The following is a 55,996-nucleotide window of genomic DNA, read 5'->3' as shown; positions in this document are numbered from 1 at the left end:
TTCGATTCCATGGTCCTCACATACGGCTTGCGGCCAGAGCGCAGCCGAGAAGCCCTACTCTGGGGTTAACGATAACCCTTACGGGGAGTTCCGTAACAAGCGAACGCATACGGCCTTTATCATGAAAAGCGTCCATGAATCGACCGGTTTGCAACTGCGACAGGATCCTGGGGGCAATCCCCCCGGCTACGAAAACGCCGCCCCGGGCCAGGGTGGTCAGTGCCAGGTCACCGGTCACTTGTCCATAAATGGTGACAAACAGGTCCATCGCGCGCATTGCCAGCGGCTCATCGCCGCTGATCGCCCCGGCTGAAATAGCGGCAGCCGGATCGGGCGCGTTGAGCAGCGGATCCTGGCTGGCCGTGTGCTCCCCATCGCGTGCGACTATAAAGCGATAGATATTCTCCAGCCCCGGACCGGACACCAGTCTCTCACAGGAGACGCGACCATACTCGTTGCGCAGAAATTGCAGCAGGGCATCCTGCTCATCATCCACGGGCGCGAAGTGGACGTGTCCTCCTTCGGTCGGATAGCTCTCGTAGAATTCACCCTTCCAGGCCAACAGACCCACTCCCAACCCGGTACCGGCACCTACTATCAGGCGGGGGGCACGCTCCCGCGGGTGCACCTCTTGGAGTGAGACGAGATCTTCGTCGCGCATGGCGTCAATGCCGTAGCCGACGGCCTGGAAGTCGTTGACGAGCCGAACACGCGGGATGCCGAGCACTTCACTCACGGCTCTGGAATCGGATACCCAGGGCAGATTGGTGAGCGTTGCCCGCTGGTGCCCATCTTTGTCGTGAACGGGCCCGGCCACCCCCAGGCAGGCGGAGTAGACTTCTCCGACGGGCCCCGTCAGCTCCAGGAATTCCTGAAGAATCGTGTCGAGTCCCCCGTAGGCGCGGCTGTCAAAGCGGTGTTCATAGAGTACTTCACCCCGCGGCGATGGTTGGCGGATGTCGAAAGCCGCCAGCTGAACAAGGGTCTTGGTTCCCCCGATATCGCCCGCGATTACCTTGATGACGCTCTGTCCGGCCATGGAGGTCTCCATCAGTAGTGTACTGTTGCATGCTTGGCGGTGCTTTCAGCGAGCCGCTGGTCGGCCAGACCGCTCCTGCGCATCCCTGCGCCCGCGGCATTTGTGCATCCATACACATCATGCAAGGCGCGTTTCGCAGGGAATGGTGTGCCCTTTGAAGTGCAGGAACGCACAAATGCCGCGGGCGCAGGGATGCGCAAGAGCGGCCCAAGAAACGCAACGCCGCAGATGGCCGGCCAGCGGCTCGCCCGGAGGGAGCCCCCCCAAAACGCCATGACGGCGTTGCGGACCCCGTCCCTGGAGTCCGCCCTTCGGGCCAGCCTTCGGCTGTCCGAATCCGCTCCCGGCGGATTCGTGCAGCGCTTGACAAGGGAATAACCATTACCTGTGCGCTGCGCCTTGTCCTGACGTTTTTGGGGGGCTCTGAAAGTATCGCCAAGCATGCAACAGTACACTAGATAGGGATGATATAGCGGGCTGCGGCCCGATCCAGAAACCACTCCAGTTGCCCTCGCGGGCGCAGCAGTTCCAGCGGCAGGGGATTGCTGTCGTGATGCTTGACCACGTGCCGGATCACGTCGGCCTTCTTCGGGCCTGTGACCAGCACAATGACATGCCGGGCCGCATTGAGAACCGGAAAGGTGAGACTGATACGCCACGCCCCCAGCTTGGGTACATAGACTGCCGCCACCGGTTTTCGCCGTTTGAGGATATCGGTGCCCGGGAAGAGCGAGGCGATATGCCCGTCCGGACCGGTCCCGAGCATTACCAGGTCGAATACCGGAATCGTTCCTTCGAGGGGCAACTCACGTCGCAGCGTCTCGGTGTAGTGGCGTACCGCGGCCTCGGGTTCCAGTTCACCACGGATGCGATGCTGTTGCGATTCGGGAAGAGGAACCCGACTGAGAAGGGTCTTTTGTGCCATCCGGAAATTGCTGTCGCGATGATCGGGCGGCACGCAGCGCTCGTCGCCGAAGTAGACGTGGACACGTGACCAATCGACTTCGTCGCGTAGCGGCGGCGTGCCGAGTACCTTATAGGTGCCGGCCGGGGTGGCGCCGCCCGCCAGTGCGAAATGAAATGATCCGTGCTCCGCTATGCTGCGAGTGGCCAGCAGGGCGATCCGCTCCGCCGAGTCCCGGTAGACCTCTTCGAGCTCCGGGTGGATATGGATATCCCCATCCATGCCTTTCATGGCTTCGAATTATCTCCCTGGTCCTGCTGGCGCGGCCGGTGAGGGGCTCATGGCTGTGGGTTTTAAGCATACGAATTCACGTAACTCCCCATTCAGCTTAGCCGCGCCCGATGATCGGTTCAAACCAGCATGCAACAGTACACTAGCAGGAGATAACCCGGGAACCCTCCGGCCGGTTAGGGTGTGTTTCGTTCCTGTGGCAGAAGCCATGACGCCCGTATTGAAAAGATCGGAGCATAATTTCCTAAACTGACGGCAACACCTTCACGACGTCGACTGGAGAGGCGAGTTATGGAAGGGCAATCCCCCCCCGTGGTCCAGCGTCTGGAAACCGGCATCGCCGGTTTTGATCGCGTGCTGGGAGGTGGCCTGCCCAAGGGGCGGTCGGTGCTGATCAACGGCGAAAGCGGAACCGGAAAGAGCGTTCTGCTAAACGAGTTTATCTATCACGGGGTCACCCGGTTTAACCAGCCGGGCGTCATCATCGCCTGCGAAGAGCCACCGGAGGCAATTCGACTCAACGTGGGTGGTTTCGGGTGGGATTACGCGGCACTGGAGAGCGGCGGCACCGAACAGCTGGCGCTTCTCGATCTGGCGCCGTTCCATGGTGAACTGGAGAGCGTCGAAGCGGAAGAGCAGTGCTCCCTCATTCCGCTGGTAGACACCATCATTCGTACGGTGGAGCGTCTGAAGGCCGAGCGGGTGGCCATCGACGGCATGGCAAGTCTGTTCGATCGCTTCGCCTCGCAAAGGGCGGTGCGTCACGCGTTCCTGCTACTGTCCCAGCGTCTGGGCGACCGGGGCGTCACCACGCTCTTCAGTTGTTCGAAGGTGGATGGCAGCAGTGCGATTTCAAAATATGGTCTGGAGGAGTTCATTGCCGACGGCGTGGTTGAGCTGAGCAAGGTACCGGGGGAGCGGCGAACGGTACGGCAGCTGGTCGTTCACAAGCTGCGGGGACTCGACTACCTGAGCGGCCGGGTCGAGTTCGAGATTTCAAAAAACGGGCTGGAGGTGTTTCCGCTCATTCCGCTCCTGGAACGGGTGGCGGGGGTGCATCTGGATACACGCAAGGCGTTCGGGATTCCGCCGTTTGATGCGATGCTGCGGGGCGGATTGCCGGAGGGGCATGTCGCACTGATTAGCGGCAACACCGGCGCCGGAAAAAGCACGTTCGGTCTCCATTTCGTCCAGGCGGGGCTTCAGGCCGGAGAGGCAAGCGTCTATGTCTCCATTGAGGAGGCGGGTGCCCAATTGCAGGTCGCCGCGGGAAGCTTTGGCTGGGACTTTTCGGCCGCCGAGCGGCAGGGACGTCTCCTGTTTATTGATGTGCCCTTTGCCGATATCCGTTCCGACCAGGTGCTCTATCAGATCGTCAACGGTGTAAATCGGATCGGCGCCAAACGTCTGGTGGTCGATTCCATTTCGGCACTTCTATCCATCGGCATGAATGCTCGCCAGCATCGGCTGTTCATGGAGCAACTGGTGAGCTTCTGCAAGTCACAGGGAATTACCGTGGTCCTGCTCTACGCGGTGGGTGGGGCTTTCGGGGTCCCCGAGGCGCCGGTGGCGATCACCGCAGCGCGCTTCAGCTCCGTCGTCGATGCCATCATCCTGTCGCGTTCCATGGAACGACATTATCATCTGGAGCGGATGCTCAGTATCGTGAAGATGCGTGGTAGCGGTTTCGATAGCCGACAGTTCCATTATGAAATCACGGAGCACGGGATCGAGATCGGAAGCCCCTGGGCTGACTGAGTCGGAATAGTCTTCGCTCAAGCTATAGAGCATCCCTGTCCTCATGCTCTTGTTTCCCGACAGAATTGTAGGGCGTTGTGCCCTTTCGGTTTTGATCTCGCGTCTCCCCCTATCACCTCGGTTGTCACAGGCCTTCCCAGCTGCTCTGCGCGCCGGAATCAGTGGTGAACATTTAGCGGTCATTGCGAGCCGTCCCTGCCGCTGCGCGGCCAGCCAAGGGGTAGTGCTCGTAATGGCAGCGGAGGCAAGTTCACCGAGAGCCGTTTGCCACCAGAGAACTCCGGCGCCCACCGCCGGCCTTATGAGAGTAGTTTTCGCTACCGATCTCGGGTGTTTGTCTCCTTCGGCTGGCCAATCACCGTCGTTTTCCCATAAGATAGTAACTAGTTACTATCTTTATTGAGGTGCCGGGATGAACAAAAGCAGGCATTTGCCGGCGGATCAGCGCAAGGAAATGACCGTGCGCGCGGTGGTCGATCTTTGCGGCAAGGAGGATCCCGCCCGGATCACCACAGCCTCGATTGCCAAGCACATGAAGGTGACTCAGGGTGCACTGTTTCGCCATTTTGCCAGTAAGGACGCTATCTGGAAGGCGGTGGCGGAGTGGGTGGCGGAACGGGTCATGCAGCGTCTGGATAAAGCGGCACGGCAGGCGGACAGCCCACTGGGTGCCCTGGAAGCCATGTTCATGGCCCATATCGGCTTCATTGTCGAGCATCCTGGTGTGCCCCGCATGATGATGGGACAGCTCCAGCACGGCCGGCCGACGCCGGCCCGGCGCATGGTGTTTTCTCTGCTGTCGGGCTACCGGGAGCGAATCGAGGTGCTGTTGAACGAGGGCTGCGAGCAGGGCGAACTGCGTGCCGATCTGGACATCGAGGCAGCAACCACCCAGTTCGTCGGCACCATTCAGGGCCTGGTGATGCAGTCGCTGATAGCGGGCGACGTGCGTCAGACGCTCGAACTGGCACCGGGCGCGTTCGGTATCTACCGGCAGGGAATTGTCGCCCAACAAGGAGAAAAATCATGAAAGTGGCCTTCCCCCGCACGAGGCGGGCTGCCGTGGTGCTGGCCGGACTGACGGTGGGCGTTGTCCTGGCCGTGGTGTTCGTGGCCAATCGTCAGGCCCCGACGCATGGCGAGATACCCCCGCAGGTGCCGGTCCTGTCGGTGATCGAGGTGCAGCCGCTGGAGTTTCGGCTTGAGGCCCGCGGCTACGGTACTGCCCGCCCCGCCGAGACCTGGCAGGCCATTGCCAATGTGGCGGGCCGGGTGGTCGAGCGCCGTGACGACCTGGAGAGTGGCACGCTGCTGCCGAAAGGGACCCTGTTGCTGGCCCTGGATCCCAGCCGTTACGAGCTGGCGATTGCCGAGGCGGAAGCCGAACTCGGCAGGCTGGCTGCTGAAAAGACGCATCTGAAGACCGAGGAGGACAACACGCGCCGGCTGCTGGAACTGGAGCGCGATCGCCTGATTCTGTCCGAACAGGAGTTGTCGCGTATCGAGCGTATGGCCGAGAGCGGTTCGGTGTCGCGCTCTGTGCGTGACGAGCAGCAACGGGCCACCCTGGCGCAACGTCAGGCCGTGGCCTCCCTCAAAAACCAGATGGCGCTCATTCCCTCTCGCCGGAAACAGCTCCAGGCGGAGATGGAGCGGGCCGAGACGCGGGTGGCGCAGGCCAGACGGGATCTGGAGGACACCCGCTTTGAGGCACCCTATGACCTGCGTCTTGGTGACGTGCAGGTCGAAATGCACCAGCACGTGGCAGTCGGTCAGCAGTTGTTCGAAGCAGACAGCATAACGGCCGCCGAGGTCGAGGCCCATATTCCCTACGCGATGCTGCGCCGTCTGATGGGCAGTGTGACTCGCTCCTCGACGATCTCCGAGGATTCGCTGGACCTTGGGGGACGTCTGGATTTGTCGGATATTCGTGCCGAGGTGGAGCTTGTCGGGGCCGAGGGTATCGGCTGGCCGGCACGGGTCACGCGGGTGGCCAGCGGTCTGGACCCTGGCACCCGCACCGCCCGGGTGGTGGTCACGGTCGATGAGCCCTACCGCAATGCCCGGCCGCCGGACCATCCGCCGCTGCAGCGGAATACCTACGTGGGCGTGCGGCTCTCCACCGAAAATCCCGAGCCGCTTCTGGTGATACCGGCCGCGGCCGTCCACCACGGCGAGGTCTACCGGGTTGATGATCAGGACCGCCTGGAGCGCAGCCCGGTAAAGGTGGCCTATGAGCAGAATGACCTGGCGGTAATCCGTTCCGGTCTGACTGCGGGCGATCGGGTGATCGTGGACGACCCGGTGCCGGCCCTGGACGGCATGGCGGTCACTCCACGCAGGGATGAGGCGCTGGAGCAGCGGCTGCAGGCGATGGCGCAGGGAGAGGCGCCATGATCCGCTGGTTTGCCGGCCATCCGACCGCGGCCAACCTGCTGCTGATCCTGCTGCTGGCGGTGGGACTGTTCGCCGCGCCGTCGCTTAAGCGCGAGACCTTTCCCGATTACCGGCCGGTCGAGGTGAGCGTTCAGGTGGAGTATCGCGGCGCCACCGCGGCCGATGTGGAGGACGCCATCTGCCGACGTCTGCATGATGCCGTCAAGGGGGTGGATTTTCTCAATGAGATGGAGTGCGTGGCCCAGGATAATCTGGCCAGCGCGACCGTCTCGATGCTCGCCGGAGGCGATGCCATTCGCTTTCTCAACGACATCGATACCGAGGTCAATGCCCTTACGGATCTGCCCGAGCGGGCCGAAGACCCGATCGTAAGAGAGCTGAACCGCAGCGATCTGGTGGCTGCGGTGGCCGTCGGCGGTGATATGCCCCTGGACCAGCTGGAAAACTACGCCCTGGTGTTGGAAAACCGGCTGATGGCCCTGCCCGGTGTCGCCGATGTGGCAATCCATGGGCTCTCCCAGCGTCAGTGGCAGGTGGAGGTACCCCGTGAGGTACTGGCGCAGTACGGCCTTTCGGCCCGCGAACTGGCCCGGCGGGTTGCAAGCCAGAGTATCGACATGCCGCTGGGCACCCTGGAGACCCGCGACCGTGACATCCAGCTGCGCTTTACCGACCAGCGCCGATCCCTGGATGAACTGAAGGGTTTGGTGGTCGTATCGGATGGGAGGGGCGGCGAGCTGACCCTGGACGATATTGCCAACCTGAAACAGGTCGGAGAGCGGGAGGAGGAGCAGCTCCATTTCAATGGGGAGCGCGCCATGGTGCTGGAGGTCAGCAAGACGCTACGCGACGACTCCCTGGAAGTCATGAACGATTTGACGGCGCTGGTGGAGACGGAGCGCCAGCGCCTCGGCGACGGGATACGGCTCTCCCTGACCCAGGACATGACCACCATCGTTCGCGATCGGCTGCAGATGCTGGTGAGCAACGGCATAATCGGGTTGCTGCTGGTGATCCTGGTGATGAGCCTGTTCTTTCGTCCCAGGCTGGCTCTGTGGGCTGTGCTGGGGCTGCCTGCGGCCTTCATGGGCGCCTTTGCCGTGATGAGCCTGACCGGGCTGTCGCTGAACATGATCACCCTGGTGGCACTGCTGATGGCCATCGGCATCGTTATGGATGACGCCGTCGTCATCACTGACAATATTGCCGCTCATTCCTTTCGGCAAGGCTCCCCGCTGGAGGCAGTGGTGGCGGGTACCCGTCAGGTGTTGCCGGGGGTGCTGTCCTCTTTTCTCACCACGGTTTCGGTATTTGCACCGCTGTCGTTTCTGGCCGGTGAACTGGGCTCGGTACTCGAGGTGCTGCCGGTGGTGCTGATCGCCGCCCTGGCGGCGAGCCTGATCGAGGCATTCTGGATTCTGCCCCATCACCTCAAAGGCAGCCTGTCGGGGTTGAAAGAAGAGAACAACTCCCGTTTTCGTACCGCCTTCGAACTGCGTTTTTCGGCCCTTCGAGAACGGGTCGGGCGTGTTGCGGATGCTGCCATCCGCTGGCGCCACGCCGTGCTGGGTGCGGTGCTGGCCATCATGCTGGGTTCGGCAGGGTTCATGGCCGGTGGACACATCGGCAGTGAGGCGATGCCTGCTATCGACGGCGATGTCCTCGAAGCGGATATCCTGATGCCCCAAGGCACACCGTTTTCGCGGACGCAGGCAGTGGCCGAGCAGGTAGAGGCCGCCATGCAGCGTCTCGATGCGCGCTTCACTCCGCAACAGCCGGATGAGTCGCCGTTGGTAGTAGCCACCCAGGTGCGCTTCAATTACAACCCCAGTGCCCGCGAGGCCGGCACCCATGTCGCGACGGTGATGGTCGACCTGCTCACCGCCGAGCGGCGTAGCGTCAGCCTGGACGAACTCACCGATGCCTGGCGTGAGGAGATTGGCGAGATTGCCGGGATCCAGAGCCTGATTATCCAGGAGCCGGGTTTCGGCCCCGCCGGAATACCGGTCGAGGTGCGTCTGCAGGGCGAAGACCTGCATGCCCTGAAGACTGCGGCGCTGGAGGTGACCGAACACCTGTCGGGCTATAGCAGTGTCTACAATGTTCACGATAACCTGCGACCGGGCAAGCCGCAGCGGACCTTTGCGTTGGCCGAAGGCGCCCACGGACTGGGACTGACCGCCGAGGAGGTGGCAGCGCAGCTGCGTGCCGCCCTGCTTGGGGAGATTGCCGACACCCAGCGCATCGGCGATCAGGATGTGGAGGTTCTGGTTCGCCAGGCCGCAGAGGACCGAGAGAGTCTGGATGATCTCGCTGATCACACCATCCAGCTTCCCGACGGGCGCCGGGTACCGCTGGATGTGGTGGCGCACTCGAAGGAGATCCGCGACTGGGCGATGATCACCCGCATCGATGGCCGCCGCACCGTCACAGTGGAGGCCAACGTCGATGCACGTCTCAGCAGCGGTCAGGCCATTGTCAGTGACCTGCAGGGCGGATGGCTGACCGACTTCCGGGAGCGCCACCCGGCAGTCGATGTGACCTTCGAGGGGCAGGTGGCCCGCTCTGCCGAGACCGGCGGTTCCATCGGTCGCGGCCTGCTGATCGGTCTGATCGGTATCTTCGTGATTCTCTCCTTTCAGTTCCGAAGCTATGTCGAACCGTTGATCGTGATGGTGTCGATCCCGCTGGCCTTCATCGGTGCGATCTGGGGGCACGTGTTGATGGGCTTCTATCTGTCGATGCCCTCGTTGATTGGCGCGGCCTCACTGGCGGGCATTGTGGTCAACAATGCCATTTTGCTGGTGCTCTTCATCAAGGAGCACCGCCAACGGGGGCTCTCGGCAGTCGCCGCCGCCGGCCAGGCGAGTCGTGATCGCCTGCGCGCCATCTTTATTGCTTCCAGCACCACCATTGCCGGGCTGTTGCCGTTGCTGGCCGAAACCAGCACCCAGGCCGACGCCATCAAGCCGATGGTGATCTCGGTGGTGTTCGGCCTGCTGACCGCTACCGTGCTCGTGCTGTTGGTGATGCCGGCGCTCTATGTGCTTTTCGACGATTGGGGATGGGTACGCAAGGCGGATGCCCGGCAGCAGGAGGGCTCGGATGAGCAGACAGGTGCACAGGCCCAGGGGGCTGTGCGAGAGTAGCGATGGGCTACAGAAAACGATGTTCTCGGACGGGCTCCTGGCCGCTTTAGTGCTCTGCAGCGGGTATCTTCGGGAGGTCAGTCCTGTTTCCCGGTGGTGTCGGACTCCACCGGCAGTCCCGCCTGTTTCCATTCGGGGAACCCGTCCTGCAGGCGCCGGGCCTGGAAACCTTCGCGGCGCAGGCGGGCGACCGCCTCATAGGCAAGGACGCAGTACGGTCCCCTGCAATAGGCAACCACCTCGGTGTTCTTCGGGAGGTCGGCCAGGTGCTGCTCCAGTTCCGAAAGCGGAATGTTCACGGCACCCGGCAGGTGACCCGCCTCGAACTCTTCCGGCGGGCGGACATCGATTACGGTCACCAGACCGTCGCGCGCGCGGCTTAAAAGTTCCGGCGCCGGCAACGGCTCCAGATTGTCCTTGACCGTCAGGAACGTGTTCACCAGCCGCTCCACCTCGGCAACATGGCTCTCCGCGACACGCCGCAGACACTCCAGCAGGGCAACAACGTCCTCTCCGGAGAGGCGGTAAAAGACGTGCTGCCCCTCCTTGCGAGTGGCCACCAGACCGGCCTGACGGAGGTGCTGCAGATGCTGGGAGGTGTTGGCGACGCTCAGTCCCGAGGCCTTCGCCAGCACCTCCACGCTTCGCTCCCCCTGGGCCAGGAATTCCAGGAGTTCGAGCCGATTACCGTTACCGAGCGCCTTGCCGACACGGGCGAACTGGGAAAAGAGGTCCTGCTTGAAATGGGTGTCCCTTGACATCTTGTTCTCTCTGCATTCAACTCCTCAATCAATAGTTTGAACTATATCACGAGGGTCAGTAGTGCGCTTTGTACTCGCTTTTACACTCCTGGTCACGGCAGGTGTGGCCGCTCAACCGGATCAGCGGGTGAATCCGGAGACCGGGCTCGCCGGCTGGGAGTGGCAGGATGATGCCGCCTCGATTACCTTTAATCAGCGACTTCCGGATCAGTCCCGTGCCTATTTTCAGGGTCGCGGCTTTCGATCGGAGGAGGCCGAGCAAATAGCGCAAAATTGTGTGTTTCAGGCCGTTATCCGAAACCGTGCCGATGCTTCGGCAGCTATGCAACTGGACCTCGCCGACTGGCGTGTGGTTCCCGTCGGCAGTGAGCCCCGGCCGCTGCGCCTCGAGTCGGACTGGCAAGCCGAATGGGAACAGCGGAGTGTCGGGCAGGGGGCGCGCATCGCCTTTCGCTGGTCACTGTTTCCAACGGTTCAGACCTTCCAGCCCGGCGACTGGAATATGGGTATGATCACCATCGGCTTGCCCCCCGGCGAACCTTTCGATTTGGAGGTGAACTGGCGACAGGGTGAGGAATCGCGGCGCCTGCGCTTCGAAAACATGCGCTGCGCCCCCGATCGGGAAATTTGAAGGAGAGACTATGTTTCATCGACTGGCAATCGTCGTCCTTATCCTGGCGCTGCCCCTGTTGGCAGCGGCTGCTCCGCAGTCCCAGGGCCTCACTTCCGTCGAGGAGCGCCCATCCGCCCCTGATTTCAGCCTGGAGGATATGGACGGGAATCTCTACCGGCTTTCCGATTTTCGGGGTCAGCCGGTGATTATCAATTTCTGGGCCACCTGGTGCCCCCCCTGCCGCGAGGAGATGCCCTCGATGCAGCGTGCCTGGGAAGGGCTCAGGGAAAAGGGTGTGGCGATGCTCGCCATCAACGTCGGCGAGTCGGTCGATACCGTGTTCCAGTTCACTGCCAATTATCCGGTCGAGTTTCCCCTGCTTTTCGACCTGGACAGCGCGGTAACCGAAAAGTGGCCTGTGCGTGGCCTGCCCTCCACCTTTGTTGTCGATCCGGAAGGTCGAATCGTCTATCAGGCTATTGGCGGTCGGGGGTGGGGTGATCCGGAGCTGCTGGAGCCGGTTCTCGATCTGAGAATCGACTAAACATGCTTGCCACGCTACCGCTGCTTCAGAACGGAGCCTTTCCCGTACTGCAACGCGACCAGCCCGATACCCTGCAGGTCAACCTCGGGTACCGATGCAACCAGTCCTGTCTGCACTGCCATGTGGGCGCCGGCCCCAAGCGGAAGGAGCAGATGTCTGCGGAGATCGTAACCCAGGTGATTACCTGCCTGGAAAGCGGACGTTTCATCATGCTCGACCTCACCGGCGGTGCGCCGGAGTTGAACCCGCATTTCCGGCAACTGGTGACGGCGGCCCGTCACCTGGGGTTGCGGGTGATCGACCGCTGCAACCTGACGGTGCTCGAAGAGCCGGGACAGGAGACACTTGCCGGGTTTCTGGCTGAGCAGCGGGTCGAGGTGATCGCCTCGCTGCCCTGTTACCTGGAGGAAAACGTCGATGGCCAGCGCGGCCGCGGCGTGTTCGAGGCCAGCCTGCGTGGCCTGCGCCGGCTGAACGCACTGGGCTATGGCCAGCCAGATAGCGGACGTGTACTCAACCTGGTCTACAACCCGACCGGCCCCTTCCTGCCGCCGCCCCAGGGGCCGCTCGAGGGAAAGTACCGGGAGCAGTTGCGTGAGCAGTACGGGGTCGTGTTCAACCAACTTTTCACACTGACCAATCTGCCCATTCAGCGCTTCGGCAGCCGCCTGATCTCCGAAGGGGGGTTCGAGACCTACATGCAGCTGCTGCAGGAGGCGTTCGAGACTCGCAACCTGGAGCAGGTAATGTGCCGAACGCTGGTCAGCGTCGACTGGCAGGGCTGGCTCTACGACTGCGACTTCAACCAGATGCTGCACCTGCCCCTGCGCGCGGCGGGGCGGGAGCGAACCCATGTCAGCGAACTGGCGAAACTCGATCTGGCGGGCAACCCGATCACCGTGGCCGACCACTGCTTCGGCTGTACCGCAGGGCAGGGCTCGAGCTGCGGGGGTGCCTTGAGCTAACCTGGATTTCTCACCGCAAAGACGCAAAGGACGCTAAGAAAAACCAGGAACCAGCGACGGCACCAAAAAACTTATGGGTGTCTTCAGTGCCTAGAACACGGTCATCTTTGCGCTCTTGGTGTCTTTGCGGTTTGCCCCAAGATCTTCTGTTTAAGCTTCTGCGGTGAACGGTTCGGATGCTCTCCATCATCATCCCGGCCCTTAATGAGGCCGAATCCATCGCGCAAACCCTTCAGCCGCTGCAGGGGATGCGGGAGCGGGGCTGCGAGGTCATCGTGGCGGATGGCGGCAGCAGCGATGCCACCGTTGAGATGGCACGCTCCCTGGCCGACCGGGTCATGGCGAGCGGCAGGGGACGGGCACGGCAGATGAATGCCGGGGCGGCGACCGCAAGCGGCGAAGTTCTCTGGTTTCTGCACGCCGATACCCGGGTGCCGGAGGAGGCGGATCGCGAAATCGCGCAGGCGGGAAGTTCCTGGGGCCGCTTCGCCGTGAAGCTCTCGGGACGGCACCCGCTGCTGGGACTCGTGGCGTTTCTGATGAATCGCCGCTCCTGCCTGACCGGGATCGCCACCGGAGACCAGGGGATCTTCGTAAGACGGTCTCTATTCGAGGCCATCGGCGGCTTTCCCGATCAGCCGCTGATGGAGGATATCGCCCTCAGTCGGCTGCTCAAACGCACCGCGGGGCGGCCCGCCTGTCTGAACACCCGTTTGATTACCTCCAGCCGCCGCTGGGAGCAGAACGGAATTCTGCGCACCATCGGGCTGATGTGGTGGCTGCGGTTCGCCTACGCCATGGGCGCCAGTCCCGCGCGGTTGGCGCGGCTCTACCGATGAGCTTCACCTCAGCCAATCGGCTGCTGGTGTTCGCCAAGGCGCCTGTGCCCGGTCGGGCAAAGACCCGTCTTATTCCCGCGCTCGGGGCCGAGGGCGCGGCCGCACTTCAGGCCCGCCTGCTTTGGCATACCCTTGCCACAGCAGGGCAGGGCGGGGCAATCGTCGAGCTTTGGTGCCATCCCGATCCGGATCATCCCCTGTTCAGCGAGTGTGCGGAGCACGCTGAGATGCTTCTCTGCACTCAGCGCGGCAACAATCTGGGCGAGCGGATGCAAAACGCCTTCGCAGCGGCGCTCGACGAAGGACCCGCAGTGCTGATCGGTACCGACTGTCCGGCGCTGGAGCCGCGCGACCTCGTCGAGGCATTCGGGGCGCTTCGGGACAGCGATGCCGTTCTCGGGCCCGCGCTGGATGGCGGCTACTATTTGCTGGGGCTCCGTCGCCTGCACCCGTCGCTGTTTGACGATATTCGCTGGGGCAGCGCCCACGTGCTGGACGAAACCCGGCAGCGGCTGAAACAACTCGGCTGGAAGTGGCGGGAGTTGGCGGTCAAGAGTGACATCGACCGCCCGGAAGACTTGGTCCACTTACCGGCCACGCTGCGTATCAACAAAGAGGTAAGTGCAGTATGAAATGGCTGGACCGTCTGCCTTGGGTTCCCCTCTCCATCGGGGCTCTGCTGCTAGGTCTGGCCCCTTTCGTCCCCGAACCCCACCTCTGGGAGAAGCTCAAAATGCTCAGCGACGGGACCCTGGAGCGGCCCATCGATATCTTCGATTTGGTCATGCATGGCACCCCGGTGGTTCTGCTTGCGTTGAAGGCCGGCGCCAGAGTCATTCGGCCGTGAGCGAAAGTCGCATGGCCCATTGGCTCGGTGCTGGTTGACAAGAGCTCTCCCATATTCAATGATTCTATTGAATATAATCAGTCTAAGAGGGATGGGGGATGGAAGAGTGGATTCTGGGCCATGAGTTGCCGATCCGGTTGAGCTTTTTTTTGGGGATCTTCGGCCTGATGGCCCTATGGGAGATCGCCTCGCCGCGCCGGGCGCTGTCGCTCGCGAAGGGCCGCCGCTGGCGGGCCAATCTCGGCATCGTGGTTTTCAACAGCGTGATGCTGCGGTTCGTTTTCCCCACCGCGGCGGTCGGTATGGCGCTGTTTGTCGAGCAGTCCGGCTGGGGGCTTTTCCACCACTACGAGCTGCCGTTCGCTCTGGTCGTGCTGCTTGCGGTGCTGCTGCTCGATTTCGCCATCTATCTGCAGCATGTCATGTTCCATGCGGTCCCCGTCCTGTGGCGCCTGCATCGTATGCACCACGCGGACCGCGACTACGACAGGGTGGCGGTGTCGACGATTTCACCCGGAACGCGCCTTGACGCGCCGGAGCCGCCGCTGCTGCTGGATGTGCGCGACGACGAGGAGTTTCGGGACGCTCATATCGGAGGCGCCCGCCACCTGCCGCTTTCGCAATTGCAGCAACGGTTCGAGGAGCTGGCCGACTGGCGGGAGCGCCCCATTGCGGTGATCTGCAAGACCGATCGCCGCTCGGCTCAAGCGGTGCGGATGCTCGATGCCGAGGGGTTCGCCGAGCCGATTCTGGTCAAGGGCGGTATGGTTGGTTGGGAGCAGGCCGGTTTTCCCGTTGAAGGCGCCGCTCAGCCGGTGGCGCAGTCGAGCAACTGATAAGGAGATTGCACCGCAGAGGCGCAGAGCGCGCGGAGATTCGCAGAGTTGAATTCCCGTTCTCGGCCTGAGGGAGAAAGAGACTGGCTGCTTACCGAATTTTGCTGGCGCTCCATCGGGGCTACGCATGTCAAATTACCCTGTGCGATACCCCGGAGGGACAGCGAATTCCAAACTCCGCCAACCTCTGCGTATCCGTGTCCCTGCGGTGCGAATGCGGGGGTTCCTTTGCGCTCTTTGCGCCTTTGCGGTTCGAAAACCTTTGTATATGTACGATCCCACGAAATATGAGGCCTGGTACCAGACCCCCCGGGGTGCCTGGATTGCAGAGCGGGAATTCACACTGATGATGGCGCTGCTGCGTCCGCAACCCGGCACACTGCTGGACGTGGGAGCCGGTACCGGGCATTTCTCCCGTGCCTTCGCCGCCGCGGGTCTCGATGTCACCGCCCTCGACCCCTCGCTCGAGATGCTGCGCTTCGCCCGGGAGCGGGGCGAAGCGGGTGGGTATATTCTGGGAGCGGCCGAACGACTGCCGTTCCCGGACAGAGCGTTTGACTATGCCTCCGCGGTCACCAGCCTCTGCTTCGTTCCCGAGCCGGAGCAGGCGCTGGCGGAGCTGTGGCGGATCAGCCGTCGCGGGGTGATCCTGGGATTGCTCAACCGGCACAGCCTGCTGCACTGGCAGAAAGCCGGGCGCGGTGGGTACCGGGGTGCCCGCTGGGATACGGTCGATGCCGTGCGCCGCTGGGTGCGTCCTCTCCCGGGGGTTAGCGATTTTCGGACAGGCAGCGCCATCTTGCTGCCGAGCGGCGGGCCGTTTTCGCGGGCGGTGGAACGGATTGCCCCGCAACGGTTGCCCTGGGGCGGATTTCTCGGGGTCTGTTTGTTGAAAAATGTAGCATAAACCCACTTCCCCTTTCCCGGCTTGCGTTCACCGCCCTTTCGGGATGACTTCCGTCATGGCAAGCCCCACTCGTCGCTTGGCCGCGAAACAGTGACTAACATTTGGCCGTCATTGCGGAGCGCCGCCCGCCACTATGTACTCGAATTAACGACGCATTTCCCTCCTGATTGCGAGCCGTACCCCCTGCTGCCCAGGCCTGAATCAATGAAGAACTGTAACCACGGGGTACACGGGGACCACGGGGTAAAACAGGTTGTTCGGGTTTAACCACAGCACCGAACTCGTCGCATCGCTAAGGCTCCTCCCGATGAATTTGCCCCGTTGTCATTACGAGCTGTACCCCCTGTTGTCCAGGCCTGAATTAATGAAGAGCGGGTAACCACGGGGTAAAAAAAGTTGTTGGTTTTTTCTCCCCCGTGTTCCCCGTGGTTCGAAATTCAAGGGGTGAATCATTCAGTTCTTCAGGAGGAGCCCCGGTCGACAAAGTAATCTCCTGCTGCCAAAACCCACAGATTGCCGCGTCGCTGGGGCTCCTCGCAATGACGGCTAAATGTTGGTCACTGATTGGGGCGCGAACGGAGCAAGTTCTTCCGGAGAAATTCCCTTGACTTCTGGAGGCTCATTGTATTCAATAGAACTATTGAATACATAAATGAGTCGCGCCCATGTCGCTTTCCGCCCTTATCGCCGGCCTTTTCACCGGTATCGTTCTCGGTATCTTCGGTAGTGGGGGATCCATTATTACCACCCCCGCCCTGCTCTATCTGCTGAGTGTCGAGCCCAAGTCCGCCATCGCCATGAGCCTCGGCATCGTGGCGATCACCGCTACCATTACGGCGCTGCAGCACTGGTTCAAGGGCAACGTGAACCTCAAGATTACCGCGGTGTTCGGGCTGTTTGGCATCGTCGGTACCTACGCCGGCGCACGATTGGGGGTGATCACACCAGTGGTGGTGCAGCTCTCCATTTTTGCCCTGGTGATGTATGCCGCCGCCTGGAAGATGCTCAAGCCGGCACGCCCGCATCGCTCCGCCGGCGCTGCTGTAGTGGAAGCCGCCGAGGTCTGCTCCGGCGGTCGCTGTCTTGTCCATGTCGCTGTTCACGGCATTGTGGTGGGTGCGCTGACGGGCCTGGTGGGCGTCGGAGGCGGCTTTCTCATCGTGCCTGCACTGGTGCTGCTCTCGCGCCTGCCGATGAAGCAGGCCATCGGTACCTCCCTGGCCATCGTTTCGATCAAATCCTACGCCGGTTTTGCCGGTTACATGGGTGATGTCCCTATCGACTATGGCCTGATGGCGGTGTTCACCGCAGTGGCCATCGCCGGCAGCGTAGTCGGCACCCGTTTCGCCCACCGCATATCCGGCGATGCCCTGAAGCGCGGCTTTGCGATCTTCCTGATGCTGGTAGCCACCTACATCCTGGCCAACCAGATTTTCTGATTCCCAAAAAGGAGCATGACCATGACCCGATTACTGAACCCGTTTGCACTGATGTTGCTGCTTCTGTCGCTGTTGCTGCTGCTGCCCTCGACCGGGGCCTATGCAGGAGCCCCGGGCGCGACTGAAATCGATGGCCAAAAGGTGCTGACACTCGTTGGCCGTGACCCCCCCGGATTGCGCTGCAACAACAATATGCAGGTCGCTGCGGAGCTGTCGAATGTTTACAAAATTCCCGTGCAATTGATTCCTGTCACCTTTGCCGGTCCCGGGGCCAAGGCACCCGCGGTCTACTACGGCGATGAGTTGATTGCCGCGGATGGCGGCAATCTCAATGGCATGATTGATTTCACCACGCTCGCCGACATCCTCGAACTGGAGGGAGTTCCCTTGCAGGACCAGGGCGGACGGCTGACCGAGATCAAGTCCGAGTTTGAAAAGCTGAAGCAGGCCATCAAGACCGTGCAGTAGCTCGTGTACGAGCTGGTGGGAAACACGTTCGTGTCGCAGATTGGCTATCAAATCCAGGGGTATACCTTCATACCCGTCAACCAAGAGGGTGATCGAGATGTCCGACTCTGTCTTTACGATTGATCAGCCCGGCCTGTTTCTCATCAACAATGATCCTCCGGGTGTGCGCTGTAACCGCAACGTTCAGGCGGCTGCGGAGATCGCCAACAGCTACCGTGTGCCGATCTGTGCGGTGCCGCGCTCGGCGCTGGAAACGGAGACCGCCGCACCGGCCGTCTATTTCGCCGGTGAACTGGTCACGGTAGATGGTGATGCCCATAACGGGGTGGCGGATTATGCACTGCTGGCGGAGGTCATGGAGCGAGCCGGCGTCCCGAAGCAGGAGCGGCCGGGACGCCTGGCAGAGATTGGTCCCGACCTGGAAGCCTTCCGGGCGAGCATTGGGGAGGTGCCGTCATGACGAGGATGTTTTTGCAGGTAGCCGCGGCGGCGCTGTGGTCGCTTGCGGCGTCAGCTGGAGCTGCCTCCCTGCCGACCTGGGAGGGGTGGATCGTCGGTGGTCCCTGTGCGGAGGAGCGTCGTATCGCCGATTGTCCGCTACGGCATATCGACCAGCCGGTACTGCTGCTGGCCAGCGGTGAGGTCCGCACATTTCGATACGGCGACGGCAGCGGTATCCGCCAGGTGGATGTCGACAAGGGCTATGGCAAGAAGGTGCGGCTCACCGGTGAGGCCCCCGACGGGACTATCGAGTCGGTGCGTTTCGACCTCCTGGAGAAAACCGGTGAACGCAAGTTTTTCAAAGGCTGTTTGTAGGGCCGCCTTGGCCGCGCTGCTGCTTTGGGCAACCGCCGCGCCTGGTGCGGGCCTCGATACCTCACTGGTCCGTGCCGCCGGTATGAAGCCCTATCCGGTGCCGCTCACGGCTCCGGCCTTTCGGCTGCCGCGGCTGGGAGATGATGCCTCCCGTACCAAGGGCAATTACCGTGGCCAAGTGGTGCTGCTCAATTTTTGGGCGAGCTGGTGCCCGCCCTGCCGGGAGGAGTTTCCCTCACTGGAACGGCTCCAGGAGCAGTTCGAAGGCGAGGAGTTTACCGTACTGGCGGTGACGGTCGCTGACGATGCCGTCGGGGTCGAGCGGTTTCTCGGCGGACGTGAGGTGCCGTTCGACATCCTCATCGACACCACTGAGCGGACGGCCGACGCCTATCGGGCTGCCGGTGTACCGGTCACCTATTTGCTGGACCGCGAAGGGCGCTTGCTCGCGGGTAAAAGCGGTCCCGACGAGTGGGACTCCCCGGCGATGGTGCGTCTGATCCGGGCGGCGGTAGAGGAACAATAGCTACTTGTATGCGCCCCTGCAGGTCGGTCTTCCGGCCGTCGTTCTTGCATGCGCCCCTGTAGGTCGGCCTTCAGGCCGTCGTTACCCGACCTACGGTTGATGCGCGGGCCGAGGCCCGTTTGGGAGGAATAATGATGCCAAGAATTCTGTCTTTGCTGGGTGCCTGCCTGCTGTCCACGTCGGCGTTGGCAATGGAGCTTGTGAACACCGATGTCCTTACGGAGCGGCTCGATCAGGTGGTATTGATCGACGCCGAGAGTCCACAGGATTATGCCCGCGCCCACATCCCCGGAGCGGTCAACCTTCACTACCTGGAGCTGGAGGATGCCGATGAAAACGCCGAGACCGGGTTGCCCATCTTTCCGCAACTGGCCGCCAGTAAATTCGGTGCGCTGGGGATCGCAAACGATAGCGAGGTGGTGGTCTACGACAGCGGCAACGGCCGCGCAGCCTCCGCAGTTTGGTACACGCTGCGATTTATCGGCCATGAAAGGGTGAGCCTGCTCGACGGCGGCTTCCGCAAATGGCTGGAGGAGGGGCGGGCGCTGAGCCAGAGGGTGTCGGCACCGGAAAAGGTGGTCTATAAACCCCAGCCGAAAAAAGAGTGGGCGCTGCTCACCTCGGAACTCGACCAGGGCGATCGTCTCATCGTCGACGCCCGTTCCATTGCCGAATACAGCGGCAAGGAAGATGGCGGTGCGCGCCGCGGCGGCCATATCCCGGGGGCGATCAGTCTGCCCTGGGATCGACTCTCCGGTGAGTTGCAGACCTTTGCCGACGAGGCCGTCATGCGCACGGTTCTGGAAGAGGCCGGCATCACCCCCGACCGGGAAGTGGTGACTTACTGCAATCCCGGAATCGGCCGCTCGACTTTCCTCTATGCGGCACTCAAACATCTCGGCTACGACAAGGTGCGGGTCTACCCCGGCTCCTGGAACGAGTGGGCCGCCGACACCGCACGCCCCATCGAACGTTAATAAATGATCAACCACAGAGTTCACGCGACTGCACGGATTCAGGAGGTAGAGCAACGCATGGAGCAGTTGCCGAGAGAGCACCGAGGCAGCAATTGCACCGGGCGTTTGAACCCTGATCCGGGCAGCGCATTTGAATCACGCAGCCACAGGAGACAGGGCACAAAACCTTGTCGTCCCTTTCGTGTGCTCTGTGCTCTCTGTGGCTAAAAATGTCTTTAGGAGCCGTCCATGGATCGCCGTGAATTCCTGAGAAACAGCACCTATTGCGGCCTGGCCCTCGCCTTCGGCGGGCCGCTCACCGCCCTGCGGGCCCATGCCACAACAGCGCCCGGCGACCAGCGCTGGGAGGGGTTCTACCGCGACGAGTTTCTCGACACCCGCGGCGATGCCCAGGGCTTCGCCTTTCACTGTTCGAACTGTCAGGGCAACTGCGCCTGGAAGGTCTTCGCCAAGGACGGCCGCGTCACCCGCGAAGAGCAGTCAGCCGCCTATCCCCAGATCCATCCACGTATCCCTGATGCCAACCCGCGGGGCTGCAACAAGGGCATTGTCCACTCCAGGGAGATGTACCAGGGCGACCGTCTGCTGCATCCGTTGAAACGGGTGGGTGAACGCGGCGAAGGCAAATGGGAGCGGGTGAGCTGGGAGGAGGCGCTGGAGGATATCGCCACTCGGGTAGTGGGTACCCTCACCGAGCAGGGTCCCGGGGAGCTGATGATCTACGCCGGCACCGGCATCCTCTCCCAGGGCCGGCGAGCCGGCCCGCTACGGCTCGGCTCGCTGCTGGGTGCACAGCGACTCTATCCGGCCAGTGCGGTCGGGGACATGTTTACCGGCGCCTCGCTCGCCTACGGCCTGGCCAACACCGGCCACTCCCTCGACGCCTGGTTTGATGCCGACGCAATCTTTCTTTGGGCCATCAACCCTATCGTTACCCGCATCCCCGATGCCCACTACCTGAATGAGGCGCGCTACAACGGCGCCACCATCTACACCATCAGCCCCGACTACAACCCGAGCTGCAAATTTGCCACCCACTGGGTGCCGATCAAGCCCGGTACCGACGCCTATCTGGCGATGTCGCTGCTGCATGTCCTGTTGCGTGACGGCCATGTGGATGACGCCTTCGTCCGCGAACAGACCGATCTGCCCTTTCTGGTGCGCGAAGACAGCGGCGAACTGCTGCGCCATCGCGACCTGCGCGCCCGCGGCAAGGAGGACGTTTTCTACTGCTGGGATGAGGCGAGCGGCAAGGAGCAGCCGATGCCCGGCACGCCGGGTCACTTCAAGAAGACACTGCGCCTGGGCAAGCTGCGCCCCGCCCTCGGCGGCCGCTATGAGGTCAAGGGCAAGGAGGGCGAGCTCATCCCGGTGACCACCGTTTTCGAGCGGGTGCGGGCCGAGGCGGCCAACTATCCACCCGATGAGACACAGGCGATCACCGGCATACATCCCGAACTGGTGGAGCGGATGGCGCGGGACCTGGCCCGCTCCGACAAGGCGATCATCAATATCGGTTTCGCCCTACACAAGTACGTGTCCGGCACCATGAGCTGCTGGGCCGCGGCGCTGGCCTGTGCGCTCACCGGCCATGCGGGCGAACGCGGCGGCATCGATACCGAACACAACTGGAGCCTGAACGGTATCGGTCCCCTCTCCAGCCCCAAGCCGGCCCGCTTCGCTTCCGGTTTTTTCAGCGAGTGGCTCAACGGCGACATGCAGGCGAGCATGGACACCCACTACTCCGACGAACACCTGAAGGCGACCGTCGGCTACGACTCGAAGGATGTGGCGCGGCAGGTGGCGGAGAACCGGGAGTCCGGCAAGGCTTATTACGGCAAGCCGAAGGCGCTTCTGCTGTTTGCCGACAACATGTTTCGTCGCAACAAGACCGAGGCCCACCACCGGGAGGCACTGCTCTCGAACCTCGACATCTTCGTCGACATCAATCACCGCATGGATTCCACCGCCCTCTGGGCCGATTACGTGCTTCCGGCCAAGAGCCACTATGAGTCGTGGGACATCCGCGGCGAACTCGGCTACCACCGCTTTTGCAACGTCACCATTCCCCCCGAAGGGCTCAAGCCGGTGGGGGAGACCCGCTCCGAGTGGACGATCTGTCGGGGCCTGTCGGAGGCGATGGCGAAGGTGGCCAAGGCCCGCGGTATCGAACCCATCCCCGACCCCGATTTCCTGGTGGAGGAGGGCGACATGGCCGCGCCGGTGATGCGTGACCTGCAGACCCTGCCCGATGACTTCACCGACGGCGGCACCTTGAACAACGACGAGGATGTGGTGCGCTGGTTGATGGAGAACGTGGAGCAGATCGCCCCCTGGACACCCGAGGACGCGCGCAAGAACGGTTTCGTCATTCTCAACGAGAAGGCGGGCTTCACCTCTCCGCTCTACGCCAACCGGCCCTACCACTCCTTCGAGCGCAACGTCTATCTGCGCGAGCCGTACAAGACCCACTCGGGGCGGCAGCAGTTCTTTGTGGACCACCCGGTCTTCAAGGAGCACGGCTGGACGGTGCCCACGGCCATGGGACCGCTCCGCCCGCCCAGTTTCCCGCTGGCCTTCTACACCCCGCATACCCGCTGGGGCATCCACTCCCAGTGGCGAACCAACGCACAGCTTCTGCGACTGCAGCGCGGTGAGCCCTATCTGTGGCTCAACCCGGCAACGGCCGCGGCGCGGGAGGTGGGCGAGGATGACCGGGTGCGGGTCTTCAACGATGTGGGCGAGTTCATCGCCCGCGTCAAGCTGATGCCGGCGGTGCCGCCGGAGGCGGTGGTGATGGACCACGCCTGGGAGCCGCACCAGTTCGAAAAACGCATCGGACTCAACAGCACCGTGGCGGGAATGATCTCGCTGCTGGAACTGCCCGACGGCTGGGGGCACCTCACCTTCAGCCCCAACTGGGACGGCAACATGATCGCCCACGAATCTTCCGTGGAGGTGGAGAAGGCATGAACGGCATAGCGGTTAACCACAGAGGGCACAGAGAAAGAACTGAAAGTTCTGGTCCGTTGATGTCAGGAGGGTCCATCTCGTGCCGACAGGGTGCAGCGGTCTCGCGTATTGCACGTTCAGCCTATTTGCGTCTACGCGAGTTCGTGTACGCATCAGGGCATCCGCATACTTTGAAGCGAATGGTGCGAGTGCTTGATATCAGGTTGTCGGCAGCAGGGATGCTGCCGTCGAGCCTACAGGGATGTATTCAAGGCGTACCTGATATCAGGCACTTGCATCGCTCGCCGGGCACCAAGCCTGTGAATATGCGCTCACCCTGCCGTATGCACACAAATACTCTCTCTCTGTGTTCTCTGTGGTTAACGGGGTTTAGACAATGACAGCACGACAACTGGGAATGGTCATCGACCTCAACAAATGCATTGGCTGCCAGACCTGCACCCTCGCCTGCAAGTCGCAGTGGACGGATCGGGGTGGGCGTGAGTTCATGTACTGGAATCACGTGGAGACCCGGCCCGGCAAAGGCTACCCCAAGGATTGGGAACAGGCCGGCGGCGGCTGGGAGGGCGATGAGCTGCGCCCCGGCCGTCTGCCACGCCTGCGCGAGGATTACGGTTATCCCGTGGAGTTCGGATACGAGGCGCTGTTCGAGGAGGGGGAGAAACCGTTACGCCCGGCTGATGAGATGGCCTGGGGTCCCAACTGGGACGAGGACCAGGGCGCGGGCGAGTTCCCCAACGCCTATTTTTTCTACCTGCCGCGCCTTTGCAATCACTGCTCCAACCCCGCCTGTGAAGCCGCCTGCCCGCGCCAGGCCATCTACAAGCGCGAGGAGGACGGCATCGTTCTGATCGATCAGGAGCGCTGCCGCGGCTATCGCTACTGCGTCGCGGCCTGCCCCTACAAGAAGATCTACTTCAATCCGCTGGCGGGAAAATCGGAGAAGTGCATCTTCTGCTACCCGCGGGTGGAGAAGGGGCTGGCGCAGGCGTGTGCCTATCAGTGCGTGGGCCGAGCCCGTCACGTGGCGTATCTCGATGATAAGGAGGGCGCCCTGCACCGATTGGTCAACGAATGGAAGGTGGCCCTGCCGCTGCACGCGGAATACGGGACACAACCCAACGTCTACTACGTGCCGCCGCTCAGCCCTCCGCAGATCGGCCCCGATGGGCGCCCGCTGGAGGAGCCGCGCGTACCCGACGACTATCTGGTCGAACTGTTCGGTCCCGGCGTCGGTGCCGCCCTGGAGACTCTGCGTGAGGAGATGGCGAAGAAGAACCGCGGCGAGCCATCGGAGTTGATGGACCTGCTCATCGCCTACCGCCACGGCGACATGTTCCGTCTGGATCGGCCGAGGGAGGTGGTATGAACCGGAATCCACGCGCGGTACTCGCTGCCATCTTCATGGCAGGGGCAGCCGCCATGCTCGGAGGCTGCAGTCCTTCTTCGGATGCAGGTGCGGATGTGGATGCGGATGCGGATGCAGGATCGGAACCGCTGCGTGATGCAGGCGGGCCCAGTGAAGCCGCGGTGCGTTCACCCTGGCGGGATGCTGCCGAAATCGCTTGGTCGCGCCTGCCGGCCATCCCGCTGCAGCTCTATCCGCAGCAATCCGTTGAGCCCGGCCTGGAGGGGGCGCTCAGTTCTGCCGACCTGCGGGCGACCACCGATGGCGAACGCATTGCCCTGCGTGTCGACTGGGCCGACCCGGCAGAGGACCGCTACTCCGAGGCCCACACCGATCGCTTTGCGGACTCCCTGGCGATCCAGTTCGCCGTGGACGGTGGCGACACTCTCCCCTACGTCGGCATGGGTGAGCCTGAACGGCCGGTTATTGTCTGGTTCTGGCGCGCGGGACGGGGTGCCGAGAGCCTTGTTGCTCACGGGTTTGGAACCCTGGCGCCAAATGAAGGCGCCGCGGCACCGAACGTTGATGCGAAACGCACGCCGGAGGGCTGGTCGGTCACCCTATCGGGCTCGTTGCCGGTCGATGATCTTCTTCTGCCCGTGGCGGTCGCCACCTGGGATGGCGCTGACGGGGGGCGTGACGGACGCAAGCACCTTTCCAGCTGGCATCTGCTGCGATCGTCGGAGCAGCCGCTGGACAAAGCCCGTCAGCGTGGCCTGGCCCGGGAGAGCCACAGTGGCGGCGATCCGCGCCGCGGCAAAGAACTGGTGCAGGAGCGTGGTTGTACAGCTTGCCACCGTCTCCCCGGGGGGCCGGACAGCCACCTGGGCCCCGATCTTACCCTGGCGGGCGGGATACACTGGCCCGGCTATCTGCGTCGCTCGATCACGGAGCCGGATGCGTTCATCGTGCCGGGCGTCCGCTACCGGGATGTGCCGATGCCCGCCCTCGACCTGCCCGAGAGCGAGGTCGAGGATATCACCTCCTATCTCTCATCGCTTCGTTGAGGCGCATAGTTGACAGCCAAGGTGCCCATGAAAATCTCCGTCGTGTCGAAGCAGCCGCCCGGCGGCCGCTGCAAGCTTTATATGCGTTTTGCGGATGCCGCTGCCGAGGTCGTCGGCGGCCGGGCGGAACTCCTCTATCCCGTACCGCGCTTTCCCCGCCCGGAAGAGCCGCTTCCGCCTCCTCCGGCCCTGCTGGTGGACGGGAAACCGGTTGAGCCTGCCGACGGCGTTATCCTCTCCCCGGAGGAGGTCTGTGCGGCCATCTCCGCTGCTGGATACGATGACGACGCAGCGGCGCTGCTGGAGATACTGGAAGCGGAACAGGAACGGATGATGGAGGAGTGGGGCGGTGAATGAGGCTTTCAGAATACCAGCACGCGCTCGGCATCGGCGGTGCAGGTCGCCAGTTCATCCATCGAACTGCGGCGGCACCCCGTTATTATCTGCTTCTCTTCCAGGCCGCGCGCATCCATGCAACTGCCGCACAGCAGTACCCGGCCTTTCCGTGACACCGCCTGGACCATCTTCTCCAGGTTGTAGAATCCCTTTGGAGGCTTTTGCCCCGAGTGGGCACAGGCGACTGCGTCGCCCAGGAGGAATAGGGTGATCTCGGCCGGTGGCTCACGCCGCTGCAGGGCCATGGCAAGCCGCAAGCCGTTATAGCTGCGTTCGGTGCCGTAAGGAGGGTCGTTGAGGATGAACAGCGTGGCCATTGGCAATCGCTCCCGTTGTATCGTTCATCTTCTGACACAAATCTTTCACCACAGAGGGGCACAGAGAGCAGAGGGACTGAATTTCATCGATAAAGAGTGGACAGCTGGACTGTATGCCCTTCAAGGCGGCATGCCACCTGGCCCAATAATCCCTTGTTTTCTCTGAACCTCCGTGCTCTCTGTGGTTATTTATGAAAAGTCAGGCCAGATCGACCAGAGAAGTCGGCACTGCAAATCTCTCCGTACAGTAATAATAGAGGAATGGAACCGATGCACGACAAAACACCCATGCACCTGGCAACCCGCTGTGTCCACGCTGGCGAATTGGATGATGCCCAGGGGAGCCCGCATACGCCGCTCTACACGACAACCACTTTCAAGTTTGCCTCTACCGAGGCGATTCTCGATGTGGTGGAGGGGCGTGCGGCCGGGAGTCTCTACACCCGCTACGGGCTGAATCCGACCATCCAGTCGCTAGAGGCGAAACTGGCCAGCCTGGAAGGGGCCGAAGCGGCGTTCGCGTTCTGCTCGGGGATGGCGGCGGAGACGGCGCTGTTCCTGGCATATGGGCGCGAAGGGGTCGTCTGCATTGGCGACGCCTACGGGGGCACGCTGGAACTGCTGGCCGACCAGCTGCCGCTATTCGGTATCGACACCCATCTTATTCTCGGCAGCGAACTCGATCGCCTCGAGGACCTTCTTGCCGGCGGCGCACGCCTGGTGTTCCTGGAGACGCCGACCAACCCGGCGCTGGAGGTCTTCGACCTGGCCGCCATTGCCGAAAAGGCCCACGCCCACGGCGCCCTGCTGGCGGTGGACAACACCTTCGCCTCGCCGGTCAACCAGCAGCCGCTCGCCCTCGGTGCCGACTTCGCCGTGCATAGCGCGACCAAGTATCTCGGCGGCCATAGCGACCTGACCGCCGGCGCGCTGATGGGCAGTCAGGAGCTGCTGGCCCCGATCTTCGGCTGGCGCAAGAACCTCGGCTCCATGCCGGCGCCGGAGACCTGCAATTTGCTCGCTCGCAGCCTGCGTACCCTGGTGGTTCGGGTGCGTCAGCAGAACGCCTCCGCCCAGGCTGTTGCCGAGGCGATGCAGCGCCACCCCCGCGTCCGGCGCGTCCTTTATCCCGGACTACCCGACTTTCCCGGCCACGACCTGGCGGCGAAACAGATGTCCGGCTTCGGCGGCATGCTCACCATCGAAGTCGATGCCGATACCGAAGGCACCGCTGCCGTAGTGGACCGGCTCAAGCTGTTCGCCATCGCCCCGAGCCTCGGCGGCGCCGAAAGCCTGGTCACCCAGCCGGTAACGACCACCCACCACGGCCTGAGTGAAACCGAACGCGAACGCCGCGGTATCAACGGCGCGATGGTCCGCCTGTCGGTGGGACTCGAGGACGCCGAAGACCTGATTGCCGACCTGGAACAGGCATTATCAGTGGCTAGTGGCTAGTGGCTAGTGGCGAGTGGCGAGTGGCGAGTGGCGAGTGGCTAGTGGCGAGTGGCCAGTGGCGAGTGGCGAGGGGCGAGGGGCGAGGGGCGAGGGGCTAGTGGCTAGTGGCTAGTGGCGAGAGACGAGGCACCCCATTGTCGGCCTTCAGGCCGTCATCCGAAGTTTCGGCGGGCTAAAGCCCGACCTACACATACTCGCCCTTCGCCCCTCGTTCCTCGCCACTGAATCGTAGCTCGGCCTTCAGGCCGTCGGAGCGTGACGGATGTGAATGGCGTGCCTAAGCCGCCTCATGGGAACGGAGGCAATACCCCCGGTAGGAGGCGCGCCCCCGCGGCGATTTTCTTGACGAACCTCCTCGCGCCGGGGCGGCCTCCTGCCGGGAACAAAGGGCAAGCTTTCGCAATTCTGCCGAGGAGCCAAACGTAAATGACCGAACCTGCTTATCTCGATTACAACGCGACCACTCCGATTGCACCGGAGGTGGTCGATGCCATGCTGCCTTATCTGCGGGAGCACTACGGTAACCCCTCATCCGGTCATCTCTACGGGAAACGGGCGGCGGAGGGGATTCTCCGGGCGCGCGGCGAGGTGGCCGACCTGATTGGCGCTGACGCGGATGAGATCCTCTTCACCGGCTGCGCTACCGAGGCCAATAATCTCGCCATTCGCGGTGTGGCCCGCGCGCTGCGGGACAAGGGCCGTCACGTCATCACCAGCGCCGTGGAGCATCCTTCGGTAACGATGCCGTTCAAGCGGCTCGAAGAGGAGGGCTGGGCGGTGACGGAGCTGCCGGTGGATGAATTTGGGCAAGTCCGCCCCGCCGATCTGCAGCAGGCGCTGCGTCCCGACACGACGCTGGTGTCGGTGATGCATGCGAACAACGAGGTGGGCACGATTCAGCCAGTGACCGAACTGGCCCGTATTGCCCATGCCCATGGTGCACTGTTTCACACCGACGCGGCCCAATCCGCCGGCAAGATCTCTGTGGTTGTGGACGACCTCGGTGTTGATCTGTTGACTCTGGCGGGTCACAAGTTTTACGCCCCCAAAGGGGTAGGGGCTCTTTATGTGCGCTCCGGGACTCCCATTCTGCCGCTGCTTGCGGGTGCCGGTCACGAGCGCGGTTTGCGGCCAGGGACGGAAAACACGCCCCACATCATCGCCATCGGCGCCGCCGCCCGATTGTCCCGGGAAGGGCTCCAACGCCATGCCGTCCACTTGATCCGCTTGCGCGATCGCCTCCACCGGCGACTCGCCGAGGTCATTCCGGAGCTTGTCCTGAACGGCCACCCCGAGGCGCGGCTGCCCAATACCCTGAACGTCTCGTTTCCGAAGGTGAGTGGTGCGGCGTTGCTGGAGGCTGCCGCCGCCGATGTGGCTGCCTCCACCGGCTCCGCCTGCCATACCGAAGGCGACACCCCCAGTGGTGTCCTCGGCGCCATGGGCGCTACGGCGGCGCAGGCGAGGGGTGCCGTGCGCCTCTCGATCGGCATCATGACCAGTGAAGATGATGTTGATCGTGCCGCTGCAGGGTTGGTCACCGCCTGTTCGAACGTCTAGCGAGTCCCGGATTTCGAACCATGGGGAACATTAGGAAAAAAAAGAACATCCTGTCCCACCCCGTGGTCCCCGTGCACCCCGTGGTTATTGTTCTTATTGTTTCGCGCCGCTACTAAATTGGTTACCGCCTGTTTGGATGGGTAGTCAATCCTGCTCGGCAGCGGCAGCGGCTGCGGCGAGGCGACCGAACTCTTCGACACTGAGGGTTTCGGCGCGGCGGGTGGGGTCGATGCCGCAGGCCTGGATGGTCTCGGCATCCAGTTCGCCCTTGAGGGTGTTGCGCAGGGTCTTGCGCCGCTGGGAAAAGGCCCTGGCTACGATGCGGGCGAAGAGGGCCGGTCTGGCCACCGGCACCGGAGGGGTCTCGTAGGGGAGCAGGCGGACGATGGCGGAGTGCACCTTGGGGGGCGGATGAAACGCGCCCGGCGACACATTGAAAAGGTGCTCCACCCGACAGTGCTGCTGGACCATGACGCTCAGCCGCCCGTAGTCGCGGCCACCCGGTGAGGCGGCGAGGCGGTCTACCACCTCCTTTTGCAGCATGAAATGCATGTCCTGCACGTACTCGGCCTGTACCAGCAGGTGGAAAATGAGCGGCGTGGAGATGTTGTAGGGCAGGTTCCCCACTATGCGCAGGCGCTCCTCTCCGGCCAACTGCCCGAAGTCGAACTTCAGGGCGTCGGCGCTGTGCAGGTGCAGGCGATCGCCGTAGCGTTCCGCCAGTTTCGGCACCAGATCACGATCCAGCTCCACCGCGTGCATCTCTCCCGTCGCCTGGAGTAGTGGACCGGTGAGGGCGCCCAAACCGGGGCCGATTTCTACCAGCTGTTGCCCAGGACGGGGGTTCACCGCGTGCACGATACGGTCGATTACGCTCGGATCGTGGAGGAAATTCTGGCCGAAGCGTTTGCGGGGACGATGGTTCATTAAATTTATTGGTTATTGGATGTCGGGTAGTCGGCCGGCATGGTCGAGGATTCAATCGGCGGCAGCCGAAGATGAGTTCTTTGCCATCTGCCGGGCGACCTCCAGGGCGTAGAGCAGACTGCCGGTATCGGCGCGGCCGGTTCCGGCGAGCTCCAGGGCGGTACCGTGGTCCACCGAGGTGCGGACGATGGGCAGGCCCAGGGTCACGTTGACGGCGCGGCCGAAGCCCTTGTGCTTGAGCACCGGGAGGCCCTGGTCGTGGTACATGGCCAGCACGGCATCGGCGTCGGCCAGTAGACCCGGGGTGAAGGCGGTGTCTGCGGGCAAGGGCCCGACCAGGTCCATTCCCCGGTTTCGCAATGCATCGAGCACCGGCTCGATCACCTCGATCTCCTCCCGGCCCAGGTGACCGCCTTCGCCGGCGTGTGGATTGAGTCCACACACGAGGATACGGGGCCGCGCCAGACCGAAGCGGTTGCGCAGACTGTCATCAAGGATGTTCAGGGTATCGGTGAGGCTCTCGCGTGTTATTGCTGCGGCGACGGCCGAGAGCGGCAGATGGGTGGTAGCCAGGGCCACCCGCAATCCGGGAGTGGCCAGCATCATCACCACCTGTCGGGTGCCGGTGCGTTCGGCCAGGAACTCGGTATGGCCGGTAAACGTAACGCCTGCCTCATTGATAACACCCTTGTGAACGGGTCCGGTGACCAGCCCGTCGAAGTGGTCATCGAGGCAGCCATCGATTGCGGACTCCAGCGTCTGTAGTACGTAACGGACATTGTCGGGTTGCAGGCGGCCGGGCGTGACCTCTGTTGCCAGCGGTACCGGCAGCATGCTCAATCGGCCGGGCTCGCGGGTGACGGCAGCGTCGGTTCGAAACGGCTCCAGTTCGATATTCAGGCCCAGGATCCGGGCGCGGCTCTCCAGGAGAGCGGGGTCGGCAACCGCCACCCACTCCTCCTCGCGAGCCGCCTGGCACAGGCGTAGCAGCAGATCCGGCCCGATACCGGCCGGCTCACCCGGCGTGATGGCAAAACGGGGCCGGTTACGAATCTGCAAGGTTCAGTGACCGATTCTCAATGTCCAATCATCCCTCCAGCCGGATGTCCACGTAAGCCTCGTCCCGCAGACGGCGCAGCCAGCTCTGCAGCTCCTCTTCCGCCTTGCGCTCGCGAAGCGCCTGGTGGGCGCGATTGCGGTTGTAGGCCTCGGTGTTGTCGTGGTCACGCCTCTCGATAAGCTGCACGATGTGCCAGCCGAAATCGCTCTTGAACGGTCGGCTGATCTCTCCCGGAGAGAGCCCGTCCAGCACCTGTTCGAAAGCGGGCACAAACGATCCCGGATTGCTCCACCCCAGGTCGCCTCCGCTGCGGGCCGAGCCCTTGTCGTCGGAATGGGTCCGGGCCAGGGCGGCGAAATCCTCGCCCGCCTGAATGCGTTCGCGCAGACGTTCCAGCCGGGTGCGGGCATTCTCGTCCGAGACGAGTTCGTTGGTGCTGATCAGAATGTGGCGTGCATGACTCTGCTGGACCAGGTGCTCGGCCTGACCTCGTGTCGCCTCCAGCCGTATCAGGTGGAATCCGCTGGGGCTGCGAATCGGATCGGCCACTTCGCCGGTCTCCATCCCGCTGACGGCATCGGCGAACAGCGTGGGGAGCTCTTCCCGGCCGCGCCAACCCAGGTCGCCGCCCTCCAGGGCCTGCCGGCCATCGGAATGGGCGATGGCCAGCTCACGGAAATCCGCGCCGGAGCGGGCTTGAGCCAGGATCGCTTCGGCCTCCTTGCGCCCCTCGCGGACCTGTTCGGGGCTCGCCGCCTCAGGCACGGCGATGAGGATGTGCGAAAGGCGATACTGTACCCGTTTGACATCGCTCCCCTTGCGGCTCTCCAGAAAGTGCTCCACCTCCGCATCGGAGACCTGGACCCGATTCTCCACTTCGCGGCTTCGCAGACGGGTGATAATCATCTCGTTGCGGATCTCCTCCCGAAAGCCCGCGAAATTGATTCCATCCTGAGTCAGCACATCCCGAAATTCCTGCAGGGAGAGGTTGCTGTCGGCGGCGATGCGGGAAATGGTGCGGTTGACTTCTTCATCTTCCACCCGGATTCCCGACTCGAGGGCACGATCCAGTTGCAGGCGTTCGATGATGAGGCGTTCCAGCACCTGTGGACGCAGGACGTCATCGGGTGGCAGCTCGCCCCGGGAAGACTGCTCCAGCTGTAGCTTGATGGTCTTCATCCGCTGTTCGAGTTCTTTCAGGGTAACGACGTTGTCGTTGGCCACGGCGACGATGCGGTCGAGTTCGACCACACGCGGGGCGGCGCTGGCCGGTGATGCGGCCAGCAGGAGTGCCGTAAGGGTGGCGGTGAGTAGTGTTGCGATCGCTGTTTTCATCATCTTCCCGTGGTCAGTAGCCCAAAATGCCGCGTTCGACCTCTTCCTCGAGTTGGCTTCCTATTTGAGTCAAGCCTTTCAGCTCCAACAGGAGCTCAACGCTACGCTCCTGTTCCAGTGTGCCGGTGTCGAGCGTGCTGCGTGTAATCAAACGTAACGACCAGCAGCAGGCTTGATACTCCAACCCTAATATCTCGTCGAGATTCCGTTTCTCGACCAAGTCATAATTTGAGCGGCCGAGGACACTCCATTGCCGGGCGAGCGGCCAGAAGAACGACACGTCGGTCTGCTCGAGATCCGGCTCAAGCAGGCGGTAACTCAGAGTGAAGTTCTTGCGCTTGGCGGGATTGTACCGGACTCGTCCCGTTACTTCCTCGGTTTGCTCTTCATGGGGATCATAAACCGCGCTGGCGCTAACGTCCCAGGCCGGGGCCGGTCGTGACCGAAGCTCGCCGACGAACTCCGAACTTGCGGTTTCCAGGGGTTCTTCATCGGGATTCAGCTGCACCCGGCGGTCGGCGAAATACTGAATCTGACCGAGGCTCGCGCTCAGCAGTTCCGCGCCATTGTCGGGATCGATAAAACGGGTGGTGACTGCGGTGGTCAGCTGATTGGCATCCCCCATGCGATCGGGGCCGGAGAAGCGATTCTCCCGGAAGAGCTGCGAGTAGCTGGTGCCATAGAGTCCGGTGTCGAAAAGCGGCAGGGCGCTCTGGTCTTCGTAGGGGACATAGAGGTAGTACAGGCGTGGCTCCAGCGTCTGCAGAAGTCCACGGCCACCGATATTCAGATCTCTTTCAAAGAACAGGCCTCCATCCACACTGGCGAGAGGCAGTGTCCGGGTCAGTTCCTCGTCTTCCGCCGTGTCCAGCTGGTATTGGGTATGCCGCAGGGCCAGCTTCGGCGTAAGAAACCAGGCAGTGCCCCGCTGCGGCAGACTTAGCGACGGCGTTACATCCAGACGGGTGCCGGTCGGACGGCTGTCGCCCGGCTCCTCATCCAGGGCGAAGTGGACCAGTTCGGCGTGTCCGCCCCATTCCAGTCCGGCCGTGCCGCGGGGCGGCGAGAAGTCGAACACCAGCTGTGGCTGACGCTGGTAGGCGGCGGTGCCGGACAGGGGCTGATACTCCTGTACGCGGCCCAGGAAGGACCACCAGTCGGCCCGGTAATCGAGATTCAGATGGCGTTCCAGATGGGTCTGACTGGTTAGGCCCTGCCGATTGGAGATGTCCTCAAAGTATTCGGCGTCGGAAACCTCCTGATAGAGGAGGTCGCTGCTCCAGCGGTTCCAGTGTGCCTTCTGGTCGATTCGCAGAAAAGAGCGGTCATCGCCAAACAGCGAATCGTCATTAAGGAAGTCGTAGGCGATCTGTCCGGATGAGTCGGGGTTCAGATAGCGAAACTCGCTGTAGAGCATGGTGCCGCGGTTTTCGATATAGCGCGGTGTGAAGGTCGCGTCGCGATGCGGTGCGATATTCCAGTAGTAGGGGATCGAGAGGTCCGTGCCGCCGGTTTCGCTGCTGCCGTAAGAGGGTGCCAGAAAGCCGCTTTTGCGCCCCTCCAGCGGGAAATTCAGATAGGGCGTATAGAAAATGGGCACGCCCTTGACGTTGACCCGGACGTTCCAGGCCTCGCCGGTATTGGTCGCCTCGTCCAGGTCGAAGCTGCCGGCCTTGAGGGCCCAGACCTGGTTGTCGGGATCGCAGGTGGAATAGGTCGCCGATTCCATCCGGGTGAACTCCGGCGTGATGATTTCCACCAAATCCGCGGTGCCGTTGGCGCGGGTGGAGATGAACCGGAAACGGGCATCGTGAATGCGGCCGCTATCCTCTTCCAGCTGCAGCTCTGCCCGTTCTCCGAAAAGCCGGGCGTCGGGGGTCTCGTAACGGATATTGCCGATTAGTGTCGCGGTATCGTTCAACTGGTTGTAGATGGCTTCGTCACCGGTCACCCGGCGTTGGTCCCGGCGGAGGGTGACGTTTCCCGTGAAGGTACTGACACCGCCTCGCTGTGCAGTCAGCCGGTCCGCATCGACGTAACTCACACCCGGCTCCAGGTCATTCTCGAACGAGGGCCTGCTGATCGGTTCACAATAGGCCCACTCCCCCTGCTGGCCATGCGCGGGCACGGCCAGCGCCAACAGGGCAGCGGCGGAAATTCGGCGAATAGCTCTGGACAAGGGAGTGTGCCGCTTGTCAGCTGTGGTCAGGGGCATGGGGCAGGGCAGCCACATCCTTTGAGTCGATTGATGCAAGTCCTTGATACCAGGTAGTCGGCCGCGGTATAGCGTAATGGGTGGCAGGGAATTGCATCAATCACCGGCATGGACAGTGTGAGTATGCGTTCATTTTGAGGACCATGGGAGGCCTCAAGCCCGCTACAGGGCACTTCCATTCATCCAACGCGGATTCTGTCGGGTCCAAATGGCCGAGGCCAGGGCGCACTGCGCAGGCGGTGGCTCTCCGCGAGCAGAATCGTGTTGATGGAAGTCCCCTAAAATCGCACAGAATCAGATTCCCTTCAAATTCCGCCCATCCATTCTGACCGGGGCGCCGCCACAACTACTGGCCGAATCGCTTTCTTAACGTGTTTCAGCTTACTGTTCGCTGCCGACCGGAGTCGGCATGCCACCGGCCAGCCGGAAGCTGTTGCAAGTGCGTCCGGGTTGCGTCTGCCGGGCCCTGGCCGATACTTGAGGAAAACCTCCGATACAGGAGCTGGCCATGGAGGTACTGTATGGCAGTGTGGCATCCATTCGGGTCCGCCGCGGGCGCCGGTTTCACCTGGCTTCGTGTGACCGCGCATGAATGATGAAACGATGGATTCCTCCTCGGGCAGCCCGCAGGCGCCCTTCAAGCCGCTGCAATACACGCCGGAAGGCTATCTCGACATTGAGGAGTACGGGCTGATCGGCGACGGCGCAGGTGCCGCCCTGGTAGGGCGCGACGGCACAATTCCCTGGCTGTGCGCACCCCGCTTCGATTCCCCGCCCCTGTTTTGCGGGTTGCTGGACGCCAATCGGGGCGGAGCCTTCACCATCGCACCGGAAGGGCTCCGTGAGGCCCGGCATTACTATTTACCGGATACCGGTGTGCTGGTCACCGAAATGCGCAGTCCGGAAGGCCTGGTGCGGGTTACCGACGCACTTACCTTCCGTAGCGGCGCCAACCTCAACGAAGGGGTGCGCGCCGCGCGAGGGGAGTTGCTGAGAAAGGTCGAGGTCCTCGAAGGTGATGTACCGCTGCGTATCGATCTGGTGCCGCGAGGGCCGGTCGACGTCGAGCCCCACGGCGAGGGCTGGCGGATCCGCAGCAGGGATGGGCTGGAGGTGCGTTTTGGCACCACGATGCCCCTGCAGGGGTTGAGCAGCCGTTATGTGACCCGGGAAGGCGATCGGTTCCACCTGGCGCTGCGATGGGCGCGCGGTTCCTACCGCCATGATCCCATCTCTCATGATGAGGTCCTGGAGAACACCATTGCCTCCTGGCGGCGCTGGATTGGCTGCTTCGATTATGACGGCCCCCGGGCGGACCTGGTGCGACGCTCCGCCATTACCCTGAAACTGCTCGACTATCTGGAAAACGGCGCCATTGTCGCCGCCCCCACCTCGTCACTGCCCGAAGCCATCGGTGGTCCACGCAACTGGGATTACCGGTACACCTGGATTCGTGATGCCGCCTTTTCGGTCTATGCCCTTCGCGGGGTCGGCCTCACCGGGGAGGCGCAGGCCTTTCTGGCCTGGGTGCTGGATGATGTGGAGAACCCTGGTCGGCTACGGGTACTGTACGACCTGGACGGAGGCGTCCCGCCAGCCGAATGGATGGACAAGGGCCTGGAAGGGTATCGGCGTTCGGCGCCGGTGCGCTGGGGCAATGCCGCGGCGGACCAGCATCAGCATGACGTGTTTGGCGAGATCCTCGATTGCGCCTACCAGTGGGCCAACCGGGGCGGCCGGATTACCCCGCACCTCTGGTCTGCCCTGCAGGCCTTCGTCGAGCGGGCCCGGGTGGAGTGGCGCAAACCCGACCACGGGATTTGGGAAGTGCGTACCTCCGGCCACCCGTTCACCTACTCCGCTGCTCTCTGTCAGGTGGCCCTGGATCGCGGTGCCCGTATTGCCGAACGGCTGGGTCTGCCCGGAGATACCGAGGCGTGGCACATGGATGCAGCGGCTATTCGGGAGGCCATCCTCTCCCAGGCCTGGAACCCGCAGCACGGCACTCTTACCGAACATTTGGGCGGCGGCTGGCTGGATGCAAGCCTGCTGACCCTGCCGCTGAGACGGGTAGTGCCATTTGATCACCCGCGCATGGTGGGGACCGTGGAGGCTGTCCGCCAGCATCTCGGGGCCGGCAACGGCCTGCTTTACCGCTATATCCCCGAGGCATCCCCGGATGGACTGTCCGGAGACGAGGGGGCATTTCTGCTGTGCAGCTTCTGGCTGGTTGATAACCTGACCGGCCAGGGAAGGGTGGAGGAGGCGCTGGCGCTCTATGAATCCCTCTGCGATCGCGCTAATGATCTGGGCCTGTTGCCTGAACAGATCGACCCGCCCAGTGGTGCCTTTCTCGGCAACTTTCCCCAGGCCTTCAGCCATGTGGGCCTCATCGCCAGCGGCCGCAATCTGGCGCGGGCCCTCCGGGGCAGAAGCGATGCTTGAACGCATGGTGGTACTGGGCGCCGGCGGGGATTTGATGGCGCGTTATCTGTTGCCGGCGCTGGGGCGTCTGCTGCAACTGGAGCGGCTGCCGCCCGGGTTTTCTGTGCTGGGAATCTCCCAGGAGCCCGCCAGTGATGAGGCCTTTCGTGAACGGATGGCGGAGCAGTTGGCCCGTCACGCCCCGGACCTGCATGCCCCGGTCCGGCAGGATCTGGTTGCGCGCCTGACCTACCGCCAAGCCGATGTCACCGATGCCGGGCAGGTTGCCCGCGCACTGCCGGGGGTGAATGAACCCCTGCTGGTTTACCTGGCACTGCCCCCCGCGGTGTATGCCGGTAGCATCAATGCGCTCTGCGACGCAGGGCTGGCAGCGGGCAGTCGACTGGTCATCGAGAAGCCCTTCGGCTGGGATCTGGCCTCCGCACGAGACCTCAATCGCCTGATTGCCGAACGGCTCGGTGAAGCAGCGGTGTTCCGCATCGACCATTTTCTCGGCATGCAGACGGTGCAGAATATCCTCGGCCTGCGCTTTGCCAACCGCATCTTCGAGAGCCTGTGGAATGCGGTCCACGTGGAGCGGGTGGAGATCGTCTGGGACGAGACCCTCACTCTCGAAGGACGTGCCGGCTACTATGACGCCGCCGGCGCGCTGCTCGACATGATCCAGAATCATCTGCTGCAGCTACTTTGTCTGGTGGCCATGGAGCCTCCCCAGACCCTGAGTGAACGGGATCTGCGCGATCGCAAGGTGGATGTGTTGCGGGCGGTGCGACGACTCGGCCCCGAAGAGGTGGACCGCCAGACCCGGCGCGCCCGCTACGGGGCCGGGCGGATTGGCGAGCGCCGCGTGCCGGCCTACACCGGGGAGCCTGGTGTGGACCCGCAACGGGGTACCGAGACCTTCGCCGAGGTGATGCTGTTCGTCGGAAACTGGCGTTGGGCCGGGGTGCCGTTCATCCTGCGCAGCGGCAAGGCGCTCGAGCGCGATCGCCGCGAGATAGCCGTTCACTTCCGGCCGGTTCCGCACCTCGCCTTCGAGGAAGAGGCCGCATACCCCAACATCCTGCGTCTGAACCTGGAGCCGGAACGGCTTGCGTTGGCATTCAATATCACCGGTCCCGGCGAGCGTTTCGATTTGCGCGAGACGGTGCTGGAAAGCCCGCTCAATACGACGGCGCCCGATGCCTACAGCCGTCTGCTGCTCGATGCCCTGCAGGGGGATTCAACCCTCGCCATCCGCGGGGATGAGGCGGAGGAGGCCTGGCAAATCATCGAGCCGATCACCCGCGCCTGGAAGGCAGGCCATGCGTCCATCGATGAGTATCCGGCCGGTAGCCGTGGGCCGACTATCCCTCTCCGGGGTGTGGCTCCGGGATGATCCCGCCCTGTGAGTTGTAACGTCATGTAACCCGACCCGGGAGTCGTTACATTCGGTGACCAAAATCCCGCATTGTGAAATCCTGCAGCGGTAGCTGCGTGCTGCAATCGTGACCCTGAACGGTAAATGTCAGCACAGTCTGGTCCGACAGACTGCCGGCAGAGTTTGAGGGATGACCGAGGGAGGTCACGATGAGTACCAGACAAATCCTTGTTGCTGTGGGCCTTTGCGCCGGTCCCTTGTTGCCCGGTTGCGTCAGCCAACCCTCCGGGATATCCGATCCGGTTCCGGTTGAGGCCACTGGTCAGGCTTCGGCAGGTGGTGTGGATGGAGCCGTTGACCGGAGCCGGGCAGTGGATGAGGTCCCGCTCAGCCTGCCGGGGAACGACAAACCAGCGCCCCCGGACTTCTCGGGGCTTTGGGTTCTGAATGCGGAGGCAAGCGATGATCTTCAGGAGAAAATGGCGGCAATAAAAAACACCAGAGGTGGAGGGCAAGCCCGGCGAGGATCCGCAGGGCGTGGCGGTGGCGGCGGGATGAAGGGGGGGCAAGGCCATGGCCGGTCAGGAGGCAGGATGCGAGGCAACAGCTTCTCCGCGGGGGATCTATCCGCTCTGCTCAAGGCGTTGAACACCCTTGAGATCGCTCACGATGATCCCTTTTTGAGCATCACCGACCCGGACGGGCACCGCCGGCGCCTGTTCACCGATTTCCGGGGGGCTTCCATCTCTACCAGTGGCGGCTTGCAACAGCAGGTAACGGTCGCCGGTTGGGAAGACGATGTGCTGGTGGTAGAAACGACGCCTGACAGCGGTCCGCGCCTGATACAGCGGTACCGGCTCGATGCGGGTACGACGCAGCTTGTGATCCTATCGGAGGTCGTCATTCCGCAACTCACCGCGCCGCTCCAGGTTCGTTATGTCTACGAGCCGGTAACAAGTGGCGCAACCAGTGAGCTTTCCCCTTCGTCACGGCGGTCTCCAGCGCAATCGCTACAGTGACTTTCAGAGGGTGGCCGCAAGCCTGTCTCCACCCGCTGCTCAACTAGTGATTTATTGACTTCGGCCACCAAATTCGAAAACGCGCGCCGCGCGGCAGGTTATCGACGACATCGACCTGCCCACCGTAGCTAAGCACCAGCTTTCTCACGATCGTCAAACCGATCCCTGTATGCCCTTGACCCGCGTCGGGTCTCAAGGACATAAACATCCCGAATATCCTCTGCCGTTCTTCCGCCAGGATCCCCGGCCCGTCATCCGCTATCTCCACCCGCCAAAACCGTTCTTCCTCCTCAGCGCGAACCCAGACCGTGCCTGACTCGGGATGGTCGTGGTGAGAGGCCGCGTTGGTAATCAGGTTCTGGAATATCTGCTTCAGATGCAACGCGTCGGCCTGAAGGCTCGGCAGGGGCTCCCGGATCTCGACCCGAAAACCGGCCGGTAGTGACAATTCGCCGCTCAACTCCTCAAGCAGTAACTTGAGGGACACCGACTTGCGAGCCTCGCCGGTGACCCGGCCCGCACGGGAGTACGTGAGTAGGCCGTCGATCAGTTGGTCCATACGGATCACCCGGTCGCGCATTAGCCGCAGCCGATTGCGGTTTTCTTCATCAAGTTGATCGGCGGCATCTTCGATGATCCACGAGGACAGCTGCGAAACCGCCCGCAGCGGGGCCTTGAGGTCGTGGGAGGCCACATAGGCGAACTGTTCCAGCTCTCGGTTCATCGCCTCCAGTTGTTCGGTTCGGCGATATACGAGCTGACGGACTTTTGCTTCCCGGTCCAGCATCAGGCGGTGGAGAAGGGCCAAAATCCCACCCAGGAGGAGGCCGCCGAACCCGATGACAAAGGGTATCCATCGGGAAGCTATGAAGGTGCCGGGCGTTGCTACGGCAGTCATAATCCAGGTCGTCCCATCTACAGGTACACTCCGCGTCAGCCGTCGGCCTGGCGGAAACGCGCCGGTATCGAAACGCATACCCCTAGCATTAGTGGAACAGCGAAAGGAATCTGTCACATCGCTACGGGGATCGGTGACGAAAATCTCCATCGCATCCGATCTGTTACGCAAACACAAAATGTCGGTTAGCAGTCGGTCAACCTGATACAGGCCGGAAACGAAGCCAAGCAACTCCCGCTCGTCCGTTCCCCGGCGAAAAACCGGCCGTAGTACCCGAAACCGGACCCGGCCATCCATCATGTACCAAGGGATGATCATTAGCTCTCGCTTTTTGGCAGGGTCGATGAGGCGGTTTGGGACCTGGCTCCAGTCGCTTTCCGACTCGGAGAGTTCGTCGCTCAGACTATAGCTGTAGCCCATCGGAAAGGTCTCCTGTCCCGGCCGGGCTTGCTGTCGCGGAAACCATTGCAAGGCCACTAGCGATCCCTGCTGGGGAATGCTCTTTACGAACCGGAGAAAACTGCGCTCGTCCAACGTCCCCGCCTGGAAGCTGGCGGTCAAGGCAAGGTGATGCACTGGCCGAAAGCGCAAGTGGATCCCCGATTCCAGTACAGCCATCTGCTCGCGCACGGCTAGAGCGAAGTGGGTCTGGTGTCGGGTGTTTTCGAGACGATAAAGCCCGATCGCAACGGCCAGTGCCCCTCCGACGATCACGGCGAAGACCAGCCATGGGACCCATGGCTTCAGTGCCAGTGAGCGCCCCTTCTGGAGCCAGCTCATCTTTTCAGCATCCCTATGGTCATGGGATTTAGTAAAGAACAAAGGGGGAGAGTTTGAGGTGGGGTAAAACAGCTTTGGCCTGCCGGTGCTCAGCGTGGCAAGGTGAGGACGGCTTCCAGTCCACCGCCGGTGCGGTTTTGAAGGTGCAACTCGCCACCGTGGAGGCGCGCAATATCGCGCGCGACCGCCAGACCCAGGCCGACACCACCGGTCTCGCGGCTGCGCGATCTCTCCAGACGATAGAAAGGCTCGAATACCGTCTCCAGTTGCGCCTCGGGAATACCGGGGCCCCTGTCGGCTACGGTGACCTCGAGCCTGTCGGCCCGGTCGTCGACCCGCACCCCGGCCTGGCCGCCGTAGTTCAGGGCGTTGCCGAGTAGATTGGCAAACAGCCGTTTCAGTGCAAGGGGACGCCCAGGATAGGGTGTCTGCGTTGTCCCCTCAAGGACAACCGCTTCGCCTGCTTCCTCATGGTCCGCCTGCAGGCTGCCGAGGAGTGCCATCATGTCCACCGGCTGAACCGGCTCTTCACGGTTCACGCCGCGCAGCAGATCCAGCGCCGCTGCCGTCATCTCTTCCATCTCGACGAGGTCGTCGTTGACCTTCGCCCGAAGCTCCTCATGGTTGATCAATTCGGCGCGTAGCCGCAGCCGCGTAATAGGAGTGCGCAGGTCGTGGGAAATGGCTGCCAGGGTCCGTTCCCGTTCGTGGATATAGCTGCGCAACCGAGCCTGCATGGTATTGAAAGCCGCTGCCGCCCGGCGCACCTCGGCAGGTCCCGTTTCGGCCAGCGGTGTATGGTGGATATCCCGTCCCAGCCCTTCGGCCGCCGTGGCCAGCACCGCCAGTGGCCGCGTGAGCCAACGCACGATGAGAAGCGTAAGCCCCACCACCGAGGCCAGTAAGATGATCAGCGTCAACAGCAGGCGCAACGGCCATGAGCCCTGGTGGCCGGTTGTCACACGATGTTCAATGCGCACCCAGGCGTCATCCCACAGCTGTGCCTGCACGATCAGCAGCGCCGCCGCAGGCACTCCCTGTCGGCCGGGACTCGGCCCGGTTTCGCCTGTGGGGGGCGCAGAGGCTGTGGTGCTCACCACCATCTGCTGCGGTCGTTCCGGACCCAGCAGGCGTCGCAGGAGCATGCGGACATGCTGGCCACCCGGGCTGCTATCGGGTAATGGAGGCGGCGCTTGCTCGAGGATCCGCACCTGCAGCGGGCCGCTGTTGAGTACAGGCAGGAGTGCGCTGCGCGTCGGGTGATCGAGACGATCCAGCACCTGTATAAGGTCCCCGATCCGCTGGGCAGCGCTGACTCCGCCCGCCTTGTAAAGGACGGCGGCGCGGTCCCGCAGCAGCACCACCGCACCCAGGATCTGGGCCAGCAGCAGACCGGCGAGCAGTGTGGCAAAGAGGCGGCCGGAAAGGGTGGCCGGTAGCAGCCGGCTCACCGCTCGGCCTCCACTTCGGCGGCCAGAATGTAACCCTCTCCGCGTACCGTCTGGATCAGGGTGGTGCGGTCGTCGTCCAGTCGTTTGCGCAGGCGGCCCACCTGGACATCGACACTGCGATCGAACGGCAGTGCCTCTCGACCTCGGGTAAGGTCCAGCAGCCGGTCACGACCGAGTATCTGCCGGGGGTGTTCGAGAAAGACCTGAAGCAGGCGGTACTCGCCCGTAGACAGGGCCACCACCACTTCTTGCGGAGAAATCAGCCGGCGCTGGAGCAGGTCCAGTGTCCAGCCGGCAAAGCGCAGGCGACGCACATCGGTGCGCTCGGCGGTCGGAGGCAGCGCCCGCACCCGTCGCAAAACTGCTCCGATCCGGGCTAGCAGTTCGCGCGGGTTGAAGGGCTTGGGCACGTAGTCGTCTGCCCCCATCTCGAGGCCAACAATGCGGTCCGTCTCCTCGACGCGTGCAGTGAGCAGGATCACCGGGAGCGTAGAGTGGGCCCGCAGTTCGCGGCACAGCGCCAGTCCATCTTCGCCGGGGAGCATGATATCCAGCACTATCAGGTCGAAATGCTCCCGCCTGAGCGCCGCGCGCATTGTCGCACCGTCGGCGACTGCTTCCGCGTAGAGACCGTTGCGCCGCAGATAATCGCGCAACAGGGTGCGGATTTCGGCATCATCATCGACAACCAGGATACGTTCGGATGGAGTCACCATCCGCACCAATATACCTCCATCGGTACCCGACTTCTGTAACACTCTGTAACCGCGCGGCGTGCGCCGTAATGGTCGGTTACCAAAGGATATCTCACTGACATCTTTTATCTTCCGGCCTCTGGTGCAATGGGGGCGTATCCTTGTAACGGGAGCAGTCATGAAAGCAAGCAGACGCGAAGCCGTCCCACTTGAGGCGAAAACGCAATCAACGAAGGAGTCGCTACAGGCGCGCCTGACCCGTCTCGAGGGACAGATCGCGTGGTTGCAGGACCAGGCCCGGGCACGCGAGCAGTTCCTGGGTACACTCACCCCCGAAAAGGCGGCGCAGATGCGCGGCTTCACCGGTGGTAGTTACCGCTATTGAACGAACAAGGAGCAGGATCGATGAACTTCCGGAACCGGTTTGGTGCAGCATTGCTGACGTTTGGCCTCGTCCTGGCGTCACCGACACTGGCGACCGACTTTGGCGGCAAAACCAATGAGGAACTGATGCGCATGAATCCGCAGCAGATGAGTGCCGATGAGCGGGAACAATTCCGCACCGAGATGCGCCAGCGGATGCAGAATATGGATTCGGCTGAGCAGCAGCAGTTTCGCAACGAGATGCGCAGCCAGAGCGGTGGCGGACAAGGCAATAAACAGGGCAGGGGACGGGGTGGCTACTGATCCGTGTACCGGGGTAGCAATTGTCCTGCGTGGAGCACTGGATAGTGTGGTCGAGCGGAGCTCTTGTGGTACGTTTCCTCCCTCGGGTCCACGCAATATCCGGCTTTGTGCTGGGGGGGCGCTATAAATCCTGTCGGGTACGCTGCAAGTACGACCTACAGGGAAGCAGGAAGTGAAGTGCAGGAGCGATTCATCTTCTATACCTGTGCTCGACCGACATGGTATCAAGGATTGACTCGCTCGCTTCAAAGTATGCGGTTGTCCTGCACCCGGACGACGCCTCGATCCGTTTACTCGACCCGCTTGCGAGAATATTGATGGCTAAATCGTTGAAATGGCTTAGCCTGAGCGGAGTGGTCCTGGCACTTGCCATGCTGGCCGTCTATCGCTTCTGGATTTACCTGCTGCCGGTGGAGGTGGTTGTGGCGCAGGAGGGTCGCGTGGCCCACAACGTTCATATCCCCGGCACTATACAGGCGCGCTACCCGATTACGGTAAGTGCCCGCATCCCCTCCGCAATTACCGAACTGCACGCGGACGAAGGCGATATGATCGAGCGAGGGGAGCTGCTTGCCCGTTTCGATGACCGGGAGTTGGCAGCCGGGCTTGCTGTTGCACGCGCCGAGCTGGAACTGGCACTGGCGAATCACCGGCGCGATCGTGAGCTGTTCGGGAAGGACCGGGGGCTCATCTCACGCAGCGAGTTGGACGCGTCGTCGGCGGCCGTGCAGGCGGCCCGGGCGCGTGAAACAGAGACGGCCACCGCACTCTCGCATACTCGCATCGAGGCGCCGACCCGTGGCGTGGTCACGGCACGCCTGGTCGAGCAGGGCCACACGGTAGGTGCCGGTACTCCGCTCTTCCGTCTGGTGGACCCGGCAACACTCTGGATCGCTGCCCGTGTCGATGAGTCGGTGGTCGGGGCCGTAGAGGTGGGGCAGCCGGCGAAAATCGAGCTGCGCACCGGTGAACAGCTGGCGGGCACGGTGGCGCGTATCGGCAGGGAGTCGGATGCGGTCACCCGCGAGCTGGAGGTCAACATCGCCTTCGACAAGCCCCCGACGCGCTTTGCTATTAATCTCGAGGCGGAGGTCACTATCCGTGCCGGCGAGAAACAAGGGGTGGTTGTTCCCACCTATGCGCTTTCATATGGAGATGGTGGCCAGGCGGTGCTGGTGATACGGAAACGTCGTGTTCAGCGACAGCCGGTTGAGACCGGGATCGAAGACGGTGAACGCGTGCTGGTGCGTAACGGTATACAGGCAGGCGAACAGGTGGTGGCCACACCACAGCAGGTGCGGGTCGGCCAGCGGGTCGAGCCGGTCCCGAGAGAGCGGTAATGGACCTCGCGATCAAGGATGTCCGTCGCCACCTCGGCAAGTTTCTCGCCACCATTGCCGGCGTCGGCATGCTGGTGGCCATTGTTCTCATCATGAACGGCATTTTCCAGGGCAACATCGCCGACGGCATCTGGCTTATCGAGAACACCCGGGCCGATCTGTGGGTGGTGGAACGGGATCGCGGCGGCCCTTTCAACGAATCCTCCCGCATTCCTACCGACAGTTACCGTAGTGTGGCGGCGACCCCCGGCGTGGCCCGGGCCAGCCCCTTCATCAGTTACGCCGTGCAGCGGGAGATCGGCGGCCGGGAGCAGCAGTTCACCATTATCGGCTACGACGTCTTCGGCGGGCTCGGCGAGCCTGGACGGATCATCGCCGGGCGGCCGATTCGGCGCGCCCACTATGAGCTGGTAGCCGACCGCAAGTTGGGGCTGGCACTGGGGCAGACCCTACGGCTCGGGGTGCATGAATATACGGTGGTGGGCTTGACCCGGGGGGCGGTTGATTCTGGCGGGAATCCACTGGCCTATCTCTCGTTGCCGGACGCCCAGGAGGTGCTCTACCAGCAGGACAACCGGGCTTTGGAGGTCCAACGGGAAAGTGACCGCCAGCGTCTGGAGGATGCGGGCTATGCGTCGGCCGAAGTGGAACGGCTGCTGCCGTTACTCGGCGGTGGCAGCGCCACGATCAGTGCAGTGCTGGTGGCGCTGACCCCCGGCGCCGACCGGGATGCGGTCGCCCGCCATATCGAGCGGTGGCTCTATCTCAGTGCCTACACCACCGAGCAGGAACGGGACCTGATGCTGGAGGGCAAGCTCAAGCGGATGACGGCAATTCTCGGTGTCTTCCGGACATTGCTGCTTGCCGTGGCCATCGTCATCATCGCCTTGCTGATCTATGTCCTTACGATGGAAAAGGTTCGCGCTATCGCCACACTCAAGATCATCGGTGCGGGCAACGGCGTGATCGTCCGCCTTATTCTGGAGCAGGCACTGGTACTCACTCTCGGGAGCTTCGCCTTCGGCTACGCCCTGACCACCGCCACCCAGGACAAATTTCCGCGTAATCTGGTGCTGCTGCCGGAGGAGACCATGCTCACCTTCATCATCATGCTGGTCGGAGGCGTATTGGCGAGCCTGATGGGGATCTGGCACGCTCTGCGCACGCCGCCATCGCTGGCACTGGGGGGGTAAGCGCATGACGGTCCTGCGCGTGAATCACCTCAAGCACGTCTTTGGCAGTGGCGAGCTGGCGGTGACGGCTCTGGAGGAGATCGACTTCGCCGTCGAGGCGGGTGAGTTGATGGCTCTGCTCGGGCCTAGCGGATCGGGCAAGAGCACCCTGCTGTTGTGCATCAGCCTAATCCTGGCGCCGACCGCCGGCAGCATCGAGATCGGCGGCCATACGGTCTACGCCGAAGGCTGGGCGCACCGGGAGTCGCGCCGCCTGCGGCGGGAGAAGATCGGCTTCATCTTTCAGGGCCATAACCTGATCCCTTTCCTCAGCGCCCGCGATAACATCGTTCTGGCCCTGGAGCTGAACGGGGTGGGCCGGCGGTCGGCCCGCCAGCGGGCTGATGAGCTGCTGGACTATCTGGAGGTCACCCACCGTGCGGACGCGCTGCCGGGCAATCTCTCCGGCGGCGAGCAGCAGCGGGTCGCCATCGGGCGGGCCCTGGCCAACGAGCCGCCGCTCATCCTTGCCGACGAGCCCACCGCCTCCCTCGATACCGAGCGCGGCGGCCGGGTTATGGAGTTGCTCAAGCGCATCGCCCGGGAACGCAATTCGGCCGTCATCACGGTTACCCACGACGAACGCATGATTGCCGGCTTCGATACTGTCCGGCGGCTGCGCGACGGGCGACTGCTGGTGGCGGAGGAGTACACATGAGGACGCTGTCCCCGCCCGGAGTGTCACCGGTATAATGGTGGAAACCCAATCCATCACACGGAGACATCATGCCCAAACGCATGGAGCAGCTCACCCGCTGGCTTAGGCACGATGTGGGACTGCCGCCTTTTGAACTGGCACCCGCCTCCGCGGACGCCAGCTTCCGTCGCTATTTCCGCATTGTCTTCAACGGCGAGTCCCGCATCGTCATGGACGCCCCGCCCGACAAGGAGGATGTGCGACCGTTCGTTCGTATCGCGCGGCAGTTGCGATCTGTCGGTCTCAATGTTCCTGCCATCGAAGCGGAGAATACCGAGGAAGGGTTTCTGCTGCTCGGTGATTTGGGAGAGTGCCAGTACCTTTCCGAACTCGATGACGGCAGCGTCGATCGTCTGTATGGCGATGCACTGGGGGCCCTTGTGGTGCTTCAAAGCTGTGGACCTGAGGGGTTGCCGGCCTACGAAGGGGAACTCCTGTGGCGCGAAATGGAGCTGTTTCGTGAATGGTTCCTGGGACGTCATCTCGGGTTGGAACTGAAGGAATCGGAGCAGCGGATGCTCGACGAGGTCTTTGAGCGGCTGATTGCGGCCGCACTCGAACAGCCGCAGGTCCCGGTGCATCGGGATTTCCACTCCCGAAACCTGATGGTGGCGCCGCATAATCCGGGTATTCTGGACTTCCAGGATGCCGTGTCCGGTCCGGTGACCTACGACCTGGTGTCACTGCTGCGGGATGCCTACATTGAATGGCCCCGGGAACGGGTGGAGGATTGGGTGCAGGGTTACCACGACCTCCTTGTGGACTCGGGCGTTCTGCGCCAGCCTGGAGAGCAGGCCTTCCTGCGCTGGTTCGACCTGATGGGGGCGCAGCGTCACCTCAAGGTGTTGGGGATCTTTGCCCGACTTCACCACCGTGACGGCAAGGCCGCCTACCTGGACGACATGCCGCTCACGTTCCACTATCTGCTCGATGAGAGTTCCCGCTACCCCGAACTGAGGAAATTGCAGCACTTCCTTCAGGAACGCGTCGCGCCATTTTTCCAGCGAGGGTGATTGGGTGTGGAGCTTCAGGCACTGGCGCCGCCGCCGCATACTGGCCCGCTCGGCGGTTTCCAAAGGGGAGTGGCGGCGCGCCGAAGAGTCACTCCCGCTACTTGAGAGCCTGACGGACGATGAACGCCATCGATTACGTGAGTGGGCGACGCTTTTCCTTCACGAGAAATCCCTCGAGGGTGTGCAGGGGCTGACTATCGATGGTGATGCGGCACGTCGCATCGCCCTGCAGGCCTGCCTGCCGATCCTCCATCTCGACTTCGATTGGCTCCGCGGCTGGACGTCGGTGGTGATCTACCCCGATGCATTCGTGGTGGATCACGAGGAAATGGATAGTGCCGGCGTGGTCCACCGTGTCCGGGAGGCACGCAGTGGCGAGTCTTGGGACCGCGGTCCGCTGATTATCTCCGCCGCCGACGTAGACGCGGGTCGTCAGCGGGACGCCTACAACGTGATTCTCCACGAGATCGCCCACAAACTCGATGCCTTGAACGGCGTCGCCGACGGTTTTCCTCCCCTGCATGGTGATATGCAGCCCGAAGCGTGGACCCGTGCCTTCACCCGGGCATTCGAGGATATCAACCAGCGGCTGGACGCGGGCCAGGAGACCCTTCTGGACCCTTATGCCGCCGAAGCGCCCGAGGAATTCTTCGCCGTCGCCACCGAGACCTTTTTCGAGGTTCCGGAACGATTGGCAGAAGCCTATCCAGACGTTTTCGAACAGCTCGCCCGATTTTACCGGGTGTGGTCGTTAAAGAGGTCATAAGGGCCAAAACCGACCCACAGGCTGGGGCGCAGACGGCAGGCAACCACTGAGACCACCGAGAACGGCGCGGTTTAATTAAGGGAGAACCCGGTGCCCGTAGGGCGCATTCTGAGATGCCACTTTGTTCCCACAAAGCCGATGACCTTGCGGAATGCTCCGTACCCGTGTGGGGACACATACCAAATGCGCCGGCACCGACCGCCACCGATCCGGTGTATTTGAATGTGCCCCAACAATGGTTGGTGCACTCCGTAAATTGATCGGCTCTATTAAAGACGCTGGCATATCAAGAATGCACCCTTGTATGTTCTGTTCCACAGCTCCAGGGGAGGGGGCGATCATCCGCGTAAGGCATACAAGCCGGACGCATCGCGGCTACGTCTCGGGAGCGGCGATGGGGGGCAGGCGCTCCATCAGATAACAGAGGCAGTCCTGCCGGATTACACAATCGTCGAGGGTTAGCATCGATGGCATGATCGGCAGCCGGGTGCGCAGTTCGCCCTCTATCACCGTGAAGAAGTGCTCGGTGACCGGGTCCCCCTTTTCGTTTCGCGCCTCTACCCGGGCACCGGCGCCGTTGGCGTAGGCCAGCGTAGTGCCGGCGGGCAGTTCGCGAAAGTTGAGCTCGTCCAGATCGGGTTCGAACAGCAGTTGCGCGCTGGCATCCCGGAAGCTGAAGGAGACGTCCTCGGGGACTTTGACGGTAGCCACCGTATGGAACAGGTCATAGTCATGGGGAGCGACCGGGTGATCCGGCAGTGCCGCCATGTTGAGCACCGCATCGAGGTATTCAAGTACATGGCCGGTGTTCGCGGACTGCCCGGGTTTGCCGCACTCGACTGTTACCGCCGGACAGAGCCGGGCCATGGCCATGGACTGAACGGCATCGGGACGGATGAAATAGACCACCGTGCGACTGAACAGGGTGGCCAGGTGCAGATAACGATGGTCGAGGCGGTTGATGCAGCCGTAGTGGGGGTTGAGACCGGTATTGTTGTGGACGTCGATACTGGCGAAGGGTCGGCGCCGGCCAACGGCATCCAGCACCTCCGCAGCCAGGCGGTGTTCGGGTCCGTCCCCCCCTTTCCAGATGCGGTTGAAGTCGGGCTGCCCCTCCAGGTGCCGCAGGCCATGCCGGGCAGCAGCAACGTTGCCGATGAACAGCGACAGTGACCGAGGCAGCGTGTGCCCCGCGTACTGATCCAGCAGGGCGCGCACCGCCTCCCAACCGGTATCCTCATTACCGTGCAGTAGCACTGTCACCACCAGTGGCTCGTCCCGCCGCCCCGGGAGGTGAATCAGGGTGGGCCCCTCCAGGATTTCGTGCAGCCGCGACGCCGGCCGGCTCAACAGCCCGTCGGGGAGTCCCTCCAGTTGCTCCAGCTTCGGTTCATGCATCCTCTCGTTCCTGTTAAATGGGCCATTCATGCACGGGCATTCCGCTGTCCTGGAGTTCCAGGTAACGCTCTACCAGTTCTACCATATCGCTGCCGGTCTGCTCGATATAGTTGCCCTGCCAGGCTGCTCCGGTACGACCGGTGCGGATCCGTTCCTCGATAATGCCCAGGTAGAGGTCGATATCGCCTGCAGTGCAGCCCGACTCCTCCAGCCCCTCTCTTGCCATTGGCAGAAGATGTCGACGGAATAGCTCCTGAAGCCTCCAGTTTTTGCCATCTAGCCACATGATGGGGGCATCGAGGCTGTGTTTGGCGGCGTTGTAGAAATTGTCGCGTGCCCTGGCGAAATCCAGCTTCACCTCCACGCCCCGCTCCTGCTCGGCGATAGTGGTCATCAAGCCGAAAAACAGCGCGGCATTGGCGATGCTGTCGATGACACTCGGCCCCGCCGGGACTACCCGGTGCTCGATGCGAAGGTGCGGTGTGCCATCTTTGTCGAACCCCACCAGTGGCCGGTTCCAGCGCCAGATTGTACCGTTCTGCAGTCTCAGATGGCTGAGCGCCTCCGGCCGCTCAGCCAGTTCTACCGGCAGCAGCATGGGATAGTGCTCCAGATTCTCCTGAAACAGCTCGAACATCGATTCGCGCACATAGCCGGAACCAAAGGTCACGCGTTTCAGCGGCCCGGAGGCGGCCCCTTCGATGCCTCCGATGTCGACCGCCTGCTCGAAAAGGGGAATGCGCGATTCCTGCCAGAGGCGCCGGCCGAACAGTAGCGGTGAATTGGCACTTGCCGCCACCATCGGCGCTGAAAGGATCGTTGCCACATTGAAGTAGCGTGCGGCCTTCTCCTGCGCCACCTGGAAATGGAGCTGGAAGGAGGTGGTGGCCGCCTCCAGCATGACGTCGTGGTGTTCGGTTCGCAGATGCTCCCGGCCCTGGATCTCGAGAATCAGGGCGCGGCCGCCCCGCAGGCGCATGACCTGCTCATTAAGTGCCTTGTAGCGCGTGAGGAGCGACATGTTGGCCAGGGTCAGCACCTCGTCGCGCACTGTCGGCAGGATGCCGATCATCGCCAACCGCAGCCCCATGGCGCTGGCCGTCTCCCGACAGCGGAGCCAATTGGCACTCAGTTCCTGATGCATGGCCCCGAGTGCATTGCCCCCGAGGGCCAGCGGCGTGCTGTTGAGTTCGACGTTGAACAGCGACAGCTCCGGGGTCACCAGCGCATCGGGGAGCTGCTGGAGAAAACGTACATTCTCGGGCGCCGGCTGGGCGGCGGCATCCACCAGCCACGCCTCGAGCTCAAAGCCGACGCTACCGTGGCGAGCCGAAAACCGCTGCTCGGCAAACCAGCGCCCAAGCAGGTCTGTCTCGGCCTTCAGCCTTCGGCGAAACGCCTCGAAATCATGCTTCTTGAAGCGGCTTCCCGAGATCTCCTGGCCCATGCTGTCTCTCCCGGTTCGTAGCTCCCTACAGAAGTGTCGTCGTTCCGACAGGCTCCTGGCCACAGAGAGCACGAGGCCACGGAGGAATGATCGTGATTACCCGGTGTTCTCTGTGGCTATCCAATCATTACCGGGACCGTCAGGGCGATTCGTTCTCCGCCATCAGCATCCGGTCCAGCTCAGCCAGTCGTTGCGGGGTCCCGATATCCATCCAGCGGCCGCGATAGTGTTCACCGCTGACCCGACCGGCCTTGATAGCGCGGCGCAGCAGCGGCGCCAGGGGAAAGGCACCCGGTTCACACCCCTCGAACAGCTCCGGGCGGTACACCCCGATGCCGGAGAAGGTGAGCCGTGCTCCCGAAGTGGTCACCCGGCCGCCATCAAGGGCGAAGTCTCCTCCATGATGATGGACGGGATTGTCCACCAGCACCAGATGGGCGAGGCCGTCCGGTTCAGGGGGCAGGCGTTCGAAGGGATAATCCGTCCAGACATCGCCGTTGACCACGATAAAGGGTCCGGGAGCCAGCAGGGGCAGCGCCTGCAGGATCCCGCCACCGGTCTCCAGGGCCGCGGCCTCGGGCGAATAGGTGATGGTGAGGTCATAATCGGAACCATCCCCCAGAACCGTTTCGACCCGGGAGCCGAGATGGGCGTGATTGATGACCAATTCGCTGATTCCGGCGTGTGCCAACGCTTTCAGGTGATACTCGATGAGGGCCATGCCGCCGGCCTGCAATAAAGGCTTGGGGGTGGTGTCGGTTAGCGGCCGCATGCGCTCGCCGCGGCCCGCCGCCAGGATCATCGCTTTCATACCGATTCCGCGGTGGATTTCGGCCCATCATCCGGCATCTGTCGCAGCGATCCAAGTCTGCTCGCGCATTACCTGACTTTTGTGCTAGGGTATTGGCAGCTAACGTCAATGGATTCCGGATCAGGCGCCCGCGAGTAGCCGGTGCAGTAGAATCTGCCTGATCGAAACAAATTCCGACTCATGAATATCCGAGAAACGACAGGGAGACCCCCCATGAATGCCAGCGAGAGCGAAAACATGAATCTGGATCTGAGCAGCGGTATCGCCGCTTTCGAAGGGAAACACTTTGCCACTGCCATGCAGCTTCTCTCTCCGCTCGCCGATGAAGGCGAACCGGAGGCGCAATACCGGGTGGCCATTATCTTCCAGAATTCACTGCTGGGCTCTCCCAATGAAGCCAGGGCAGCCGAATACATGCGGGCGGCGGCCGAGCAGGGGCACGCCATGGCCCAGCACGGACTCGGCTTCATGTACCTGGAGGGCGAGTGCGTGGAGCAGGATGAGGCGGAGGCGGTCAAGTGGTTCCAGAAGGCCGCCGATCAGGGGCTCATCGGCTCCCTGACGACCCTCGGTATGCTGTACCAGGAGGGGCGCGGTGTGGAGAAGAACGAGGCCAAAGGCCGGGAACTGCTGAAGCAGGCCGGCTTCGACTCGTGATCCTTGCCGGGGCGGGCGAAGGCCCGCCCCACTTGCTTTGGAGCAGTTTTACCCTTGAGCAGTCGGCCCCATTAAACCGCTTTGCCGTCCGAGAGGTTCAGCCAGCCTTTGGCGATGCGGTAAATCAGCCAAACGGCCGTTGCGAACAGGATGAGCAGGCCGACCCCGAATCCGGCAGTGAGCCCTCCCAGAAGAGACCAGAGAACGGTAAACCAGAAGGTGCGAATCTGCCAGCGGAAATGGCTGGCGAGCCAGGCGTCTGTTGCCTCACCGCGCTTCACATAGTCGAGCACCACGCCGACGATGAAGGTCACCGGAAACAGAAAGGAGAGGGCCTGCAGGGCATAGACCGCGGTGAGCAGTTTTTTCAGCGACTGGGTGTGTGCAGCGGTAGATTCCAATGAGCTACTCCATTCGGGGAGTTGAGTGATTTTCACGGCCGGCGCCCGGGACCGCGGAGCGGACCTGGAGGGGATGGCTCCGCCGGAGCGCACAACAATCCGACAAAAATTGACTCCAATCAAGGTGGTCAACGTTTTGCGCCGGGAAAATCCGGTGCCCCCTAACAACAAGGTGTTACCTCCAAAGGGATAGGTCATGCTCTCGCTCCCCCGCAGGCTCTTGCGCCACCTTGCTCCCGAGCCGGTTCAGGTCAGCGGCAATGAGATCGTCCGCAGCACGTTCGCCGCCTTCATCGGTATGCTGGCCGTTACCGGATTCAGCAGTTTCATGCTTCCCGCCTCGGCCCTGCCAGTCGTTGCAGCTTCCATGGGGGCCTCCGCCGTACTCACCTTTGCCCTGCCGAGCAGCCCGCTGTCCCAACCGTGGCCCCTGGTGGGTTCCCATATCATCTCGGCATCCATCGGTGTGGCCGCCTGCCTGTGGATTTCCGAACCGGTGCTCGCGGCGGCCGTGGCGGTTTCCCTGTCCATACTGGTGATGTTCCTGACCCACACCCTGCACCCGCCCGGGGGTGCTGCTGCGCTGCTGCCGGTTGTCCTCGGTGATTCCGTAAGAGAGGCCGGTTTTGCATTTGTTGTTGCCCCGGTAGCCGTCAACGTGTTCGTGCTGCTGGCAGTCGGGATGGCGATCAATATCCTTGTATTCGGTCGGCGCTATCCGGCCAAGCCCTACGAGCCTGAAAATCTCATTCACGATAGCGATGACCCGCCCTCGCTGGACCGCATCGGTATTACTCACGGGGATCTCCATCAGGCCTTGGTGGACCTCGATATCTATTTGGATGTGAGTGAAGAGGATCTCAATCGTATCTATCGGATGGCCGGAGCCCAGGCCTATCGGCGCCGTATGGGTGAGATCACTTGTCAGGACATCATGTCACGGGATCTGGTGACCCTCAGGCTCGATACCGATGTGGAAGAGGCCTGGTCACTGTTGCGTCACCACAAGCTGAAGGCACTCCCGGTCATTGATGAAGCCCGCCATGTCATCGGTATTCTGACGCTGGTGGATGTTTTGAAGCCAGTGGACTTGAAAACCTATCGCGGGTTCGATGAGAAGCTGATAACGTTCATTCGGCGCGCCCTTCCGGTCTCTTCCAAAGGGCCGCGCAGCGTGGGCGATATTATGGTGCGACCGGTACTTACCGTGGACTCGGATATGCACATCACCGAGGTGGTACCGCTGCTCTCGGATGCCGGCTATCATAATCTGCCCGTCGTCGATCGCGACTACCGGCTGGTGGGCATGATTACTCAATCGGATCTTATTGCAGCGCTCTATAACGGTTCCTTGCAGACCCAGGGGGAAACCGACGCCGCCCTGCAGAAGGTTTTCACCACGCCCTTGCGATCACCCGTCAATATCTGAGGGGAGGATCCCGACCAACCAGAAGAGCATCGGAGTCGTTATTCCTGACGATTTGACTCAGGTCAAGGCGAGCAGCCTCCGTAATATCGCTTAATAGCTTCACCGTCCATCATCCCGAAGGGGGCCTGTCATGAGTGAAACTTTCACCAAAAGCATGGCCAGGAACATTTACCTGGGGGGAAGTGTATTCTTCATCCTCCTGTTCCTGGCTCTATCTTTCGATACCGTCCAAACCCTGCCCGAACGCGACAACCGGCATAACATCACGCCATCCGTCGCTCTCGGCAAAAAGGTTTGGGAGGACAACAACTGCCTCGGCTGCCACACGCTGATGGGAGAGGGCGCCTACTTCGCCCCAGAACTGGTCAATGTCTATAACCGCTTCGGTGAGAGCAAGCTGGCCCTCAAGGCCTTCATCTCCGGCCGGCCTGTAGATGGCATCCCCGGGCGCCGCTCCATGCCCCAGTTCAACCTCTCTGAAGAAGAGCTCGATGGCCTGGCTGATTTCCTGAAGTACGCATCGGAAATCAACGCCGCTGGCTGGCCGCCGAATATCCAGGGCTAAGAGGGGAATCCTATGAAATACCAATCGCAATCCGTAGCAAAACCCTACTTTATCGCCGCCCTCGGTCTTTTCGTGGGGCAAATCATTTTCGGCCTGATCATGGGCTACCAGTATGTGGTCGGGGATTTCCTGTTTCCGGAGATTCCGTTCAACGTGGCCCGCATGGTTCACACCAA

54 protein-coding genes (2 of these 54 only partly in view) are annotated in these 55,996 nt (G+C 62.5%); 38 read left to right on the top strand and 16 right to left on the bottom strand.

The features are described 5' to 3' along the window. From apaG to pgl, 3 genes are all read right to left on the bottom strand, one after another. Window positions 1-11, bottom strand: the start of a protein-coding gene (apaG, locus tag BLP65_RS08370) for a Co2+/Mg2+ efflux protein ApaG (protein ID WP_092995314.1). The gene continues 367 nt to the left of window position 1, outside the view; only the first 11 of its 378 coding nucleotides appear in the window; it begins with the start codon at window positions 9-11; its stop codon lies beyond the left edge, outside the window. A 5-nt stretch (window positions 12-16) separates the two neighbouring features. Beyond that, window positions 17-1,039: a glucokinase gene (locus tag BLP65_RS08365; protein ID WP_175452493.1), complete on the bottom strand. Its 1,023-nt coding sequence runs from the start codon at window positions 1,037-1,039 to the stop codon at window positions 17-19. A 454-nt stretch (window positions 1,040-1,493) separates the two neighbouring features. Further along, window positions 1,494-2,234 (bottom strand): 6-phosphogluconolactonase, encoded by a 741-nt coding sequence (pgl, locus tag BLP65_RS08355; protein WP_092995304.1) that lies wholly within the window; start codon window positions 2,232-2,234, stop codon window positions 1,494-1,496. A 291-nt stretch (window positions 2,235-2,525) separates the two neighbouring features. Here pgl and BLP65_RS08350 point away from each other — a divergent pair, with 291 nt between their 5' ends. The 4 genes from BLP65_RS08350 to BLP65_RS08335 all read left to right on the top strand — a co-directional run bounded on the left by BLP65_RS08350 (window position 2,526) and on the right by BLP65_RS08335 (window position 9,538). After that, the gene (locus BLP65_RS08350; protein WP_092995301.1) at window positions 2,526-3,992 is read left to right on the top strand and encodes an ATPase domain-containing protein; all 1,467 of its coding nucleotides are present in this window, start codon (window positions 2,526-2,528) and stop codon (window positions 3,990-3,992) included. A 412-nt stretch (window positions 3,993-4,404) separates the two neighbouring features. Further along, window positions 4,405-5,022 (top strand): TetR/AcrR family transcriptional regulator, encoded by a 618-nt coding sequence (locus BLP65_RS08345; RefSeq protein WP_092995298.1) that lies wholly within the window; start codon window positions 4,405-4,407, stop codon window positions 5,020-5,022. After that, window positions 5,019-6,389: an efflux RND transporter periplasmic adaptor subunit gene (locus tag BLP65_RS08340; protein ID WP_092995295.1), complete on the top strand. Its 1,371-nt coding sequence runs from the start codon at window positions 5,019-5,021 to the stop codon at window positions 6,387-6,389. The genes BLP65_RS08345 and BLP65_RS08340 overlap by 4 nt, the downstream gene beginning before the upstream one ends. Continuing rightward, a complete protein-coding gene (locus BLP65_RS08335) occupies window positions 6,386-9,538 on the top strand; it encodes an efflux RND transporter permease subunit (RefSeq protein ID WP_092995292.1) in 3,153 nt (1,050 codons plus the stop codon). The genes BLP65_RS08340 and BLP65_RS08335 overlap by 4 nt, the downstream gene beginning before the upstream one ends. A gap of 77 nt (window positions 9,539-9,615) precedes the next feature. Here the strand turns inward: BLP65_RS08335 and BLP65_RS08330 are convergent, their stop codons facing one another. Further along, window positions 9,616-10,299 (bottom strand): ArsR/SmtB family transcription factor, encoded by a 684-nt coding sequence (locus tag BLP65_RS08330; protein WP_092995289.1) that lies wholly within the window; start codon window positions 10,297-10,299, stop codon window positions 9,616-9,618. A gap of 61 nt (window positions 10,300-10,360) precedes the next feature. Here BLP65_RS08330 and BLP65_RS08325 point away from each other — a divergent pair, with 61 nt between their 5' ends. From BLP65_RS08325 to BLP65_RS08245, 18 genes are all read left to right on the top strand, one after another. Beyond that, a complete protein-coding gene (locus BLP65_RS08325) occupies window positions 10,361-10,930 on the top strand; it encodes a hypothetical protein (protein WP_092995286.1) in 570 nt (189 codons plus the stop codon). Between the two features lie 10 nt (window positions 10,931-10,940). After that, window positions 10,941-11,456 carry a peroxiredoxin family protein gene (locus BLP65_RS08320; protein ID WP_092995283.1) on the top strand — a complete coding sequence of 172 codons (516 nt, stop codon included), beginning with the start codon at window positions 10,941-10,943 and terminating at the stop codon, window positions 11,454-11,456. A gap of 2 nt (window positions 11,457-11,458) precedes the next feature. After that, the gene (gene arsS / locus BLP65_RS08315; protein ID WP_092995280.1) at window positions 11,459-12,421 is read left to right on the top strand and encodes an arsenosugar biosynthesis radical SAM (seleno)protein ArsS; all 963 of its coding nucleotides are present in this window, start codon (window positions 11,459-11,461) and stop codon (window positions 12,419-12,421) included. A 176-nt stretch (window positions 12,422-12,597) separates the two neighbouring features. After that, window positions 12,598-13,260 carry a TIGR04283 family arsenosugar biosynthesis glycosyltransferase gene (locus BLP65_RS08310; protein WP_092995277.1) on the top strand — a complete coding sequence of 221 codons (663 nt, stop codon included), beginning with the start codon at window positions 12,598-12,600 and terminating at the stop codon, window positions 13,258-13,260. Beyond that, a complete protein-coding gene (locus tag BLP65_RS08305) occupies window positions 13,257-13,892 on the top strand; it encodes a TIGR04282 family arsenosugar biosynthesis glycosyltransferase (RefSeq protein ID WP_092995274.1) in 636 nt (211 codons plus the stop codon). The genes BLP65_RS08310 and BLP65_RS08305 overlap by 4 nt, the downstream gene beginning before the upstream one ends. Next, the gene (locus tag BLP65_RS08300) at window positions 13,889-14,107 is read left to right on the top strand and encodes an RND transporter (protein ID WP_092995271.1); all 219 of its coding nucleotides are present in this window, start codon (window positions 13,889-13,891) and stop codon (window positions 14,105-14,107) included. The genes BLP65_RS08305 and BLP65_RS08300 overlap by 4 nt, the downstream gene beginning before the upstream one ends. 98 nt (window positions 14,108-14,205) lie before the next feature. Continuing rightward, window positions 14,206-14,943 (top strand): rhodanese-like domain-containing protein, encoded by a 738-nt coding sequence (locus BLP65_RS08295; protein WP_092995268.1) that lies wholly within the window; start codon window positions 14,206-14,208, stop codon window positions 14,941-14,943. Window positions 14,944-15,211: 268 nt separating this feature from the next. After that, a complete protein-coding gene (locus BLP65_RS08290) occupies window positions 15,212-15,850 on the top strand; it encodes a class I SAM-dependent methyltransferase (RefSeq protein WP_092995265.1) in 639 nt (212 codons plus the stop codon). A gap of 665 nt (window positions 15,851-16,515) precedes the next feature. Next, the gene (locus BLP65_RS08285) at window positions 16,516-17,289 is read left to right on the top strand and encodes a sulfite exporter TauE/SafE family protein (protein WP_092995262.1); all 774 of its coding nucleotides are present in this window, start codon (window positions 16,516-16,518) and stop codon (window positions 17,287-17,289) included. Window positions 17,290-17,310: 21 nt separating this feature from the next. Beyond that, entirely contained in the window at window positions 17,311-17,757 is a 447-nt protein-coding gene (locus BLP65_RS08280) for a hypothetical protein (protein ID WP_092995259.1), read from the top strand. A gap of 97 nt (window positions 17,758-17,854) precedes the next feature. Beyond that, window positions 17,855-18,217: a hypothetical protein gene (locus tag BLP65_RS08275; protein WP_092995256.1), complete on the top strand. Its 363-nt coding sequence runs from the start codon at window positions 17,855-17,857 to the stop codon at window positions 18,215-18,217. After that, entirely contained in the window at window positions 18,214-18,573 is a 360-nt protein-coding gene (locus BLP65_RS16910) for a hypothetical protein (protein ID WP_175452492.1), read from the top strand. Before BLP65_RS08275 ends, BLP65_RS16910 begins: the two co-directional genes overlap by 4 nt. 7 nt (window positions 18,574-18,580) lie before the next feature. Further along, a complete protein-coding gene (locus tag BLP65_RS08270) occupies window positions 18,581-19,099 on the top strand; it encodes a TlpA family protein disulfide reductase (RefSeq protein ID WP_175452491.1) in 519 nt (172 codons plus the stop codon). Window positions 19,100-19,230: 131 nt separating this feature from the next. Next, window positions 19,231-20,076 (top strand): sulfurtransferase, encoded by an 846-nt coding sequence (locus BLP65_RS08265; RefSeq protein WP_092995248.1) that lies wholly within the window; start codon window positions 19,231-19,233, stop codon window positions 20,074-20,076. 228 nt (window positions 20,077-20,304) lie between these two features. Beyond that, on the top strand, window positions 20,305-23,049 hold the full coding sequence (locus tag BLP65_RS08260) for a molybdopterin-dependent oxidoreductase (RefSeq protein ID WP_092995245.1): 2,745 nt from the start codon (window positions 20,305-20,307) through the stop codon (window positions 23,047-23,049). 376 nt (window positions 23,050-23,425) lie between these two features. Further along, entirely contained in the window at window positions 23,426-24,418 is a 993-nt protein-coding gene (locus BLP65_RS08255; RefSeq protein WP_092995242.1) for a 4Fe-4S dicluster domain-containing protein, read from the top strand. After that, window positions 24,415-25,464, top strand: a complete 1,050-nt coding sequence (locus tag BLP65_RS08250; RefSeq protein WP_092995239.1) for an ethylbenzene dehydrogenase-related protein — start codon at window positions 24,415-24,417, stop codon at window positions 25,462-25,464. The genes BLP65_RS08255 and BLP65_RS08250 overlap by 4 nt, the downstream gene beginning before the upstream one ends. A gap of 27 nt (window positions 25,465-25,491) precedes the next feature. Continuing rightward, window positions 25,492-25,821, top strand: a complete 330-nt coding sequence (locus tag BLP65_RS08245; protein ID WP_092995236.1) for a hypothetical protein — start codon at window positions 25,492-25,494, stop codon at window positions 25,819-25,821. Window positions 25,822-25,826: 5 nt separating this feature from the next. On the opposite strand, the gene BLP65_RS08240 is transcribed toward BLP65_RS08245, so the two are convergent. Then, window positions 25,827-26,177 carry a DsrE/DsrF/TusD sulfur relay family protein gene (locus BLP65_RS08240; protein WP_092995233.1) on the bottom strand — a complete coding sequence of 117 codons (351 nt, stop codon included), beginning with the start codon at window positions 26,175-26,177 and terminating at the stop codon, window positions 25,827-25,829. 270 nt (window positions 26,178-26,447) lie between these two features. On the opposite strand from BLP65_RS08240, the gene BLP65_RS08235 reads away from it, so the two are divergent. Next, window positions 26,448-27,632: a trans-sulfuration enzyme family protein gene (locus tag BLP65_RS08235; protein ID WP_092995230.1), complete on the top strand. Its 1,185-nt coding sequence runs from the start codon at window positions 26,448-26,450 to the stop codon at window positions 27,630-27,632. 426 nt (window positions 27,633-28,058) lie between these two features. After that, on the top strand, window positions 28,059-29,192 hold the full coding sequence (locus BLP65_RS08230; protein WP_092995228.1) for a cysteine desulfurase family protein: 1,134 nt from the start codon (window positions 28,059-28,061) through the stop codon (window positions 29,190-29,192). A 144-nt stretch (window positions 29,193-29,336) separates the two neighbouring features. On the opposite strand, the gene rsmA is transcribed toward BLP65_RS08230, so the two are convergent. From rsmA to BLP65_RS08210, 4 genes are read right to left on the bottom strand one after another with little or no spacing between them, the layout of a single operon-like run. After that, the gene (rsmA, locus tag BLP65_RS08225) at window positions 29,337-30,119 is read right to left on the bottom strand and encodes a 16S rRNA (adenine(1518)-N(6)/adenine(1519)-N(6))-dimethyltransferase RsmA (protein ID WP_092995225.1); all 783 of its coding nucleotides are present in this window, start codon (window positions 30,117-30,119) and stop codon (window positions 29,337-29,339) included. Window positions 30,120-30,170: 51 nt separating this feature from the next. Further along, window positions 30,171-31,178, bottom strand: coding sequence for a 4-hydroxythreonine-4-phosphate dehydrogenase PdxA (gene pdxA, locus BLP65_RS08220; RefSeq protein ID WP_399351457.1), 1,008 nt, complete (start codon window positions 31,176-31,178; stop codon window positions 30,171-30,173). Between the two features lie 28 nt (window positions 31,179-31,206). Next, complete coding sequence (locus BLP65_RS08215; RefSeq protein WP_217631935.1) at window positions 31,207-32,514, bottom strand: peptidylprolyl isomerase; 1,308 nt, start codon at window positions 32,512-32,514, stop codon at window positions 31,207-31,209. A 13-nt stretch (window positions 32,515-32,527) separates the two neighbouring features. Next, window positions 32,528-34,693: an LPS-assembly protein LptD gene (locus BLP65_RS08210; protein WP_175452490.1), complete on the bottom strand. Its 2,166-nt coding sequence runs from the start codon at window positions 34,691-34,693 to the stop codon at window positions 32,528-32,530. 639 nt (window positions 34,694-35,332) lie between these two features. Here BLP65_RS08210 and BLP65_RS08205 point away from each other — a divergent pair. The 3 genes from BLP65_RS08205 to BLP65_RS16685 all read left to right on the top strand — a co-directional run bounded on the left by BLP65_RS08205 (window position 35,333) and on the right by BLP65_RS16685 (window position 39,553). Next, the gene (locus tag BLP65_RS08205; protein ID WP_092995482.1) at window positions 35,333-37,174 is read left to right on the top strand and encodes a glycoside hydrolase family 15 protein; all 1,842 of its coding nucleotides are present in this window, start codon (window positions 35,333-35,335) and stop codon (window positions 37,172-37,174) included. Next, window positions 37,167-38,552, top strand: a complete 1,386-nt coding sequence (locus BLP65_RS08200; RefSeq protein WP_092995216.1) for a glucose-6-phosphate dehydrogenase — start codon at window positions 37,167-37,169, stop codon at window positions 38,550-38,552. Before BLP65_RS08205 ends, BLP65_RS08200 begins: the two co-directional genes overlap by 8 nt. Before the next feature lie 575 nt (window positions 38,553-39,127). Next, window positions 39,128-39,553 carry a hypothetical protein gene (locus BLP65_RS16685; RefSeq protein WP_139181459.1) on the top strand — a complete coding sequence of 142 codons (426 nt, stop codon included), beginning with the start codon at window positions 39,128-39,130 and terminating at the stop codon, window positions 39,551-39,553. A gap of 43 nt (window positions 39,554-39,596) precedes the next feature. Here the strand turns inward: BLP65_RS16685 and BLP65_RS08190 are convergent, their stop codons facing one another. The 3 genes from BLP65_RS08190 to BLP65_RS08180 form a co-directional block, all read right to left on the bottom strand. After that, a complete protein-coding gene (locus tag BLP65_RS08190) occupies window positions 39,597-41,231 on the bottom strand; it encodes a sensor histidine kinase (RefSeq protein WP_092995211.1) in 1,635 nt (544 codons plus the stop codon). Between the two features lie 89 nt (window positions 41,232-41,320). Beyond that, a complete protein-coding gene (locus BLP65_RS08185) occupies window positions 41,321-42,682 on the bottom strand; it encodes an ATP-binding protein (RefSeq protein ID WP_092995208.1) in 1,362 nt (453 codons plus the stop codon). Beyond that, window positions 42,679-43,398, bottom strand: coding sequence for a response regulator (locus BLP65_RS08180; protein ID WP_092995206.1), 720 nt, complete (start codon window positions 43,396-43,398; stop codon window positions 42,679-42,681). Before BLP65_RS08180 ends, BLP65_RS08185 begins: the two co-directional genes overlap by 4 nt. A gap of 157 nt (window positions 43,399-43,555) precedes the next feature. On the opposite strand from BLP65_RS08180, the gene BLP65_RS08175 reads away from it, so the two are divergent. From BLP65_RS08175 to BLP65_RS08145, 7 genes are all read left to right on the top strand, one after another. Beyond that, window positions 43,556-43,762 carry a hypothetical protein gene (locus tag BLP65_RS08175; RefSeq protein ID WP_092995203.1) on the top strand — a complete coding sequence of 69 codons (207 nt, stop codon included), beginning with the start codon at window positions 43,556-43,558 and terminating at the stop codon, window positions 43,760-43,762. 20 nt (window positions 43,763-43,782) lie between these two features. Next, complete coding sequence (locus BLP65_RS08170) at window positions 43,783-44,064, top strand: DUF1104 domain-containing protein (RefSeq protein WP_092995200.1); 282 nt, start codon at window positions 43,783-43,785, stop codon at window positions 44,062-44,064. 317 nt (window positions 44,065-44,381) lie between these two features. Next, a complete protein-coding gene (locus BLP65_RS08165; protein ID WP_175452489.1) occupies window positions 44,382-45,404 on the top strand; it encodes an efflux RND transporter periplasmic adaptor subunit in 1,023 nt (340 codons plus the stop codon). After that, window positions 45,404-46,597: an ABC transporter permease gene (locus BLP65_RS08160; RefSeq protein WP_092995194.1), complete on the top strand. Its 1,194-nt coding sequence runs from the start codon at window positions 45,404-45,406 to the stop codon at window positions 46,595-46,597. Before BLP65_RS08165 ends, BLP65_RS08160 begins: the two co-directional genes overlap by 1 nt. Window positions 46,598-46,601: 4 nt before the next feature. Beyond that, on the top strand, window positions 46,602-47,294 hold the full coding sequence (locus BLP65_RS08155; RefSeq protein WP_092995191.1) for an ABC transporter ATP-binding protein: 693 nt from the start codon (window positions 46,602-46,604) through the stop codon (window positions 47,292-47,294). 68 nt (window positions 47,295-47,362) lie between these two features. After that, window positions 47,363-48,346 (top strand): aminoglycoside phosphotransferase family protein, encoded by a 984-nt coding sequence (locus BLP65_RS08150; RefSeq protein WP_092995188.1) that lies wholly within the window; start codon window positions 47,363-47,365, stop codon window positions 48,344-48,346. Between the two features lie 4 nt (window positions 48,347-48,350). After that, window positions 48,351-49,112 carry a M90 family metallopeptidase gene (locus tag BLP65_RS08145; RefSeq protein ID WP_092995185.1) on the top strand — a complete coding sequence of 254 codons (762 nt, stop codon included), beginning with the start codon at window positions 48,351-48,353 and terminating at the stop codon, window positions 49,110-49,112. 375 nt (window positions 49,113-49,487) lie between these two features. Here BLP65_RS08145 and BLP65_RS08140 read toward each other — a convergent pair whose 3' ends face one another. The 3 genes from BLP65_RS08140 to murU form a co-directional block, all read right to left on the bottom strand. After that, complete coding sequence (locus tag BLP65_RS08140; protein ID WP_092995182.1) at window positions 49,488-50,510, bottom strand: M14 family metallopeptidase; 1,023 nt, start codon at window positions 50,508-50,510, stop codon at window positions 49,488-49,490. A 13-nt stretch (window positions 50,511-50,523) separates the two neighbouring features. Continuing rightward, the gene (locus tag BLP65_RS08135) at window positions 50,524-51,957 is read right to left on the bottom strand and encodes a glutamate-cysteine ligase family protein (RefSeq protein WP_092995179.1); all 1,434 of its coding nucleotides are present in this window, start codon (window positions 51,955-51,957) and stop codon (window positions 50,524-50,526) included. Window positions 51,958-52,096: 139 nt separating this feature from the next. Next, window positions 52,097-52,768, bottom strand: coding sequence for an N-acetylmuramate alpha-1-phosphate uridylyltransferase MurU (murU, locus tag BLP65_RS08130; protein WP_092995176.1), 672 nt, complete (start codon window positions 52,766-52,768; stop codon window positions 52,097-52,099). Window positions 52,769-52,981: 213 nt separating this feature from the next. On the opposite strand from murU, the gene BLP65_RS08125 reads away from it, so the two are divergent. Then, window positions 52,982-53,425: a tetratricopeptide repeat protein gene (locus tag BLP65_RS08125; protein WP_092995173.1), complete on the top strand. Its 444-nt coding sequence runs from the start codon at window positions 52,982-52,984 to the stop codon at window positions 53,423-53,425. A gap of 71 nt (window positions 53,426-53,496) precedes the next feature. On the opposite strand, the gene BLP65_RS08120 is transcribed toward BLP65_RS08125, so the two are convergent. Next, complete coding sequence (locus BLP65_RS08120; protein WP_092995170.1) at window positions 53,497-53,826, bottom strand: DUF4870 family protein; 330 nt, start codon at window positions 53,824-53,826, stop codon at window positions 53,497-53,499. A gap of 196 nt (window positions 53,827-54,022) precedes the next feature. On the opposite strand from BLP65_RS08120, the gene BLP65_RS08115 reads away from it, so the two are divergent. The 3 genes from BLP65_RS08115 to BLP65_RS08105 all read left to right on the top strand — a co-directional run. Beyond that, window positions 54,023-55,255: an HPP family protein gene (locus tag BLP65_RS08115; RefSeq protein WP_092995167.1), complete on the top strand. Its 1,233-nt coding sequence runs from the start codon at window positions 54,023-54,025 to the stop codon at window positions 55,253-55,255. Window positions 55,256-55,385: 130 nt separating this feature from the next. Further along, on the top strand, window positions 55,386-55,820 hold the full coding sequence (locus tag BLP65_RS08110; protein WP_092995164.1) for a c-type cytochrome: 435 nt from the start codon (window positions 55,386-55,388) through the stop codon (window positions 55,818-55,820). A 12-nt stretch (window positions 55,821-55,832) separates the two neighbouring features. Next, window positions 55,833-55,996 carry the start of a cbb3-type cytochrome c oxidase subunit I gene (locus BLP65_RS08105; RefSeq protein WP_092995162.1) on the top strand. The gene runs 1,243 nt beyond the window's last position, so the window shows 164 of its 1,407 coding nt (coding positions 1-164); the start codon lies at window positions 55,833-55,835; its stop codon lies beyond the right edge, outside the window.

Source organism: Thiohalomonas denitrificans (assembly GCF_900102855.1).
Lineage (GTDB): Bacteria > Pseudomonadota > Gammaproteobacteria > Thiohalomonadales > Thiohalomonadaceae > Thiohalomonas > Thiohalomonas denitrificans.
This window is presented reverse-complemented; position numbering and strand designations above follow the sequence as displayed.

What these genes read in the sequence shown, in the direction of transcription:
- BLP65_RS08365 (WP_175452493.1), bottom strand. Translation starts at nt 1,039, where the DNA reads ATGGCCGGACAGAGCGTCATCAAGGTAATCGCGGGCGATATCGGGGGA.
- pgl (WP_092995304.1), bottom strand. Translation starts at nt 2,234, where the DNA reads ATGAAAGGCATGGATGGGGATATCCATATCCACCCGGAGCTCGAAGAG.
- BLP65_RS08350 (WP_092995301.1), top strand. Translation starts at nt 2,526, where the DNA reads ATGGAAGGGCAATCCCCCCCCGTGGTCCAGCGTCTGGAAACCGGCATC.
- BLP65_RS08345 (WP_092995298.1), top strand. Translation starts at nt 4,405, where the DNA reads ATGAACAAAAGCAGGCATTTGCCGGCGGATCAGCGCAAGGAAATGACC.
- BLP65_RS08340 (WP_092995295.1), top strand. Translation starts at nt 5,019, where the DNA reads ATGAAAGTGGCCTTCCCCCGCACGAGGCGGGCTGCCGTGGTGCTGGCC.
- BLP65_RS08335 (WP_092995292.1), top strand. Translation starts at nt 6,386, where the DNA reads ATGATCCGCTGGTTTGCCGGCCATCCGACCGCGGCCAACCTGCTGCTG.
- BLP65_RS08330 (WP_092995289.1), bottom strand. Translation starts at nt 10,299, where the DNA reads ATGTCAAGGGACACCCATTTCAAGCAGGACCTCTTTTCCCAGTTCGCC.
- BLP65_RS08320 (WP_092995283.1), top strand. Translation starts at nt 10,941, where the DNA reads ATGTTTCATCGACTGGCAATCGTCGTCCTTATCCTGGCGCTGCCCCTG.
- arsS (WP_092995280.1), top strand. Translation starts at nt 11,459, where the DNA reads ATGCTTGCCACGCTACCGCTGCTTCAGAACGGAGCCTTTCCCGTACTG.
- BLP65_RS08310 (WP_092995277.1), top strand. Translation starts at nt 12,598, where the DNA reads ATGCTCTCCATCATCATCCCGGCCCTTAATGAGGCCGAATCCATCGCG.
- BLP65_RS08305 (WP_092995274.1), top strand. Translation starts at nt 13,257, where the DNA reads ATGAGCTTCACCTCAGCCAATCGGCTGCTGGTGTTCGCCAAGGCGCCT.
- BLP65_RS08300 (WP_092995271.1), top strand. Translation starts at nt 13,889, where the DNA reads ATGAAATGGCTGGACCGTCTGCCTTGGGTTCCCCTCTCCATCGGGGCT.
- BLP65_RS08295 (WP_092995268.1), top strand. Translation starts at nt 14,206, where the DNA reads ATGGAAGAGTGGATTCTGGGCCATGAGTTGCCGATCCGGTTGAGCTTT.
- BLP65_RS08290 (WP_092995265.1), top strand. Translation starts at nt 15,212, where the DNA reads ATGTACGATCCCACGAAATATGAGGCCTGGTACCAGACCCCCCGGGGT.
- BLP65_RS08285 (WP_092995262.1), top strand. Translation starts at nt 16,516, where the DNA reads ATGTCGCTTTCCGCCCTTATCGCCGGCCTTTTCACCGGTATCGTTCTC.
- BLP65_RS08280 (WP_092995259.1), top strand. Translation starts at nt 17,311, where the DNA reads ATGACCCGATTACTGAACCCGTTTGCACTGATGTTGCTGCTTCTGTCG.
- BLP65_RS08275 (WP_092995256.1), top strand. Translation starts at nt 17,855, where the DNA reads ATGTCCGACTCTGTCTTTACGATTGATCAGCCCGGCCTGTTTCTCATC.
- BLP65_RS16910 (WP_175452492.1), top strand. Translation starts at nt 18,214, where the DNA reads ATGACGAGGATGTTTTTGCAGGTAGCCGCGGCGGCGCTGTGGTCGCTT.
- BLP65_RS08265 (WP_092995248.1), top strand. Translation starts at nt 19,231, where the DNA reads ATGATGCCAAGAATTCTGTCTTTGCTGGGTGCCTGCCTGCTGTCCACG.
- BLP65_RS08260 (WP_092995245.1), top strand. Translation starts at nt 20,305, where the DNA reads ATGGATCGCCGTGAATTCCTGAGAAACAGCACCTATTGCGGCCTGGCC.
- BLP65_RS08255 (WP_092995242.1), top strand. Translation starts at nt 23,426, where the DNA reads ATGACAGCACGACAACTGGGAATGGTCATCGACCTCAACAAATGCATT.
- BLP65_RS08250 (WP_092995239.1), top strand. Translation starts at nt 24,415, where the DNA reads ATGAACCGGAATCCACGCGCGGTACTCGCTGCCATCTTCATGGCAGGG.
- BLP65_RS08245 (WP_092995236.1), top strand. Translation starts at nt 25,492, where the DNA reads ATGAAAATCTCCGTCGTGTCGAAGCAGCCGCCCGGCGGCCGCTGCAAG.
- BLP65_RS08240 (WP_092995233.1), bottom strand. Translation starts at nt 26,177, where the DNA reads ATGGCCACGCTGTTCATCCTCAACGACCCTCCTTACGGCACCGAACGC.
- BLP65_RS08235 (WP_092995230.1), top strand. Translation starts at nt 26,448, where the DNA reads ATGCACGACAAAACACCCATGCACCTGGCAACCCGCTGTGTCCACGCT.
- BLP65_RS08230 (WP_092995228.1), top strand. Translation starts at nt 28,059, where the DNA reads ATGACCGAACCTGCTTATCTCGATTACAACGCGACCACTCCGATTGCA.
- rsmA (WP_092995225.1), bottom strand. Translation starts at nt 30,119, where the DNA reads ATGAACCATCGTCCCCGCAAACGCTTCGGCCAGAATTTCCTCCACGAT.
- BLP65_RS08215 (WP_217631935.1), bottom strand. Translation starts at nt 32,514, where the DNA reads ATGAAAACAGCGATCGCAACACTACTCACCGCCACCCTTACGGCACTC.
- BLP65_RS08205 (WP_092995482.1), top strand. Translation starts at nt 35,333, where the DNA reads ATGGATTCCTCCTCGGGCAGCCCGCAGGCGCCCTTCAAGCCGCTGCAA.
- BLP65_RS08200 (WP_092995216.1), top strand. Translation starts at nt 37,167, where the DNA reads ATGCTTGAACGCATGGTGGTACTGGGCGCCGGCGGGGATTTGATGGCG.
- BLP65_RS16685 (WP_139181459.1), top strand. Translation starts at nt 39,128, where the DNA reads ATGCGAGGCAACAGCTTCTCCGCGGGGGATCTATCCGCTCTGCTCAAG.
- BLP65_RS08190 (WP_092995211.1), bottom strand. Translation starts at nt 41,231, where the DNA reads ATGAGCTGGCTCCAGAAGGGGCGCTCACTGGCACTGAAGCCATGGGTC.
- BLP65_RS08180 (WP_092995206.1), bottom strand. Translation starts at nt 43,398, where the DNA reads ATGGTGACTCCATCCGAACGTATCCTGGTTGTCGATGATGATGCCGAA.
- BLP65_RS08175 (WP_092995203.1), top strand. Translation starts at nt 43,556, where the DNA reads ATGAAAGCAAGCAGACGCGAAGCCGTCCCACTTGAGGCGAAAACGCAA.
- BLP65_RS08170 (WP_092995200.1), top strand. Translation starts at nt 43,783, where the DNA reads ATGAACTTCCGGAACCGGTTTGGTGCAGCATTGCTGACGTTTGGCCTC.
- BLP65_RS08165 (WP_175452489.1), top strand. Translation starts at nt 44,382, where the DNA reads ATGGCTAAATCGTTGAAATGGCTTAGCCTGAGCGGAGTGGTCCTGGCA.
- BLP65_RS08160 (WP_092995194.1), top strand. Translation starts at nt 45,404, where the DNA reads ATGGACCTCGCGATCAAGGATGTCCGTCGCCACCTCGGCAAGTTTCTC.
- BLP65_RS08155 (WP_092995191.1), top strand. Translation starts at nt 46,602, where the DNA reads ATGACGGTCCTGCGCGTGAATCACCTCAAGCACGTCTTTGGCAGTGGC.
- BLP65_RS08150 (WP_092995188.1), top strand. Translation starts at nt 47,363, where the DNA reads ATGCCCAAACGCATGGAGCAGCTCACCCGCTGGCTTAGGCACGATGTG.
- BLP65_RS08140 (WP_092995182.1), bottom strand. Translation starts at nt 50,510, where the DNA reads ATGCATGAACCGAAGCTGGAGCAACTGGAGGGACTCCCCGACGGGCTG.
- BLP65_RS08135 (WP_092995179.1), bottom strand. Translation starts at nt 51,957, where the DNA reads ATGGGCCAGGAGATCTCGGGAAGCCGCTTCAAGAAGCATGATTTCGAG.
- murU (WP_092995176.1), bottom strand. Translation starts at nt 52,768, where the DNA reads ATGAAAGCGATGATCCTGGCGGCGGGCCGCGGCGAGCGCATGCGGCCG.
- BLP65_RS08125 (WP_092995173.1), top strand. Translation starts at nt 52,982, where the DNA reads ATGAATGCCAGCGAGAGCGAAAACATGAATCTGGATCTGAGCAGCGGT.
- BLP65_RS08115 (WP_092995167.1), top strand. Translation starts at nt 54,023, where the DNA reads ATGCTCTCGCTCCCCCGCAGGCTCTTGCGCCACCTTGCTCCCGAGCCG.
- BLP65_RS08110 (WP_092995164.1), top strand. Translation starts at nt 55,386, where the DNA reads ATGAGTGAAACTTTCACCAAAAGCATGGCCAGGAACATTTACCTGGGG.